Source organism: Microbacterium sp. cx-55, assembly GCF_021117345.1.
In the GTDB taxonomy this organism is placed as follows: domain Bacteria; phylum Actinomycetota; class Actinomycetes; order Actinomycetales; family Microbacteriaceae; genus Microbacterium.
Genome location: NZ_CP088261.1, coordinates 113,532 through 171,202 on the forward strand (window position 1 = coordinate 113,532; position 57,671 = coordinate 171,202).

Here is a 57,671-nt window from a genome sequence, read left to right on the forward strand (position 1 = left end):
AACCGCCTCGGTGCCTCCGGCCGGCAGGTGCCGGGTGAGGGCCACCGCGACGCCCGTGCCGGGCACGCCGCGCACGGCGTCGAGGATGTGGGTCGTGAGATGGGTCATTCCGCGTCCTCCGGTTCGGCAGCATCCGACTCGATCGTCGTCTGCAGGCGGAGCAAGGCGATCTCGGCCAGCTGCACGGTCGCCTCGCGGGCCTCGGTCGAATCGTCGTTGCCGAGACGGCGACGGAGCTCCGCAAGCATCTCGACCGGGCTGCGACCGGCGGCACGGATGAGGAAGACCCGACCGAAGCGCTCTTCGTACGCGCGGTTTCCCGCGGCGATCGCGGCCGTCACCTCGTCGGCCGCGGCGGCCATCGATGCCTGCTCGGTGCGCGATGCGGCGGCTTCGGCGCCCGTGCCCTTCGGCTTCTCACCGATCCGCGGATGGTGGGCGAGCGCCGCATCGAGATCGGCCCGCGACCACACCTCAGCGAGCCCGCCGGCATACGCGATCAGTGCATCGCGCGACGGGTACGGGCGGGCGACGACGATCGCGTCCACCCACCCCGGAACGGCGGCCCACACGCCGACCGTCTGCGCCGCAGCGGCCGAATCGAGGGCGTTGAACTCGTCGAGGTTCACGGGGTGTCCTTTCTCGTCGCCGACCGCGTCAGGCGGTGTCCACGATACGGGTGAACTCGGGCGCCCCGCGCGGATGTTGGTGCTGGTTACATTCATGAAACCTGCGCGGCCTAGCGTGGCGGCCATGACGACTTCCGGGCCGGCGGCCATCGCCGCGCGACGCGTGTTCCTCGGTACGACCTTCGTGCCCGCCACCGTGCGGTTCGCAGACGGGATCATCACCGCGATCGCCGCGTTCGACCCGGATGCCGACACCGTGCTGCCCGACGATGCCGTGCTGCTGCCGGGCCTCGTCGACACGCACGTGCACCTCGACGAGCCCGGCCGCACCGAGTGGGAAGGCTTCGCGACCGGCACCGCGGCCGCCGCCGCGGGCGGGGTGACCACGCTGCTCGACATGCCGTTGAACAGCTCGCCCGTCACGACCACTCCCGACGCGCTCGCCGCGAAGCGCGCCGCCGCGCAGGGAAAGCTCGCGGTCGACATCGGCTACTGGGGAGGCGCGGTGCCCGAGAACCTCGGAGCGCTCCGCGACCTCGCAGGCGCCGGCGTGGTCGGGTTCAAATGCTTCCTCTCACCGTCGGGCATCGACGAGTTCGGACACCTCGACGCCGACCAGCTCGACCGCGCCCTCGCCGAGCTCGCGACGTTCGACGGGCTGCTCATCGTGCACGCCGAGGATCCCGCGCACCTCCACGCCGACGGCCCGCTCGGGGTGCACTACCGGGACTTCCTCGCGTCGCGTCCGCCGGAGAGCGAGCGCGACGCCATCCGCCTCGTCATCGAGACCGCCCGGCGAACGGGCGCGCGCGTGCACATCGTGCACGTCTCCGACGGTTCGGCGCTCGACGACGTGCGTGCCGCGAAGGCCGACGGCGTGCGCATCACGATCGAGACGTGCCCGCACTACCTGACCCTGGATGCCGCGGACGTGCCCGACGGTGCGGCGGCTTTCAAGTGCTGCCCGCCCATCCGCGACCGGGCGAACCAGGACCTGCTCTGGACCGGAGTCGTCGACGGCACGATCGACGCCATCGTCAGCGACCACTCACCGTCGACCTCCGAGCTGAAGAGCGAGCCCGACTTCGGGTTGTCCTGGGGCGGGATCTCGGGAGTGCAGACGGGCCTCTCTGCGGTGCACACGGCGGCGCGGGCCCGCGGCATCCGGCTCGAACAGGTCCTTCCGCTGATGACCACCGGCCCCGCGCGCCTCGCGGGCCTCGGCGGCCGCGGCACGATCGCCCCCGGGCAGCCGGCGCATCTCGCGATCTTCCGCCCCGACGAGGAGACCGTCGTAGACGCGGCGACCCTCGAGTACCGCAACAAGATGTCGCCGTGGCACGGACAGACCCTGACCGGGATCGTGGAGTCCACCTACGTGCACGGGGTGCCCGTGTACCGTCGGGGCCAGCCCATCGCCGCGCGCGTCGGGCACGAGCTGATCGCCGGCGCCGAGGGGACCCACGCGTGACATTCCAGATTCTGCAGCCCGACACCGGCGATCGCCCGGGCGATCATTACCTCGCCGCGACGACCGGGACCGTGATGTGGGGGCGCCTCCCGTGCGCGGCGGACGCCGCCGTGCTGCGGATCGCCCCCGGCGAGACCGTCACGATCGACACGGTCAGCCACGAGGGCGTCCTCGAGGACCAAGGCAAGGACCCGCTCGCGTACTTCACCGGCCACGGGGTGGATGCGGATGCGGTGCTCCGCGACGCGATCGACATCGCCGCCGGTCTCGCGCGCGACGTGAGCGCCGACGGTCCGCACGTCGTCACCGGGCCCGTCTACGTCGAGGGCGCCGAGGTCGGGGATCTGCTGAAGATCACGGTCGAACGGCTCGTGCCGCGTGTGCCCTACGGGGTCATCTCGAACCGGCACGGCAAGGGCGCGCTCGTCGGCGAACTGCCGCGCGGCGACCACAACGTGAGCGTCTTCACCCCCGTCGCGGAGCGCGCGAACGGGCTCGTCGGTGTGCTTCCGCTCGTCGAGGGTGGACCCGGAGTCGTCGAGTTCCCGCTCGCGCCGTTCCTCGGCACGATGGGCGTCGCGGTCACCGGCGGCGATCGCCCGCACTCCGTGCCGCCCGGCGCGCACGGCGGCAACATCGACATCAACCTCCTCGTCGATGGCACCGTGCTGTACCTGCCGGTGCAGGTCGCGGGTGCGCTGGCGTACGTCGGCGACCCGCACTTCGCGCAGGGAGACGGCGAGGTCGCGCTCACCGCGCTCGAGGCGTCGCTCCGGGCGACGCTGCGCTTCGAGGTCGTGCCGCGTGCGGAGGCGCTCGCCGCGTTCGGCGAGGTCGCCGGGCCCCTCGTGCGCACCGCGGAGTACCTCGTGCCGACGGGACTCGATCTCGATCTCGGCGAGGCCATGCGCCGCTGCGTGCGTGCCGCGTTGACCCTGCTGCAGGCGCGCTACGGCATGGACGAGCACCTCGCCTACGCCTACCTGTCGGCGGCCACCGACTTCGACATCTCGCAGGTCGTCGACATCGTCTGCGGCGTGCACGCCCGCATCCGATTGGGCGATTTCGCGGCTGTTCCGGACGCCGAGGCCTCCGCATGAGCGCCGACGAGACCCGCACCCCGCTGGCCGACATCCCGGCGGAGCTGCGCGACGCGTTCGACCGGTACGAGCGGGCCGTGCTCGCCAACGACCTCGAGGTGCTCGATCGGATGTTCGCGCCCGGAGCAGACACGCTCCGCGGCGACGGCGCCGGACTCCTGGTCGGCCACGACTCGATCAGCGCGTTCCGCGGAGTGCGCGGGGGAGTCCCGCCGCGCACGATCGAGCGCATCGAATACCGGCCGTTCGGCGACGACCTCGCGCTCCTCGTGTCGATCTCGCGCTACCGCGGCGGCGGAACCGGACTGCAGACGCAGCTCTGGCAGCGGCTCGACGCCGGGTGGCGCATCAGCGCGGCGCACGTGACGCCGCGCGCGCAGGCGCTCGACCGCTCGGTGTGGCGCACGGTCGGCGACCCGCTGTTCCAGGGCGCGTGGGAGGGGCCGCTCGAGGGCCTCACCGTCGCGGTGAAAGACCTGTTCGCGATCAAGGGCTACCGCATCGGCGCGGGCAACCCCACGTTCCTCGAATCCGCGCGCGCCGAGACGACGACGGCCCCGGCCGTGACCGACCTCCTCCGCGGGGGCGCGTCGCTTCGCGGCATCGCCCGCACCGACGAGTTCGCGTACTCGATCGCCGGCGACAACGCGCACTACGGCACCCCCCCGAACGGTGCGCTGCCGGGCGCACTCCCGGGAGGTTCGTCGAGCGGTCCGGCGACGGCGGTCGCCACCGGCCAGGCCGAGATCGGGCTCGCCACCGACACGGCCGGATCCGTGCGCGTTCCCGCGTCGTACCAGGGCCTGTGGGGGCTGCGGACGACCCACGACCTGGTGCCGCGACAGGGCCTGCTGCCCCTCGCGCAGTCGTTCGACACCGTCGGCTGGCTGACCCGCGACGGCGACACCATGCAGCGGGTCGTCGACTGGTGCCTCAGCTACGACGGGTCCGCGTCCACCGAGAGCGTCTTCGGCGAATCCGGCGAAGACCTGCCGTGGCGCTTCGTGGTGCCGGACGAGGTGTTGGACGCGGTCGAACCCGACACCCGCGCGGCGTTCGACGCGCTGCTCGCCCGGCTGGCCGCATCCGATGATCCACCCGTGCTGCGCCGCATCGAGATCGGTGCGCTCGACGACTACTTCGAGCCGTTCCGCACCGTGCAGGCGGCCGAGGCGTGGCGCAACAACGCCGACTGGCTGCGCGCCCACCCGGGTGCCACCGGGGCCGCCGTCGCCGAACGCTTCCGGATCGCGAGCGAAGTGACCCCGGATGCGGAGGCCGCCGCCCGCGCCCGTCTCGAAGAGCTGAGCCAGCACGTGCAGGAGCTCGTCCGCGACGCGGTGCTGATCCTTCCGACCGTGCCCGGCCCCGCCCCCACCCGGACGGCCGACAGCGCGCGCATCGACGTCGTCCGTCAGGCGACGCTCCGCATGACGACGCCGGCCGCCATCGGCGGGCTCCCGGCCCTTTCCGCCCCCCTCCTGACCGTCCCGTCCCGCCAGGGGCCGGCGCCGGTGGGTGTTTGCGTGGTCTCCCGCAGCGGCACCGACATCGCGCTCGTGCGCCTGGCCCGCCGGATCGCCGCGACCCTTTCCCCCGAGAGAAGAACCTCATGACCTCCGCCTTCCCCGCCCCGATCGACCCGCCCGCCCGGCTGCTGATGGGCCCCGGCCCGATCTCCGCCTACCCGTCGGTGCTGGGGGCGATGTCGGCGCCGCTGGTCGGGCAGTACGACCCGTTCATGACGAACACGATGGTCGAGACGCAGGAGCTCTACCGCCAGGTGTGGGGAACGTCGAACGAGGCCACGATCCTCATCGACGGCACGTCCCGCGCCGGGATCGAAGCGGCGCTCATCTCGCTGATCCGTCCGGGCGATCGCGTGCTCGTGCCGGTGTTCGGCCGGTTCGGGCACCTGCTGGCCGAGATCGCCGAGCGGGCGATGGCCGAGGTGCACACGATCGAGACCGAGTGGGGTCAGGTCTTCCCGCCGTCGGTCGTGGAAGAGGCGATCGTGCGGGTGAAGCCCACGCTCCTGGCGCTCGTGCAGGGCGACACGTCGACGACCATGAACCAGCCGCTCGATGAGATCGGGGCGATCTGCCAGAAGCACGGGGTGCTGTTCTACACGGATGCGACCGCCTCGCTCGGCGGCAACGCGTTCGAGGCGGATGCCTGGGGCCTGGATGCGGCGACCGCGGGGCTGCAGAAATGCCTCGGCGGCCCGAGCGGCTCCGCGCCGCTGACGCTCAGCGAGCGAGCGGTCGAGGTCGTGCGGTCGCGTAAGCGCATCGAGGCCGGCATCCGCGAGGCGGGCGACGAGAACGCCGACGACTTCGTGCGCTCGAACTACTTCGATCTCGGCATGGTGCTCGACTACTGGGGTCCGCGCCGACTCAACCACCACACCGAGGCGACGTCGATGCTCTACGGCGCCCGCGAGTGCGCCCGCGTGCTGCTGCTCGAGGGGCGCGACGCCGTGCTCGAGCGCCACCGCGTGGCGGGTGCGGCGATGCTCGCCGGTGTCGAGGCGCTCGGGCTCGTGGTGTTCGGCGACGTGTCGCACAAGATGAACAACGTGGTCGCCGTCGAGATCCCGACGGGTGTGCCCGGGGATGCGGCACGACAGGCCCTGCTCGAGGACTTCGGCATCGAGATCGGCACGTCGTTCGGGCCCCTGCACGGGCGGGTCTGGCGGATCGGGACGATGGGCTACAACGCACGGAAGGATGCGGTTCTCACCACGCTCGCGGCGCTCGAGGCGATCCTCCGCCGATTCGGCGCGCCCGTGCCCGCGGGCGCGGGCGTCGAGGCCGCCGCGGACGTGTTCGCGGGTCGAGGCTGATGACGGCGCTTCTGCAGGCCGGACCCGACCGGGTGGCGGCGGCCGCGCGGCGGGTGATGGCGCGGTGCGACGAGCTCGCGCGGGTCTCGGCCGCATCCGACGCCATCGAGCGGGTGTACCTCTCGCCCGAGCACGCGCGCGTGAACCGGCTCGCGGCGGAGTGGATGCGCGAGCTCGGCATGCGGACGCGCCAGGATGCGGCGGGCAACCAGATCGGGCGCCTCGAGCGCATCGCGGGCGACGGGTTCGACCCCGATGCCCCGGCGCTCGTCATCGGATCGCACCTCGACACGGTGCCCGACGCGGGACGCTTCGACGGCATCGCCGGAGTGCTGATGGGGCTCGAGATCGTGCGGCTCTTGCGCGCGCCGCTCGGCGACGGCCGCTTCGGCTCCCCGCTCCCGTTCGCGATCGAGGTCGTCGCCTTCTCCGACGAGGAGGGCACGCGCTTCGGCAAGGCCCTGCTCGGGTCGTCGGCCGTCGCGGGGCTGTGGGACCCGGACTGGTGGGAGTTGACGGATGCGGCGGGCGTGAGTCTGCGCCGTGCGTTCCTCGAGTTCGGCCTGGACCCCGGCCGGATCGGCGAAGCGGCGCGCCGCCCGGAGGAGCTGGTCGGCTACCTCGAGGCGCACATCGAGCAGGGTCCCGAACTGGACCGCCGCGGCGAGGCGCTCGCGGTCGTCTCGTCGATCGCGAGCGCGCGACGCTTCCAGCTGGTGGTCGAGGGCGAGGCCCGGCACGCGGGCGGCACCCCGTACGACCTGCGCCGCGACGCGCTGCTCGGCGCGAGCGAGGCGGCGCTCGCCGTCGAGCGGATCTGCCGCAGCGAGCACCACATCATCGGCACCGTCGGGCAGCTCGAGGCGTTCCCGGGAGCGGTCAACATCGTTCCCGGGGAGGCGCGGTTCTCGCTCGATCTCCGCGGCGAATTCGACGGTGAACGCGACCGGGTCTGGAACGCGCTCTCGCGGGACCTCGACGAGATCATGGGCCGGCGCGGGCTGCGCTGGCGCGCGCGAGAGGTGCACAACGCCCCCGCCGTGATGTGCGCGCCGCTCCTCCAGGACGTCGTCCGCGAGGGCATCGCCTCGACCGGCACGATCGGATCCGACGACCCGGCGGTCATCTTCAGCCGTGCGGGGCACGACGGCATGTCGATCGGGGCGATCACGGGCGTCGGGATGCTGTTCCTCCGCAACCCCGACGGCATCAGCCACCATCCGGATGAAGCGGTATCGGCATCCGACGTCGCGCTCGGCATCCGGGCGCTCGGAGAATCCGTGTTGCAGCTGGCCGCCGACCGGGGGGCCTGAGCGCCCGGAGCCGCCCGGCCGGACGGGCGCGATTGGACCGGTCGGAAACGCGGAAATTTACGCCCCGGAAACGCCGATCTGACGGTCCCGTCATGCGCACAGGGTTCGCTGGGGCGAGCGAGTCCGGACGCGTCAACGTGAGACGGCGACGGCCGCGTCAGCCGCAGCCGGAGGATCCATGACGACGACCGCCTCGGCAGGCGACGCCGTCGAGCGGATCGTCGCAGGACTGCCGAAGGTGAGTCTGCACTGCCACCTCATCGGGTCGGTGCAGGCGACGACCCTCGTCGAGCTCGCCCGCAAGCACGGTGTTCCCCTCGACGGCGGGCGCACCGCCGAGAACCTGTTCGATCACGCGAGCTACGAGGATCTCGACGAGTTCCTGCGGGTGCTCGATGTCGCGGGATCCGTCATCCGCGATGCCGATGACTTCCACCGCGTCACGTACGAGTCGCTCACCGCGGGCGGCGCGGCCCACAACGTGCTCTACCGCGAGATCTTCCTGAGCCCGCCGGGCCACCCGGGCGTTCCCTACCGCACCATCATCGACGGGGTGCGCGCCGGAATGCGCGACGCGGAGACGGATGCGGGCATCCGCAGCAACATGATCGTCGGACTCAACCGCAACGACACCGCCGCATCCGCCTTCGAGCTCGTGGAAACGGTCATCGACCATCGCATCGACGAGGTGCTCGGCATCGGGCTCGACTACTCGGAGGCGATCGGCCCGCCGGAGAAGTTCTGGAAGGCCTTCCGCCGTGCCGGTGAGGCGGGGCTCGAACGCACCGCCCACTCCGAGTCCGGACCCCCGCACCACATCGAGACGATCCTCGACCTGCTCGGCTGCTCGCGCATCGATCACGGCTACCACGTGGTCGACGACCCCGCGATGACCCAGCGGTGCGTCGACGAACGCATCCCGTTCACCTGCACCCCGGTCAGCTCCGACATCGGCCGCTACTCGGGCAGCGGCGACGGCACGCACCTGCGGATCAAGCAGATGATCGACGCGGGTCTCGCGGTGACGATCGACTCCGACGATCCGCCGATGTTCGGCACCGATCCGACGAACGACTTCCGTGCGCTCGCGCTGGCCCTCGGCTACGGCCTCGACGAGCTCGCACCGCTGACGCGCAACGCCGTCGAGGCGACCTGGCTCGATGACACCGAGAAGACAGCGCTCGGTCGCCGCGTCGACGAGATGATCTCGGCGCTCGCCGCACCGGATGCGGCGGCCCCGGCCCGCGCCGCCGAGCCGCGCTGACGCCCCACGCTTCCCCCCGCACCCCTCCCATCGCACCGACTCGAACGGACTCCACATGGCCCCCGTGTCACCACGCCGCATCCGCCGTACCGCCCTCGCCCTCTCCGCTGTCGTCGTCTCCGCTCTCGCGCTGAGCGCGTGCGCGGGATCGTCCGCCGACACCCCGTCGACCGGATCATCGGATGCGGCGGCCGGCTTCGGCGACCTCACCGTCCAGCTCAGCTGGATCAAGAACGAGGAGTTCGCCGGCGAGTACTTCGCCGACCAGAACGGCTACTTCACCGACGGCGGCTTCGACTCGGTGAACCTCGTCGCCGGGCCCTCCACCGGCATCCCCGAACTGCTCAGCGGCACCGCCGACGTCTCGATCAGCAACGCGGTCGCCGTCGGCGCGGCCGTCGCGAACGAGGGTGCGCCGGTCAAGATCATCGGCACCACCCTGCAGAAGAACCCGTTCACGGTGCTCTCGCTCAAGGACGGCGGCGACATCGCGACGCCCGAAGACCTCGTGGGCAAGAAGATCGGCGTGCAGGACTCGAACCTGTCGCTGTTCAACGCGTTCCTCGCCGCGAACGACATCGACGCCTCCGCGCTCGAGATCGTTCCCGTGCAGTACGACCCCGCGCCGCTCGTGAACGGCGAGGTCGACGGTTTCGTCGCCTACCTCACGAACGAGGCGATCACGGTCGAGCAGTCCGGCGTCGCGACGACGAACCTGCCCTTCGCCGACAACGGTCTGCCGTTCGTGGCCGAGACCTTCACCGTGACCGACGAGGTGCTGGAGAGCCGCCGCGACGAGCTGAAGGCCTTCCTGGTCGCCGAGATCAAGGGCTGGCAGGACGCGCTCGCCGACCCCGACGAGGGCGCGCGGCTCGCGATCGAGGAGTACGGCGCCGACCTCGACCTCGACCCCGAGAAGACGCTCGCCGGAATGCTGGCCACGAACGCGCTGATCGAGACGCCCGAGACCGACGCGAACGGCCTGTTCACCATCTCCGACGACCTGCAGACGCAGACCGTCGCGAGCCTCGCGGGCGCCGGCATCACCCTCGAGGCGAGCGACCTGTTCGACCTCAGCCTGCTGGCCGAGGTGTACGAAGAGAACCCCGACCTACGCTGAATCCACGGGGCCGCGACGTCGACCGGCGCGGCCCCGTACTCCGCTCCACCGCTACCCCCCGAGGACCCCATGAGCCTGCTCGTCATCAATGCCCGACTGATCACCGTGCCCGCCGGCACCGACGACCCCGGCTACATCGAACGTGGATGGATGCTCGTCGATGACGGACGCATCGCCGCGCTCGGCGACGGTGACGCACCGAGTGACTCCGCCTCATCCGCCGACGAGGTCCTCGACGTCGCCGGCGCCTTCGTCGCACCGGGTTTCGTGTCATCGCACTCGCACCTGTTCACGAGCGGCCTGCGCGGGCTCGGCGTCGGCGAGACGCTCTACGGATGGTGCGACTCGATGCTCGGCATGACCGCGCACGCGACGCCCGACGACATCTACTGGTCGACGCTGCACGGCGCGATCGACTTCCTCTCCAACGGCGTCACGAGCGCCTACAACTTCACCGATCCGCTGCAGGCGTGGGAATCGATGGTCGACGGCAAGCGCGTCGGCAACGCGCGGATGCGCGATCTGGAATACCACACGCGTCAGGCCGACGGATGCCTGGACGCCGGCATCCGCTTCGTCGACTCGATCGGCATGGACGCCACGGTCGGCACGGACGACGAGATCTTCGCGCGCTTCGGCGACTCGGTCGCGCACACCCGCACGATGGACCCGCGCTTCGCGCTCGGCGCATCGATCATGGGTCAGGTGCAGTGGTCGCCGCGCCCCGACGCCGCCGAGGTCGAGGTCGCCGCGATGCGCCGCTTCGGCGTCACGAACCAGGCGCACTTCCTCGAGTCGCCGGAGGCGGTTCCGCTGCAGCAGTCCAAGTTCGCGATGTACGCGGATGCGGGCGCCCTCGGCCCCGACATGATGTTCGGGCACTTCATCCAGACGACCCCAGAGATCATCGCGCAGGCCGCCGCCGGCGGCGCCTCGATGTCGTGGCAGCCGGCTTCCAACGGGCGCCTCGCCTCGGGGGTCGCGCTCGTTCCGGAAATGATCGCGGAGGGCATGAAGGTCGGCATGGGCCTGGACGACCAGGCGTGCACAGACGTGTCGGACCCCTGGCAGAACATGCGGATGGGCATCTCGATGCAGCGCGCCCGCACGAAGGACCCGCTGTCGATGATGCCCGAGCGCGTGCTGCGGCTGCACACGCTCGGCAGCGCCGAGATCATGGGCGTCGACGACCGCGTCGGCAGCCTCGAGGTCGGCAAGTTCGCGGACTTCGTCGTGGTCGATCCCCGGCAGCCCGACGTCGGCCCGCTCTGGCACCCGGTGCGCAGCTACGTGCTCGCGTGCGGTCTGCGAAACCTCGTCGGCGTGTACGTGGGGGGCGAACTCGTCAACGAACGCGGCGTCTCGACCAACCCGCTCGCCGCCGAGGCGACCGAGCGCATCCACGCCGACCTCCCGAAGGTCGCGGCCCGCCTGGGCCACCACCCGCACTGAGCGCGGCACGCCTCACTCACTCGAAAAGAGGCGGCCTCTCTCACGCGACGAGAGGATGCCTCTCTCACGCGAAAAGAGGATGATCGGCCGAGCCGAGGGCGATCCGTGCGGAAATGCCCTCGTCCCGGCCGATCATCCTCGTCTCAGCGACGGATGCGGCGGCTGCTCAGCGCGCGACGCCCGCGAGCGAGCCGGTGGTCTGGGTCGACGGGTCGCCGATGAAGCACGACACGATGCGGTCGCTGCCCTCGTCCCAGCTCTGCTGCGTGGGGGCGTAGTACGAGAAGTCGAGGAGGGATTCCTCGTAGGACAGGCCGACGAACGTCGGGAACTCGTTGTAGCAGCCCTCTTCGGCGGCCGCGTAGACGGCTTCCTGATCCCATTCCCCATCCGGAATGGAGAAGTCGTAGTAGACCTCGTAGTCGTGCGGCTGGTCGCACGGCACGACGTTCACGTCGGTGACCTCTTCGGCGTCGGTGGTGTCGGACATGCAGTCACCGACCGAGAGGGTGAACACGTTGATCTCGCCGCTGCCGGTCACCTCGCCGCTCTCGGCGTCGCGCGTCGCCTGCGGCTTCGCCCCGACGAGGTCGGCGATCTGAGCGCATCCGCCCAGCAGGCCGATCGACGCAACCAGAAGGGTGACGGGGACAATACGGGGCACACGCATCAGAGACTCGCTTTCGTGGGCGTCGGACGCGCGGGGGATGGCATCCGAGGCATATGTCTGGGGAAGGCTGGAACGCGAACCCACCCTAGCGTTCTGATGAATCCGGTGCGAAAGCGATTGACAGCACCTGTGAACAATCGGAAGAACTCGTTCGCGTGTTAACTGCGCCGAAACACGAGCGCCAGTGTTCGTGAAATCTACATCGCCTAGCGTCAGACGGGTCGCGCCCCTCGAGCTCGCGACGCGGCAGAACACCCGGCACCCGGACACTCACCGCGACGACGCCCGAGACGCACACCACCCACCCGAATGCACCACCCGACAAACGGGAGACACAGCATATGTCCCGCTTTTCCACGCGCCGCGCCCGCGTCGCCGCATCCCTGGCAGCCATTGCCGTATCCGCTCTCGCCCTCTCCGCCTGCGCTGGCGGTGGCGGGTCGACCGAGTCCGCGTCATCCGGGAGCGGCGAGTCCGCCGGTTTCGGCGACATCACGCTCCAGCTCAGCTGGATCAAGAACGAAGAGTTCGCCGGCGAGTACTTCGCCGACAGCAAGGGCTACTACACCGAGGCCGGCTTCGACTCGGTGAACCTGGTGCCCGGCCCGTCCGGCGGCGTTGCCGAGCTTCTCAGCGGCAGCGCCGACATCGCGCTCAGCGACTCGGTCTCGATCGGCAGCGCCGTCGCGAACGAGGGCGCCCCGCTCAAGATCATCGGCGCGACGTTCCAGGCGAACCCGTTCACGGTGCTCTCGCTCGCCGACGGCGGCAACATCTCGAGCCCCCAGGACCTGATCGGCAAGAAGATCGGCGTGCAGGACTCGAACATGACGCTGTTCAACGCGCTGCTCGCGGCCAACGACATCGACCCCTCCGAGGTCACGATCGTTCCCGTGCAGTACGACCCGGCGCCGCTGGTCAACGGTGAGGTCGACGGCTTCATCGCCTACCTGACCAACGAGGCCATCTCCGTCGAGATGGAGGGCCTGTCGACCACGAACCTGCCCTTCGCCGATAACGGCCTGCCGTTCGTCGCCGAGACCTTCACCGCCACCGACGACACCATCGCGTCGAACCGCGAGATGCTGAAGGCTTTCCTGGTCGCCGAGATCAAGGGCTGGACCGACGCTCTGGCCGACCCCCAGGCCGGTGCCGACCTCGCCATCAACGAGTACGGTGCAGACCTCGACCTCGACCCCGCCAAGACGCTCGCCGGCGCCGAGGCGCAGAACAAGCTCATCGTCTCCGACGAGACCGAGGAGAACGGCCTGTTCACCATCTCCGACGCTCTGCAGAAGCTCACGATCGACAGCCTCGCCGGCGCCGGGATCACTCTCGACGCGAGCGACCTGTTCGACCTGTCGCTCCTCGCCGAGGTCTACGAGGAGAACCCCGACCTGATCGCCTACGCGGGCTGATCAGAACTGCACCAACCAGAAGGAACACTGTGACCGACGCGGCCACCCAGTCCGGTGCCCAGGGGACGACCCTGGGCACCGGCCTGCAGATCACCGGACTCAACAAGGTCTTCACCGTGGGACGCAAGAGCGTCGTCGCGTTGCAGGACGCCGACCTTCACACCGAGCAGGGCAGCTTCCTTGCCCTGCTCGGGCCCTCCGGATGCGGAAAGTCGACAATTCTCCGCATCCTCGCCGGGCTCGAGGATCCGACCAGCGGCACGACACGTGTCGATGGGAAGAGCCCCAAGCAGCTGCGTAAGGGCAACGAACTCGGCATCGCGTTCCAGGACTCCGCGCTGCTGCCCTGGCGCAGCGTGCAGTCCAACATCCAGCTTCCGTTCGAAGTCGCCGGCAAGCCGGTCGACAAGGCGTACGTGAAGGAGATGATCCAGCTCGTCGGGCTGAACGGCTTCGAGAAGGCCAAGCCGGCGCAGCTGTCGGGCGGGATGCGGCAGCGCGTCTCGATCGCCCGATCGCTGATCATGAAGCCGTCGGTGCTGCTGTTCGACGAGCCGTTCGGCGCCCTCGACGACATGACCCGGCAGAAGCTCAACCTCGAGCTGCTGCGGATCTGGACCGAGAAGCCCGCGACGACCCTGCTCGTCACGCACGGCATCTCGGAGGCGATCTTCCTCTCCGACCAGGTGGCGGTCATGAGCCCGCGCCCGGGACGCATCAAGGAGGTCATGAACATCGACCTGCCGCGTCCGCGCACGCCCGAGATGATGCGTACGCCCGAGTTCCACGCGTACGTCGACCACGCATCAGAGCTGCTGTTCGGTGTCGGAGGGGCCGCCGCGGATGACCACTGAGACTCCGGGTGGGCGCACCATCCGCTGGGAGGACGTTCGTCTTCCCGCGTGGGTGACCGGTGCCATCGGCGCGATCGGCGTGATCGCGCTCTGGTGGATCCTCGCCACGACGGTGTTCTCGAACGTCGGGCCGGGTGGCGTGCAGGCGATCCCGACCCCGCTGCAGGTCGTGCAGGGATTCTTCGACAGCGGGTGGGAGTTCTACGTCCGCAACTTCCAGGTGACGCTCGCCGAAGCCGGCATCGGGTACTTCTGGGGCAACATCGTGGCGCTCCTGCTGTCGGCGGTCGTGCTGATCGTGCCGCGGCTCGAGGGCGTCGTCATGCAGCTCGCGATCATCACGTACTGCATCCCGATCGTCGCGATCGGCCTGCTGCTGGTCGTCGTGATCCCCGTACCGAAGCCCGGCGAACCCTCCGGGACCGCGGTCGTGCTGGCCGCGCTCAGTGTGTTCTTCACGACGGTCGTCGGGGCGCTCCTCGGGCTCAAGGCCGCGGATAAGGCGAGCCTCGACCTGATCAGCGTCTACGGCGGATCGCGGTTCACCCAGCTGCGCAAGGTGCGCCTGATCGCGGCACTGCCCGCCATCCTGAACGCCCTGCAGATCGCCGTTCCCGCCGCCTTCCTCGGCGCGGTGCTCGGTGAGTTCTTCGGCAAGGTCGAACTCGGTGTCGGTCCGTCGATGATCGCCGCGCAGCAGGCGCTGAACGCCCCGCTCGTGTGGGGCATCGCATTCGTCTCGGGGGCCGTCGCCCTCGCCGGGTACGCGCTGCTGGGACTGCTGTCTCGCGCCGTCGCCCCGTGGTCGAAGGGAACAGCCCGATGACTGAAGCAGCCGTTGCGGCGCTGAGCACACCTCGCTCCGCCGTTCAGCTCAATGCATCCGTCAAGCGCGAGACGCGTCGTGCCACCCTCCGTGCGGTGGGCAACTCGCTGCTCACGTTCGTGCTGACGCTCGTGGCGGTCGGCGTGATCTGGGTCGGCGCGCTCTGGGCCTTCAACGTCACGCCGTACGTGGGCAAGGGCCCGGTCGACGTCTACAACTTCCTGTTCACGGTGCCGGCTGCCGAAGCGAACCGCACGCAGATGTTCTCGCAGCTGTGGGTCACGATCGGGCACTCCGCGGTCGGATTCTTCGCGGGCCTCGTCGTCGCGGTGATCGTCGCCGCGATCTTCCAGCTCAGCAAGGGCGCGGAGCACGCGCTCATGCCGCTCGCGATGCTGCTGCGCTCGGTGCCGCTCGTCGCGATGGCGCCCGTCATCATCCTCATCTTCGGACGCGACTTCTCGACCGTCGCGGTCATCGGTGGCATCGTCGTGCTCTTCCCGGCGCTCGTGAACATCGCGTTCGGTCTGAAGTCCGCCTCGCCGCAGATGAACGACCTGATCGCGGTGTACGGCGGTTCGTCGTGGACCGCGCTTCGCAAGGTCGCGCTGCCTTCGGCGCTGCCGTCGCTGCTCGCGGCCGTTCGCATCTCGGTTCCCGGAGCCATCACCGGTGCGCTCCTCGCCGAGTGGCTGGCGGTCGGTGGCGGGATCGGCGGAGCCGTCGGCGGCTACACCGCGGCCGCGCAGTTCTCGGCGCTGTGGACGGCGGTCGTGCTCGTCACGGTGACCGCCCTCGTGCTCTACAACGTCGTGCAGCTGCTCGAAGCGGTGGTCCTCACCCGCATGGGAATGTCCGACCGGGCGTAGCCCCCGCATCCGCCCGCGCCGCGCCCCCTGCACCACCCCGCATCCGCTGCACCACCCCCCATCCGCTGCACCACCCGCATCCGACCGCGAGACGGGATCTTCGCGCCGAGACAGAGGGGTAACCCCCCGGTCTCGGCGCCCCGATCCCGTCTCGCGGGAACGGATGCGGATGACCCACCCCGACCCGAAGGACCGCCATGACCGACCTGACCACCTTCGCTCACGGCCTGCCCAAAGCCGAGCTGCACCTGCACCTCGAGGGGACGCTCGAGCCCGAGCTGAAGTTCGCGCTCGCCGCCCGCAACGGCATCGAGCTCGCCGAGAAGACCGTCGACGAGGTGCGCGCGACGTACAACTTCACCGATCTCACGAGCTTCCTCGCGGTGTACTACCCCGCGATGCAGGTGCTGCAGACGGCAGAGGACTTCCACGACCTCGCCTGGGCCTACCTCGAGCGGGCGCACGCACAGGGCGTCGTGCACGTCGAGATGTTCTTCGACCCGCAGGCCCACACGAGCCGCGGTGTGCCGTTCGCCGACGTCATCACCGGCTACCGTCGGGCGGCCGTCCGGGCCCAGGACGAGCTCGGGGTGTCGGCCGAACTCATCCTCTGCTTCCTGCGCGACTTCTCCGCCGAGTACGCGATGGCGACCCTCATGGAAGCGCTGCCGTACAAGGCGTGGATCGTCGGCGTCGGACTCGATTCGGATGAACGCGACAACCCGCCCGCGAAGTTCGCCGCCGTGTTCGCGCGGGCGAAGGCCGAGGGTTTCTTCCTCACGATGCACTGCGACATCGACCAGATCGGTTCGGTGGAGAACATCCGCTCGGTGCTGACCGAGATCGGCGTCGACCGCATCGACCACGGCACCAACATCGTCGAGGACCCCGAGCTCGTCGCGCTGGCGATCGAGAAGGGCATCGGCTTCACGACCTGCCCGGTCTCGAACTCGTTCGTCACCGAGAAGATGAAGGCCGACGAGATCGTCGGGCTGCTGCGCCAGGGTGCGCGGGTCATGGTGAACTCCGACGACCCCGCGTACTTCGGGGCCTACGTCGGCGACAACTACGTCGCGCTCGCCGAGCAGGCGGGGCTCAGCACCACCGACCTCGTGCAGCTCGCGATCAACTCGTTCGAGGCATCGTGGCTGACGCCGGCGCGGCGGGCCGCGTTCATCGCGCGCGTCGAGGACTACGCCGCCGCGAACGACGTCGCTCTGCCGGTCTGAGCGCCGTGGGTCCCGTGCGTGATGCCCCGGTCGCCGTCCCTGCTCCGGTCGCCGTCCCTGCTCCGGTCGCCGTCTCGGCGGCGGGCGAATCGGTCGACGAGGATGCCGCGGGCCGCCGCCTGGGTGCCCGCATCCGCGAGATCCGCACGGCACGGCGGCTCACCCTCGTGCAGCTCGCCGCGGCGACCGAGCTGTCGCATCCGTTCCTGAGTCAGCTCGAACGCGGACTCGCCCAACCGAGCCTCGCGTCGCTGCGGCGCATCGCCGTCGCGCTGGAGACGAGTCCGATCGAGCTGATCGCCGCATCCGACCCCACCGCGGACGCCCCCGGCACGATCGAGGTGCAGCGCGCGGGCGACGGTGTGCTGCCCGAGGGGTTCGCCGCGGGAGCCGCGCGGATGCTGGCGCACGGCGCCCGCGCGTTTCATCCCCTGGTCGTCGAGGCCGACGTCTGCGAACCCGGAGAGCGTTACACGCACACCGACGAGGAGTTCGTCTACGTGGTGTCGGGCGGCATCCGGATCGAACTCGACGATCAGAGCTTCGACCTGGCGGAGGGCGACTCGCTCTACTACCCGGGCGGCACGACGCATCGCTGGTGGTCGCCGGACGGCACGCGCTATCGGCTGCTCGTCGTGAAGAGCGCGGGACGCGCGCGATGATCTCGTTCGCCGACTACCTGCAACTGCTGCCCAAGACCGAGCTGCACTGCCACTTCGTCTCGACGATGGATGCGGCGCTGTTCCTCGAACTGGCCGACAAGCACCGCGTGACGCTCTGGCACGACGACCCGGAGCGGCTGTTCGACTTCGCGGATCTCGTCGACTTCCTGGTGGCGTTCCGGCTCGCGCACGATGTGCTCCGCGACCCCGCGGATTTCGAGCGCGTGGCCTATGAGGGTGTGCGGCGTGCGGTCGCCGACGGCAACCTGCGGTACCGCGAGTACGCCGTGAACCCGCAGTATTTCGCGGAGCGCGGCCTCGGTTACCTCGACGTCGTCGACCCGATCATCGCCGGGCTCCGCGCGGCGGAGCGGGACTTCGGGGTGGGCTTCCGCATCGTGATCGCGGTCAACCGGCGTGCCTCCGCCGCATCCGCGGTCGCGCTCGTGCAGGAGATGATCGCGCACCCGCGCCCCGAGGTCGTGGCCCTCGGGCAGGACGACCTGACGCCGGAGAACACGGAGGACCCGACGCGGTTCGCGGAGGCCTTCGCGCTCGCGCGGGCGCACGGCTTCCGGCTCACCGCTCATGTCGGGGAGACGGATGCCGCCTCGGCCGCCGCGGTCCGGGACGCGATCGAGGTGCTCGGGGTCGACCGCATCGACCACGGGTACCGCATCACCGACGACCCGGAGCTGGTGCGGGTGGCGCGCGAGCGCGGCATCGGGTTCACCGTGACGCCGATCTCGACCACGATCTGCTCGGGGTGGACGCTGGATCCGGCGCACCGCATCCGGTCCATGGTCGACGCGGGACTGACGCTCGCGGTGTCGACGGACGACGCGATGTTCTTCCGCACCGACCTGGGCCGGGAGTACCGCGAGGGACTGGCCGCGATGGGAGTGGATGCGGCGACCGCGCGGCGCGTGGCGATCGACGGCATCGACGCGGCGTTCTGTTCGGATGCGGAGAAGGCGGCGCTGCGGGCGGACTTCCGCGCGCAGATTCTCGCGCTGGACGCCCTGCTCGTGCGGTGAGCCGCGGGTGCGGGTGGCGGGTGCGGGGTGCGGGTGGCGGGTGCGGGTGCGGGGTGCGGGTTCGGCCCGCTTGGCCGTTCACGTGTCGCAATCCGTCGCGCGCGCCGGCCGATTGCGACACGTGAGCCGGCCCGTTGACCCGCCCGGGTAGCGGGCCCGGGCGGGCGGGCCCGTTCACGTGTCGCAATCCGTCGCCCGCGCTGGCCGATTGCGACACGTGAGCCGGCCCGTTGAGCCGCCCGGGTGCGGGTTCGGCCGGCGGGCTTGGCACGCTCACGTGTCGTAATCCGTCGCTCGCGCTGGCCGATTGCGACACCTGAGCATCATCGCCGGGCGCGGGACCGCATCCGTTCACCGGGAGGGCGCACGCCGGTCACCCGGGCGAGGTGAAATCGGTCGGGTGTGCGCTTTCGCGCGCGCGAACCCCCCGAGGAGACAAGCCACATGACCCGCATTTCTGCGCGCCGCCGCGCCGCCGCCGTGACGGCGACCGCGCTCGCCGGCGCTCTGGCCTTCGGCATCGCCGCGCCGGCGCACGCCGCCGGGACCGACCCGATCGCTCCGCATCCTGACGCATGGGGACGGTACTACGTCGACGCGTGGGCCACGAACACCACCGCGAACACTTCGCCCGAGACGAACGCGGCGATCGGTCTGCTGACGCCCATGCTCGATTACTGGACGCCCGAGGTGCCGCCGACGGCCGCGTTCGACGCGAGCGGGCGGTTCATCCCCGACAGCGTCGGCACCGTGAAGAACGCCACCGTGCTGGATGCGAACATCGCCGAGGCCGCGCGGATCACCGCGGCGCGCACTCCCGAGCAGGCCGCCGCCGCCTACCGCTACGACCGGCGCAACCAGAACTACTCCGCGGTGCAGGGCCTCGGGCCCTGGGCGGATGCGTTCCGCACCGGCACGAACGCGGGCACGACCATCCCCGACGAGATCCCGGCCGACGCGACGACGGTCAAATACGACGACAAGGGCAACGCCAACGGAGCGTGGGCCGACGAGACCTCGACCTACGGGCCGATGGTCGCGCTCGTGAACCAGTTCCGCAACTCGTCCGCGTCGACCAACCCGTCCAAGGCGTACTACAACTACGCGCGCCCGTTCCGGTGGAGCACCGACGTGCAGGTGCTGCCGACGCTGATTCCGGCGAAGCAGCCCGACGCCAACGCGCTGAGCGACGGCGGCTACCCCAGCGGCCACACGAACGCGGCGTATCTCGCGACCCTGGCGCTGGCGTATGCGGCGCCCGAGCGGTTCCAGGAACTGCTCACCAGCGCGTCCGACATCGGCAACAGCCGCATCGTCGCCGGAATGCACTCGCCGGGCGACGTGATCGGCGGGCGCATCATGGCGACCGCCGTCGCTGCCGCCGCCCTCAACCAGCCGGCCAACGCCGACAAGATGGCGGCCGCGCGGACCGCCGCCGAGGCGCTGCTGGCGACCCCCGGTGTCGGGGCCGACGCCTACGCCGACCACGCCGGCAACGAGAAGCTCTACGCGGATCGGCTCACCTATGGCCTGCCGCGGGTGGGTGACACGACCCGCCCGGTCGTCGTGCCGAAGGGCGCCGAGGTGCTGCTCGCGTCGCGTCTGCCGTACCTCACGGCTGACCAGCGCCGGTGGGTGCTGCAGTCGACGGGGCTGGGCTCCGGCTACGCGCTGCTCGACGACGCCGAAGGATGGGGACGCCTGAACCTGTACGCGGCGGCCGATGGCTACAGCGCCTTCGACACCGACGTCTCGGTCGACATGGATGCGGCGCAGGGCGGTTTCAGCGCGGCCGACTCGTGGCGGAACGACATCGAGGGCGCGGGTTCGCTCACGAAGTCCGGCACCGGTGCGCTCACCCTGACCGGCGACAACACGTTCACCGGCGGCACGACGGTGAACGGCGGCACGCTGGCCGCCGCATCCGCCGACGCGCTCGGCACCGGCTTGGTCTCGGTCGAGGGCGGCACGCTCACGGAATCCGCGACGGCGCCCGTGCAGATCGGCGGCGACCTGACGCTTGCCCCGACCAGCACGCTCGAGCTGACGGTCGAGGGACCTGCGCCCGCGCTCGTCGTGGCGGGCACCGCATCCGTCGACGGAACGGCGAAGATCTCGTTCGCGAACGGCACGGTGCCGAGCGACGACACCGTCATCGCGACCTTCGGGCGCGTGGGTGCGGGCACGAGCTTCGACGCGGTGCAGGTCGACGGCCTGCCAGCCGGGTACACCCCCGCGCTCCGGATCACGGATGGTGCGCTGCACCTCGTGAACACGACGCCCGCCGTCGGGTCGCTGACGGCCGGAACCCCCGCCGTCGGCGGCACTCCGGTCGTGGGGCAGACCCTGACCGCGACGCCCGGTGCCTGGACGCCGACGCCCGTGACATTCGGGTACCAGTGGTTCCGCGGCTCCGCCGCGATCGCGGGCGCGACCTCGGCGGACTACACCGTCGGCTTCGCCGATGTGGGCCAGACGCTGAGCGTCGAAGTGACCGGGTCGAAGAGCGGATATGTGCCGCAGACCCGGACGGCGACCGCATCCGGAATCGCCACCGCCGTCGTCACGCTCGATGACGCGAGCGTCACCGCGGGCGACCGCGTGACGGTGTCGGGAGCGGGCTTCGCGCCCGGCGAGACCGTCGGTATCGAGCTGCGATCGACGCCCGTCCAGGTCGGAACGGCCGTCGTCGGACCGACCGGGGCGTTCATCGTGAGCATCACGATCCCGGTGAACATCCCGGCCGGGGCGCACACGATCGTGGTGACGGGTGCGACGAGTGCGGTCACCGCATCCGCTCCGCTCACCGTCGCCGCTGCACCGGGCATCGCCGCGCTCGCCGCCACGGGTGGCACCGCGCCGCTCCTGTTGGTGCCGTTCCTCGCGGGCGGGCTGCTGCTGACGGGCGCGGCCATGGTCATCGTGCGTCGCCGGATGCGGCGCGCCTGAGCCACTCGCGGGCGGGGCTGTGTCGCGCAGCGGCGCGACCCCGCCCGCGGTGTTGTGCGGTGGTGGATTTCGCGGGCGGGTGTGTAGATGGCGCGGATTTCCGCGCGACGGGATGTCGGTCGGTGGCAAGTCAGTCGCCGAGTTTCGGTCCGATGCGGCGTAGCGGGGGCGGCCGTGCGGGTCTCCGACACGCGCGTCCGGCAAGTGTCAAGCCCTCGGCCGGTCGCATGCGCGGGTGTGGAGTGTGGGCATGAGTACCGCAGATCCGCATCCCGCCCCGAACGACCCGACGCTACCTCCGCTGAACGACCCGTTCGAGGAGGATGACGACGCCGACGCGACCGCGACCGGCTCGCACCCGGCCGCGCTCGCCTGACGCCTCGCGTCGCGTCGGGCGTCCCCCTCCTCACACCGCTCCGCCCCGCCCGCCCCGCGCCCCGCTCCGGCACGCTCACGTGTCGCCCGCCCGCTCAGGTGTCGCAATGCGTCGGCGACGCCAGCCGATTGCGACACGTGAGCAGCATCTCCTCGCGCTCACGTGGCGCAATCGGTGAGGTGAGGCGGCGGATTGCGACACGTGAGCATGGGTGCGGGCGCGTTGTCCCGTGCGGCATCCGGCTCAGGCCCCGGCGCGTCGCGCCAGCCGAGGCTCCGGCGCCGCGCGCCAGCCCGCTTCCGGCGCCGCATCCGCCCGCTCACGTGTCGCAATGCGTCGGCGGCGCCAGCCGATTGGGACACGTGAGCAGCATCTCCACGCACTCTGGTGACGCAATCGGTGTGGTGGGGCGGCGGATTGCGACACGTGAGCGTGGCAGCGCGGGGCGCGACCGCACGCGCGACAGCGAACCGCGCGCGACAGCGAACCGCGCGCGACAGCGAACCGCGCGCGACAGCGAACCGCGCGCGACAGCGAACCGCGCGCGACAGTGCACGGGGAGCGACAGCGCAGCGCACCGGGGAGCGACAGTGCAGCGCACCGGGAGCGACAGCGCACCGGGAGCGACAGCGCAGCCCGAGCGACAGCGCAGCCCGCGCGACACCGCGCGCGGCGGGTCAGGGCGCGGTGAGGAGCTCGGCGGCGCGCTCGGCGATCGCCACCGTCGGGGCCTGCGTGTTGCAGGTCGGGATCGACGGCATCACCGAGGCATCTGCGACCCAGAGGCCCGACAGTCCCCGCACCCGCAGGCCAGGATCCACGACCGCGAGGTCGTCGGTGCCGATGCGCGCCGTGCCCGAGCAGTGGAAGAACGTGCCGATGTTCTCGCGCACGAACCGCACCTTGTCCGCGTGCGCCAACCCGTGCGGCGGCGTGATCGGGCCCTCCGCGAGCTCGCTGTACGCCTGCGTCGCGACGAGGTCGTGCACGGCGTCGACCGCCTCGACCATCGCGGCGAGGTCGGTCGGGTCGGCGAGGTAGTTCGGGTGCAGGTCGGCGGCCGCATCCGGATCCGCTGACCGCACCCGCACCCATCCGACGCTCCGCGAACGGTACAGCCCGGGCACGATCGCGAACACGCGGCCGCCCGTCAGGTCGTGCGCGGCGTGCAGCTTCTCATCGCCCCGCGACCCGTGGGCGATGACCGCGTGCAGGTCGGGTCCGGTGTCGGCGTGGGTGCTCCGCCAGTTGAGCATCGCGCCGCCGCCATTGCCGATCACGGGCCCGAGCGACGCCCGTGCACGGAAGTTCATGCCGAGGATCAGCGGGTGGTCCTGGAAGTTCTCGCCGACGCCCGGCAGGTGATGCCGGGAACGGATGCCGGCCGCCGCGAGCCGCGTCGCGTCGCCGATGCCGGACAGCTGCAGCAGCCGCGGGGTGTCGAGCGCGCCCGCCGCCAGCACGACCTGCGCGGCGGAGGTCTCGCGGAGCGTGCCGTCGACGAGGTGCCGGATGCCGGTCACCCGGTCGCCGTCGAGCACGAGGGCGTGCACCGGGCTGCCCACGAGCACGTCGAGGTTCTCTCGGCCGAGGGCCGGTTCGAGGTATCCGCGGGCGGTGCTCCAGCGTTCGAACGCCCCGTCCTCCCCGACGATCGCGTTGTAATCCGCGTACACGGCGCCCTCGTTGTCGGCCGCATTGGCGTCCTCGAGCACCGGCAGGCCGCGTTCGGCCGTCGCGGCGATCAGCGCGTCGGCGATGGGATGCACGTCCGCGAGCGGACCGACCCGCATCGGACCGTCGAGCCCCCGGTATGCGGGGTCGCCGCCCGGCCGCGCCTCGGAGCGGCGGAAGAAGGGCAGCAGGTCGTCGTAGCCCCAGCCGGTGGCACCCGCATCCGCCCACGCGTCGTAGTCGGCGCGGTTGCCGCGGTACCAGAGCATCGCGTTCGTGGAGGACGAGCCGCCGAGCACGCGGCCGCGGGGCATCGCGAGCGCCCGCCCGAGCACGTGCGGCGTGGGAGTGGATCGGTACCCGTAGTCGTACGGGCCGCCGATCATCGCATCCCAGTGCGCCGCGTCGAGCACCTCCCGGATGCCGCGATGGTCGGGCCCCGCCTCCACGAGCAGCACGCGCCGCGCCGGATCCTCGGAGAGGCGGGCGGCGAGAACGCATCCCGCCGCGCCGCCGCCGACGACGAGCACGTCATAGCCGGCGGCGGGCGCGTGCACGATCGGCATCAGTTGTGCTCGCTCGGTCCCATGATGGTTATGCCCTCGGTCTTCTCGACGTGGCGCACGAAGATGTACTTGTCTTCGCGGCCGTCGGAGTGCTTGCGCCCGATGCCGGGCTCGAGGATGCCGTCGGTCTTCGCGACGACGATGTAGGGCTCGGATGCGGCGAGCCCGGCCGCGCAGTGCGCGTCGAACTCTTCCAGGGTCTCGGCGGTGAACGCCTTCTCGACTCCCGCGCCGCGAGCGATCGCGGCGAGGTCGACGCGCCCCTTCGCCGTGTGGGTCGCGGGCCCTCCGATCGACTGGTACTGCTCGTTGTCCCAGACCACCACGAACAGGTTCGCGGGCCGCTCGTTGCCGAGGGTCGCGAGGATGCCGAGGTTGAACAGGAGTCCGCCGTCGGTGTCGAGCGACACGATGCGCCGGTGCGGCAGACCGACCGCGAGCCCGAAGGCTTCCGGGGTCACGCAGCCGAGCTGCTGCTGGAAGAGGCTCGCGTCCCGCATGTGCGGTGCCGCGTTGTACCACTCGTCGACGGCGCCGCCGAGGGAGAGGATGACGAGCTCGTCGGAGAGCCGGGCGCCCAGCATCCGCATGGCCTCGAATCTGCTGTAACTCATCGGTTCGCCCCTTCCGGGCCGTGCGTGCGGGGTGCGTGGATGTTCATCGGACCAGACCTCCGCCGAGGACGATGGCCGCGTGGTGGTACGAGGCGTAGGCGGTCTCGTAGGCGTCGACCACGGCCTGCTCGATCTCGTCGACCTCGCGGACGATCCGGTACGGCGTGCGGAGCGTCTGCAGGAGCGGCTCCATCGTGATCCCGTGCGGGATCGCCCACCAGTTGTTCTCGCCGAGCTCGCCCCGGTAGCTCATGATCATGACGACCGGGATGCCGGCGCCGAACCCCATCCGGGCGAGGTGCTCGGTGGCGGCGCGGAGGCCGGAGTTCTCCATCACGAGCACGGCACGTTTGCCGGAGAGGAACACGCCGCCGGCGATCGCGGCACCTTCGCCCTCGTTCGTGACGGGGATGGTGCGGATGTCGGCATCCGCATCCAGCGCCGGATAGAGCTCCTTCAGGAGCGAATCCGGCAGGTAGGTGGCGACGCTGACCCCGGCCCGTTTCAGGCCCCGGATCACCGCCTCGACGGCGTCAGCTCTCATCGGCATCTCTCTCTGTGTGCGTGGGGATGATCGGGTCGTCGGCCGCGCGGGCGGCGAGGCGGTGGGCGCGGTGCGTGGGAGCGAGCCGCGGGGAGCCCGAGAACCGCTCGCGGAGGGTCTGGCCCTCGGGGCGGCCCACCCGACCGCGCTCCGCGAGGATCGGCACGACCAGCTCGATGAACGCGCGATACGCCCCCGGCCCACCGAATGTCGGCTCCAGCATGATGCCGTCGATGCCCGAGCCGTCGACGATCGCTTCGATCTCATCGGCGACCTCCTCGGGGGAGCCGGTGATCTGGAACCCACGGATCGCCTTCGTGCGGAACTGGTCGAGGATCTCGCCCACCCGCATGTCGGGGTTCTGCCGCGCATATCGCTGCACGAGCGTCTGGCCGAGGTCGGTCTTCAGGTCGACGACCCGCGACTCGGGGTCGAGTCCGGTGAGGTCGAGCCCCGTGATGCCGGCGAACATGACGGCCGCGTCGTCCAGGCCCAGCAGCGCCTCGTACTCCGCGCGCAGCGCCTCGGCCTCGGCGCGGGTCGGGGCGACCGTCACCGTCAGGCCGGTGACCACGGCGACGTCCTCCGGATGGCGTCCGCCCTGCACGGCCTGCTCCCGGATGTCGCGAACGTGCGCGGCCGCCGATGCGATGGTCTGGCCCTGGATGAAGACGGCCTCCGCGTTCCGCGCGGCGTAGGCCCGGCCGCGATCGGACGTGCCCGCCTGGAACAGCACGGGGGTGCGCTGCGGGGTGGGGGGCACCGCGAAGATCCCGCGCGAGCGCTGGTGCGCGTCGGCCACCTCGACCCGGTGCAGTTTCGCCGGGTCGGCGAACACGCCGCGGTCGCGGTCGCGCACCTCGGCGTCGTCGTCCCAGCTGTGCTCCCAGTAGCGCAGGCACGTGTCGAGAAAGGAGTCGGCGGCGTCGTACTTCGCGTCGTGCGACAGCTGCTCCGTCACACCGAACAGCTCGTCGGTGGTCGACTGCGAGCTGCCCGTGACGACGTTCCAGCCGATGCGTCCGCCGGTCAACCGGTCGAGCGTGGCGAACCGGCGGGCGGTGCCGTACGGGCGCTCCACCGTGGTCGGCGACGTCACGACGAACCCGAGGGTCTCGGTCTCGCGGGCGAGCGCGGCGATCGCGAGCATCGGGTCGAGCGCGGGGAACTGGATGCCGTGCGCCGCGACCTCGTCGGGCATCCGCCCGTCCAGCGTCGCGTACCCGTAGGTGTCGGCGAAGAACAGGAAGTCGAACCCCGCGGCGTCGAGCTCTTTCGCGAGGTCGACCCAGTAATCGAGTCGGTCCCAGTCGTCTCCTCGGCCATCCGGATGCGTCCACGTCGGCATCCCGTTGGAGGGGTTCATCATCTCGAACACCCCGAGGCGGATTCGTTTGCTCACAGGACCATCACCACCGATTTCGTCTCCAGATAGTTCTCCAGCCCCTGCGGGCCGTTCTCGTAGCCCCAGCCCGACTCCTTATGGCCGCCCTTGGGCAGCTCGGGTCCGAGGAAGGAATGGCAGTTCACCCATACCGTGCCCGCCTGCAGTCGTGCGGCGATCCGGTGGCCGTTGCTGAGGCCCTCGGTCCAGACGCTGGCGGCGAGGCCGTAGTCGCTGTCGTTCGCCCAGCCGACGACCTCGTCGAGGTCATCGAAGGGTGTGACGACGGCGACCGGGCCGAAGATCTCTTCGCGCATGAGGCGCATGTCGGCGGTGACGTCGGTGAGGACGGTCGGGGTGAAGAACGTGCCGGCCGCGCCGTCGCGCTCGCCGCCGGTTACGACGGTCACCCCTTCGGCCACGCCCTCGTCGACGAACGCGGCGACGCGTTCGGCCTGCGCGGCGCTGACCAGCGGGCCGAGGTCGGTCGCGGCGCCCAGGCCGTGCCCGAGACGCAGCCTGCGCCCGGCGTCGGCCATGCCGCCGACGACCTCGTCGTACACGTCGCGGTGCGCGTAGATGCGGGCGCTCGCGACGCAGACCTGGCCACCGTTGTCGAAGATGCCGCGGGAGACGCCCTCGATAGCGGCCGGCAGATCCGCATCCGGCATGATGATCGACGGCGACTTGCCGCCGAGCTCGAGGGTGAGCCGGGCGAGGCGGGAGGATGCGGACTGCACGAGCCGCTTTCCGACGGCCGTCGACCCCGTGAACGCGATCTTCGCGACGCCGCGGTGCTCGACGAGCGCCTGACCTGCCTCCGCGCCGAACCCGGTGAGGATGTTGACGACGCCAGCCGGAACACCCGCTTCCTGCAGCAGGCGCCCGAGGTAGAGGGCCGTGAGCGAGGTGTTCTCGGCCGGTTTCAGCACGATCGTGCACCCGGCGGCGAGAGCGGGTGCGAGCTTCATCGCCGTCATGATCATGGGCGAGTTCCACGGCACGATCGCCGCGACCACACCGACCGGTTCGCGGCGCGTGTACGCGAACACCTCCTTGCCCTCGGGCGTGCGCGAGAGCGAGGTCGGGATCGTCTCGCCGAGGATCTTGGTCGGCCACCCCGCGTAGTACCGGAACTGGTTGATGGCGGCGGGGATCTCACCGAACCGCGAGGTGCGCAGGCTCTTGCCCTGGTCGAGCGTCTCGAGCTCGGCGAGGGCGTCGAGGTGCTCCTCCATGACGTCGGCGATCCGCCAGAGCAGACGCGAGCGGTCGGCGGGCCGCATCGCGGACCATGCCGGCAGAGCCTCGGATGCGGCGGCGACGGCGCGGTCGGCGTCGGTCGCGTCACCGCGGGCGATGCGCGCGAGCTCTTCGCCGGTCGCCGGGTCGAGCGTCGCGAAATCGGCCCCGCTCGCGGCGGCGATCCAGCGCCCGCCGATGAGCAGGCGTCCGGGATCGTCGTCGAGGAAGCGCTGGGCGCGTTCACCGAGCGGTGCGCGATCGAGGTCGATCGTCATGGTGTGGGCCTCTCGTGAGGGTGGGGATGATCAGTGGGGGAAGAGCCCGGTGAGTTCGTCCTGCGCGGCGATCCAGTCGGCGCGCCGGGCGAAGAGGCCGGGAACGAGGTGGCGGACGCGGGCGATCAGCTCCTGCAGATCGGCGCCCACGAGCTGCCCGTCCCGCACGACGATCGAACCCGCCACGACCGTCATGTCGACGTCGGAGCCGCGCACCGCGTGGACGAGGTTGTGGTGGATGTTGGCGTGGCCGCCCTCCGGCAGCAGCGGTGTCATCCGGGGGGTGTCGGTGCGGACGGCGACGAAGTCGGCCTTCCGCCCCACCGTGATCGCGCCGAGTTCATCGCCGCGACCGATCGCCGCCGCCCCGCCCCGGGTCGCCATGTGCAGAACCTGCCACGAATCCATCGCGGCCGCATCCATCGTCCGGAGCTTGCCGAGCAGCGACGCGACCTTCATCTCCTCGAACATGTCGAGGTTGTTGTTCTCCTTCTCGCCGTCGGTGCCGAGCCCCACGGCGACGCCCGCCGCGAGCATCTCGGCGATCGGGGCCATCCCGCTGGCGAGCTTCATGTTCGAGACCGGGTTGTGCGAGACGCCCACGCCGCGCGCGGCGATCAGGTCGATCTCGTCCTGATCGAGCCACACCGCGTGCGCGATCATCGCGCGCGGAACGTCGAAGAAGCCGAGCCGCTCGAGCGCGACCATCGGCCGCGCGCCGTGCCGGTCGCGGAAGTCGGCGATCTCGATCTCGGACTCGCTGCAGTGTGTGTACAGGCCGGTGCCGTACTCACGCGCCATGCCGATCGCCCGCTGCTGGCCGGCCGCATCCGCGTAGAACGGATGCTCGAGCCCCACCCACGGCATGATGCGACCGCCGGCGGCGCCCGTCCACTCCCGCAGCATGCGCTCGTTGTCGTCGAGCGTGTCGAAGTAGTCGAACTCGGGGTGCTCGCCGACGTAGTTGACGCTGACGAGTCGGTTTCCGAGGGCGGATGCGGCGCGCGCCGCGCCATCCATGAACCGCCACATGTCGACCACCGTGGTCGTTCCCGACAGGAGTCCCTCCGCGTAGCAGAGCCACGCGGCGGCCTCGGCCTCGTCGGGACGCAGCACCCGGTGCATCGGGTCGATGTGGATGCGGAGCCACTCCCAGACGGGCAGGTGCTCGGCCGTGCCGCGCAGCATCCCGGAATGGTGGTGGGCGTTGATCAGTCCCGGCATCAGGACCCGGTTCGGCAGGTCGACGTGCTCGGCCTCGGGATGGCGCGCGAGCAGGTCGGCGCGCGGGCCGATGTCGGTGATCGTGTCGCCGATGACGAGCACGGCGGTTTCGGTGAGCACCGTGCGGGCGTCGTCCATCGTGACGAGGATGTCGGGGGTGAACAGCTGGGTGTGACTCATGGTGCCTCGGGGGAGTTGCGGTGGTGCGGGCGGATCCGCTGTGCGCACGGCCGAGCGGATCCGCCGTGCGGGGGATCAGCTCTGTGCGGTGAGGAGGTCGGGGTTCTCGTCGTAGAGCTCGGTCAGCAGGCTGAGGTCGAACAGGTCCGTGACGTCCAGGTCGTAGCCGGCGGCGGCGAGGCTCTGGATCGTCTGCTGCTGCAGGTCGTCCGAGATGGTGAAGAGGCCGTTCTCGGCGGTCTCGGCGGAGGTCACGAGCAGTTCGGCCTGCGCCGTCGCGCTCGCGAGGGACCCCTCGAGCGTGAGTCCGAGGTCGGCGCCGTACTGGTCGACAGCCAGGGTCGCGCCCTCGGACGGGTCGGCGACCGCATCCTGCCATCCGAGGATCTCCGCGTGCAGGAAGTCCTTCAGGGCGTCGCGGTGCGCGGCGATGGTCTCGTCGGTCGCCGTCACGACGTGACCGACGAAGGGCAGGTTGTTGTCGGCGAAGAGCAGGTCGGTGACGGGCGTGCCCGAGAGCTCGATCGTGGTGGACTGGCTCGTCACGAACGCGATCATGCCGTCGACCTCGCCGGTCGTGAGCGGAGCCGGGTCGTACTGGATCGGCACGATGTCGACGTCGGCCTGGTCGATGTCGTTCGCCGCGAGGAACGCGTTGAAGACGGCGCGGTTGGAATCCTGCACGCCGATCTTCTTGCCGACCATCTGCTCGGGCGTGGTGATGTTCGCGCCCTCGGTCAGGGAGGCGATCGTGAAGGGATTCTTCTGGAACGTCGCACCGATGACCTTGAGGGGGGCCGACTCGTTCGCGACCGCAGCGCCCACCGACAGGGCGTCGGTCAGCGACACGTCGGCGGTGCCGCTGAGGAGCTCGGCGATTCCGCTGGAGGGACCGGGGATCAGGTTCACCGCGGAGAACCCGGCGTCTGCGAAGTAGCCCTCGTGCTCGGCGATGAACTCGCCCGACCACTCCTCGTTGAGGATCCAGGCGAGCTGCACGTTGAGTTCGCCGTTGCCGGCGTCGGTTGCCGCGTCGCTCGCGGGGGTCGCGGAGCTCGTACCGGCGCAGGCGCTCAGGGCGAGGACTCCCGCGGCGAGGATGACGGCCGCGCGGATGCGGGTGAAGGATCGGGATGCCATGACGATTCTCTCTGGTGCGCCGGGTGCGGCCGGTGCCGGTCGCGCTCGAGGGGCGCGTCAGAGTGATCGTATGGAGTAATCATTGATTGCACATGGCAATCACGTTTCGGCGGTGTTACTCCTCGCTGAAGATGACCGGGTCTGGCGCGATCAGCCGCCGAACGCGTACGAGAGCAGCATCCGCGCGCGTCCTTCGCCGTGCACCGACCACCGGTTGCGGATGGCGCCGGGGTGCGCGATCGCGTCGCCGGCGGCGAGAGTCCACGTGCCGTGGCCCTCGATGTCGACGTTGATGGCCCCCTCGATCACGTAGACCGTGAGCTCGCCGTCGGACTGGAACCAGTCGCCCATGTACTGACCGGGCTCGACGATGTACTCCTGCACGGTCGCGTGGCGCGCGGTGCCCGAGGAGAGCACGCGGGTCGTGGCGGAATCCGGGTTGTCGGCGATCGGCACCCAGACGCCCTCATCGTGTCGCGAGACGTGCACGAGCTCGGGTTCTTCGAGCGTGGGCAAGAGCGCCGAAGGCGACAGCTCGAGGGCCTTCGCGAGTCGGTACAGCGTGACCAGCGAGGGCATGGTCTGCCCGCTCTCGATCTGGCTGAGGAACGGCTGGCTGATGTCGGATGCGGTCGCGAGCGCGCGCATCGACAGCTTCTTCGCGGCGCGTGCCTCACGGATGGCCCGGCCGAGCGAGACGCCGATCTGGGCTTCGCCCGTCGCGGCGGATGCGGTCGCGGCGTCGGAGGGCGCGGCGGATGCGGTCGCGGCGTCGGAGGGAGTCACGCGCCCACCCTAATCCTGGCCGGCGCAGCCCCCGCACTCACGTGTCGCAATCCGCCCGCCCCGGCGGCAGTTTGCGCCACGTGAGCGGGTGTCTTGTGGGCGGGTGTCTTGTGGCTCACGTGTCGCGATCGGTCGTGTCGCGTGGCGGTTTGCGCCACGTGAGCGTCGGACCACCCGGCTCACGTGTCGCGATCGGTCGTGTCGCGCGGCAGTTTGCGCCACGTGAGCGGGGTGTCTTGTGGGCGGGTGTCGCACTCCGCCCACGTCGACGGCCGAGCGCGCCGCGTGCTCACGTGTCGCAATCGGCCCACCCCGGCGGCAGTTTGCGCAACGTGAGCGTCGGACCACCCGGCTCACGTGTCGCAATCGGTCGTGTCACGCGGCAGTTTGCGCCACGTGAGCGGGCGTCGGCGGAGCGGGCGTCGGCGGAGCGTCCTCAGCCCGGCGGGGCGCCCTCAGCCGGAGGGCGCGCTCAGCGGGCGCGCTCAGCCCTGCGTGAGGCGCCAGACGCGCTGCCGGGTGAACGGCTGCACGAAGGGCCGGGTGCCGAGCGCTCGCGCGATCGCGTTGCCGATCGCCGGGGCGACCGGGTTGTAAGGCGACTCGCTCATCGACTTCGCGCCGAAGGGGCCGACGTCATCGCTCGTCTCGGCGAAATAGACCTCGGTCTCGGGCACGTCGGCGAACTGCGGCACCCGGTACGTGCGGAACACGGGGTTCACGACCCGCCCCTCCGGATCGATGAGCACCTCCTCGTACAGGGCGCTGCCGATGCCCTGCGCTGCACCGCCCTCGACCTGTCCGCGACACTGCGCGGGGTTCATGACGAAACCCGCATCCGCCGACTGGATCGACTGCAGGATCCGCACGGTGCCGGTCGTCGGGTCGACCGCGACGCGGGCGGCGTGCACGTTGAAAGCGAGCGAACGGAGGTCGCCGAGTTCGCTGCCGTCCGCCACCAGTGCGTCACCCTCGCGCTCGTCCGCGGGGGCCGCCGCGACGATCTCCGCGAACGCGACCGTGCGGGCCGGGGTCTCGACGCCGTCGGGGCCGACGACGGCATCGGCCGCATCCGTCTCCGTGAGGGCGGCCGCGACGGTCCGCATCCGCCCCTCGAGGGCCAGGCATGCGGCGTGCAGCGCCTTGCCCGCGACCGTGATTCCGGCCGACGCGAAGGCGCCGGTGTCGTGCGCCACGGCGTCGGTGTCGGCGTTCCAGAGCTCGAGCCGCTCGTGCGGCACGCGGAACACGGATGCGGCGATCTGCCGGTGCACCGTCGTCGTGCCGTTGCCGAACTCGGCCGTGCCGACCCGCAACAGGTAGGTGCCGTCGGGGCGGAGCGCGGCCGAGGTCTGCGCGATGTGACCTCGGGGAGCCATCGTCGCGATCATCGAGGCCGCCATCCCCTCGCCCACGAGCCATCCGTCGGGCGCGTCCACACCGTTTCCGCGGCGGAGCGCGGCCTCGGTCAGGTCGAGGCACTGGTCGAGCCCGTAACTGCCCCAGACCAGGTCTTCTTCGTACTTATCGGCGTCGGGATGCAGCGGGTCGCCCTCGCGCACCATGTTGATGCGGCGCAGCTCGAACGGGTCGATCCCGAGCTTGTCGGACAGCATGTCCATCGCGGACTCGACGCCGAGGATCACCTGCCCGAGGCCGTAGCCGCGGAACGCGCCCGAGGGCACGTTGTTCGTGTACACGGCCTCCGCGTCGAGTCGTCGGGTCGGGGCGCGGTAGATCGTCGTCGACTCGGCGAGCGAGTGGAACATCACGCCGATCGCGTGGTTGCCGTACGCGCCGGTGTCGCTGAGAAGATCGACGCTGAGCGCGGTGAGGCGCCCGTCGGCGGTCGCGCCGAGGTCGACGGCGACGCGCATCGGATGGCGCACCGACGCCCGATGGAACTGCTCGGTGCGCGAGAACTCGTACGCGACGGGGCGTCCGGTGCGCAGCACCGCGAGGGCGACCAGGTCTTCCGTGAAGATCTCCTGCTTGCCGCCGAACCCGCCGCCCACGCGCGCCGCGTGCACCCGGACCCGGTCGCGGTCGAGCTCGAGGACGCGACTCAGCTCGTCGCGGGTCAGGAACGGCACCTGGGTCGAGGAACGGATCACCAGGCGGCCGTCGTCGTCGAGCCAGCCCACGGCGCCGTGCGTCTCGAGCTGCGCGTGCGTGACGCGCGAGGTCTGCCACGTGCCCGAGACGGTGACCGCGCTCGCCGCGAGCGCCGCATCGACGTCGCCGTGGGTCTCGTGCATCGCCGCGACGACGTTGCGCGACGCGTCGGTGACGCGGTCTTCGGGCGTGCGGTCCGGATGCAGCAGCGGCGCGCCGGGGCGGCGGGACGCATCCGGATCGAACACCGCCGGAAGCACGTCGTAGGTCACCCGGATCGCCCGGCAGGCGGCGTCGGCGGCTGCGGCGTTCTCGGCGATCACGGCGGCGACGCGCTGGCCCACGAAGCGGACCGTGTCGTCGAGGATGCGGGTGTCGTCGGGATCGTCCTCGCGGTGCTCGTGGCGCCCGGTGGAGAACCGCGTGGCGGGAGCGTCATGGTGCGTGAGGATGACGACGACCCCGGGGATCGCGTCGGCCGCGGACGTATCGATCGCGGTAATGCGCGCGTGCGCGTGCGGTGAGCCGAGCACCCGCAGCACGAGCGCGCCGGGCACGGGCTCGTCGAAGGTGAACGGCTCCGTGCCCTGCACGACCCGCCGGCCCGCCGCAGGGCGGGCTGAGGTACCCACGCCCTGCCCGCCGGGCGCGTGTGCGGGTGCGGGTGCGGATGCTGGCGCTGCGGGTGCGGACGCCTGTGCTGCGGATGCTGGCGCTGGCGCTGCGGCCGTGGGTGCTGCCGAGACCGTGTCCCACTTTTCGCGGTGCGTGTCCCCATTTTTGCCGCTATCCGGGTCGGAAAGCGGCAAAAAGTGGGACATGCTGGGGTCCGACAGGCTGGGGTCCGACAGGCTGGGGTCCGACGCGCGGGGGCCCGACACGGCGCGGCCGGTCTCGCGCACCGGGCCGAGCACCGACTCGCGGATCGCGGCGCGGATGGGGCGGTACCCCGTGCAGCGGCACAGGTTTCCCTTCATCCGGCGGTCGAGGTCGTCGAGGTCGTCGGCGCAGAGGGTCGAGGCGGTGACGCTCATGCCCGGCGTGCAGAAGCCGCACTGGAACCCGAAGTTCTCCACGATCGCCTCTTGCACCGGATGCAGCTCGTCACCCGGAGCGAGCCCGGATGCGGTGACGATCGACGCGCCCTCCATGCGGACGGCGGGGATGATGCACGAGTGCACCGGTTCGCCGTCGAGGATCACCGAGCATGCGCCGCAGTCGCCGGCGTCGCAGCCCTTCTTCACCTCGGTGTGGCCGTGCTCGCGCAGCAGCGTGCGCAGGCACTGGCCGGGTGCCGGATCGGCCTCGACGGGCTCCCCGTTGACCTCGAACCTCATGCCGCGTCCTCCTCGAGACTGCGCCGGATGCGTTCCGCCAGCTCGGCGCTCACGGCGCGCCGCCAGTCGGCCTCGCCCAGCGGATCCGTGTAGTAGCCGTCGGCGGCGAGGACGGATGCGGCGAGCGTCGCCGCATCCGGAATCCCCTCGAACCGCAGCACGGTCGGGGTCAACGTCGCCGCCGTGACGACGAAGGTCGTGGAGTCGTCCTCGTCGTGGCGACCGGTCACGACTGCGCCGGACCGGCCGAGCTCGGCGAGGGCGATCTTCCGCAGCAGCGCGCGCGAGCGGAGAGCGGGGGCGGGGATCTCGATCGCGCGCAGCACCTCGCCGCGGGCGAGGACGTTCGTGCCGTTGCCCGAGGGGAGGCTCGCCACGGGCATGCGCCGTTCGCCGCCGTCGGGCGTCCAGATCACGGCCACGCCGTCGAGCGCCACGGTGAACGAGAGAAGCGACCCGGCCGAGAACGTCTGGCACAGGTTGCCGCCGACGGTCGCGGTGTTCCAGATCTTGAACGAGGCCAGGAGGGCGTTCGCCGCATCCGGGATCATGCCGATGGCGTGCCAGTCGGGCGGCGGCGACGGCAGGTCGCTCGCGCGGCCTTCGGCCCAGGCGAGCAGGCGTGCGATCGTGCAGGTCGCGCCGATGCGGAGGCCGTGCTCGTCGATCTCGAGGTCGGCCCAGCCCATGGTGGTGAGATCCACGAAACCCGTCGTATCGGGTTGCGGCTCACTCATCAGCCAGGTGCCGCCGGCGATGTAGCGCTCGCCCGGCGTCAACGCCAGATCGCCGCGCGTGCGTGCGGCGCGGAAGCTCGTGATGGTGGTGATGTCCACGGCTCTGCCTCGGGATGTTGGTCACATGAACAGGGTGCGTTCAGTGAACCAGGCACGGATTTCGCCTGTGTTTCCTCAGCGTATGCGCGCTGTCGGCGAACGGGCCGCGCCCGCGACAATCCGGCGGGCGTAGGCTCGATCGGTGAGCAACAACTCGGAGAACTCGACCACTATGCGCGCCGTCATGCACGACGCTTTCGGCAACCCCGCCGACGTCCTGCACGTCGCGGAGACCCCGCTGCCCGAGCCCGGCCCCGGCGCCGTGCGCGTGCGCGTGCTGCTGTCTCCCATCCACAACCACGACCTCTGGACCGTGCGCGGAACCTACGGCTACAAGCCCGACCTTCCCGCCCGCGCCGGCACCGAAGCGCTCGGTGTCGTGGATGCGGTCGGTGCGGGCGTCGACACCCTGCAGCCCGGCCAGCGCGTCGTCACCGGCGGCACGTTCGGCGTCTGGGCCGAGTACTTCGTCGCGCCCGCGGCGGGCCTCATCCCGGTGCCGGACGGCATCGACGACGCCGCCGCGTCGCAACTCGTCTCGATGCCGTTCAGTGCGCTCAGCCTGATCGAGTTCCTCGATCTCGAGCCCGGCGACTGGATCGCGCAGAACACCGCGAACGGTGCCGTCGGTCGGCTGGTCGCGCAGCTCGCGGTCGCGCGCGGCCTCAACGTGCTGGGGCTCGTCCGTCGTGACGCGGGTGTGGCAGAGCTCGCAGGTCTCGGCATCGGCAACGTCGTCTCGACCGAGTCCGACGACTGGCGCGAGCGGGCGGCGGCGATCACCCAGGGCGCGCCCATTCGCGCGGGTGTCGACTCCGTCGGCGGGTCCGCCAGCGGCGAAGTGCTGTCGCTTCTCGCTGAGAACGGCACGCTCGTCGCGTTCGGTGCGATGTCGTCTCCGATTATGGAGATCGCCTCGGGCGACGTCATCTTCAAGCAGGCCACCGTCAAGGGATTCTGGGGCAGCAAGGTGAGCTCGTCGATGGAGCCGGCTCGCCGCGCCGCGCTCCTCGGTGAACTCGTCACCCGGGTCGCCGACGGCACGATCACCCTGCCGGTCGCCGCCACGTACTCGTTCGATCAGATCGCGGATGCCGCGAACGCCAACGGCGAAGCCGGTCGCGTGGGCAAGGTGCTGCTGCGCCCCTGACGCGCACCGGTGTTCGGTCGGATGCGGAGCTTCGGCGCCGCATCCGACCGTCATTTTTGGCCGCAGTCCATGAACGCATCGTGAGAGTGTTCTCACGATTGCCCTGTCCGCCATTTGGTGGACAGGAGTGGTGTTACGTTAGCTTCCGTTCCGAACGAGTACTGGGGGTACTGGAACGGGACAACTGGGGGGTTGACCGGGGGAAATGGTCGCGCATGGGGACGCAGACCAACTTTTTTCTGGGGGTTCCCTCGCGATGCGGGGACTCGAGCCCGCATCGCGAGGGAACCAAGAACCCCGCCATCCGGGGTCGCCGACAGGGTCGTCCGACTTCCGCGCAGACGACCCGCGTGAGCGTCTACAGCTCCAGGTCGACAGCCGTCTCGAGCGCCGCCTCGATCGACCGCATCCACCCGTCCTTCAGGGCCGTGTTCTTCTCGTCGTAGAGCGACGATCCGTCGACGAGGTTGCTGGAGCACGCGCACACCATGCCGGCGCGCAGGCCGCGCATCCGGGCGACGATGTAGAGGGCGGATGCCTCCATCTCGACGTTGAGGATCCCCATACGCTGCAGCTGGTCGATCCACTCGGGGGTTTCGGCGTAGAAGGCGTCGTCGCTCACGCTGATGCCGGTGTGCGACCGCGTGCCGGCCGCATCCGCCAGCCGCGCGGAGTGTCCCGCGAGCGCGAGCGTGAGGCCCAGGTCGGGCACGGCCGGGAAACCCTTCGGCAGATACGCGTCGGTCGTGCCGTCGTTGCGGAAGCTGCCCTCGCTCACGAGCAGGTCGCCCGGCTCGATTCCGGGCTGCACGGCGGCCGAACTGCCGACGCGGATGAAGCTCGTGACTCCGACGCGGGCCAGCTCCTCCACCGCGATCGCGGTCGACGGGCACCCCATGCCGGTGGACGTCGCGGTGATGTGGCGACCCTTGTAGTAGCCCGTCATCGTGCGGTGCTCGCGGTTGTGCGCGACCTCGCGGACGTCGGTCAGGAACTCGGCGACGAGCGGAACGCGGAACGGATCGCCGGGCAGCAGGGCGACGGATGAGACCTCGCCCGGCGCGATGCCGATATGGTACTGACGGGCCGTGAGGCCGGCCTGGGATTTGTCGACGGGTGCGGACATAGTCGCTCTCCTTGCGGGTCTGGACGATTCGGATTCGTCGCAGTCCCCGCCCTGACCCGTCGAGGTCATGGTGATAGGACACGCTTCGCCGGCGAGATTAGCACCGCCTATGTCCTGGGGGACGCGGGCGCGGTCGGGCGCGGTCGTGTGGCGCGGTGGGGCGGGGTCTCTGGCGCGGTCGGTGCAAGCTAACTCCTCCACATCGCGTCGGCTGCGGCGTGTGGGTGCGTCTCGGGGTGCATTTTGGAGGAGTTGTCCCGTCGGCTGCGGGGTGGTGTGGTGCGGTGGGTCGCGGTCGGGATCGTCTGGCGCGGTCGTCTGGCGCCGTCTGCGGAGGCTAAATCCTCCACATCGCGTCGGTCGCGGCATGCGGGCGGGCCCAGGGCGACTTTTGGAGGAGTTATCGCATCGGTTGCGGGGGTGCCGTGCTGCGAGCATCGGCCGGGGGTGCGGTTCCGCGAGCGCTGGCGCGGATGCTGTGGGCGCGGGCGCCGACGCGGATGCTGCGAACCGCCCCGGCTCGACGCGCGCTGCGCTAGTGCGAGCCGCGCTGCCGTAGTGCGAGCCGCGCCCGCTAGGCGTGTACGACCGCGCAGGACGCGGAGCCGACGGCGGTGGCCGGGGCGCCGGGTGCAGCGGCGGAGCCGACGGTGGTGCTCGGCGCGTCCTGGGCGGTGGTCGATGACGCCGCGTCTAGCACCACGCCCTCGGGCGCCGCGGGGCGCCGGTGCAGCGGTCCGCGGAGTTCGCCGAGCGGACGACCCGAGCCGCCGTGCCGCGCGGCCACGATCTCGGCAATGGCGGCGACGGCGGTCTCATCCGGGGTGGCGCCGCCGAGGTCGAGGCCGAGCGGGGAATGGAGGCGGGCGATGTCCGCATCCGGAACTCCGGCGTCTCGCAGCAGGTCCGCGCGACGCGCGACCGTAGACCGGGCACCGAGCGCGCCGACGAAGCCGATCGGCAGTGCCAGCGCGGCCTGAAGCGCGGGGATGTCGAGGCGCACATCGTGGGTGAGGACGACGACCGCGGTGCGCTCATCGATGTCGTCGGGCCCGAGCGCGGCGAGGTACTCGTGCGGCATTCCGGTGTGCAGTTCGTGGGCGTCGGGGAAGCGTTCGGGGGTGACGAGCAACTCCCACACGTCGCACACGGTGACGGCGAACCCGGCGGACGTCGCGATCCGGCTGAGGGCGGCGGCGTGCTCGCCCGCGCCCATCAGCAGCAGGCGCGGACGCGGCGCCGAGACGACGACCAGGATCGGGGTGCCCGACGCGTCCACGGTGAGTTCGCTCTGGCCGCGGGTGCTCTGCGCCGAGGCGCGCGGGGCGGCAGTGTGCTGGCCGGAGGTGATCTGCACGGTGGGGTTCTGTGCGGGGGTGCTCTGCGGAGCACCGTCCGGAATGGCGGAGTTCTGGAGGGCGACGATCTCGCCGGCCCGGGGGCCTGCCGCGATGATCCCGACGCTGCTGCGACGGTCGGCGGCGGCGCGCTCGAGCGCGTCGATCGCGACGTGGTCGTCGGGGCGGAGCACGCTGATCACGGCGTCGATCGATCCGCCGCAGGCAAGTCCCGTCGCGAAGGCTTGATCGTCGCTGAAGCCGAAGCTGGCGGCAGTGCCGCTGCGAGTGTCGCCGCTGCGGGCGATGCCGCGGCGACCGCCCCGAGCGATGTCGTCGGACCCGGCGAGCGTGGCGAGCGAGAGCGCGACGGCGTCGGCTTCGACGCATCCGCCCGAGATCGAACCGATCACGCGGGCGTCCCGTGTGACGGCCATCGCCGAGCCGACGCCGCGGGGCGCGCTTCGGGCCACTCCGGTGACGGTCACGGTGGCGACGGTCTCTCCGGCACGCAGCAGCGGCAGCAGGTCGCGGGCGAGTTCGAGCATGCTCACACGCTAATCGCCCTGTGTTTCCTGCGCGCTACGCTGTGCGAACCATGCATCCGGCGCCCTCCGACACCCGTGTCGTCGGGTTGGTGCTGGCGGCCGGGGCGGGCTCGCGATTCGGCGGACCCAAGGGCCTCGCGCGCACCACCGAAGGCGAAGCGTGGGTGGCCCGCGCGGTGCGGACCCTGCGGGACGGCGGATGCGGAACGGTGCTCGTGGCGGTCGGCGCCGCCGCCGAGGAGGTCGCGGCGCTCGTGCCGCCGGACGCGACCGTCGTGCGGGCCGAGGATTGGGCGGTGGGGCTTTCCGCGTCGCTTCGCGCGGGCCTGCGGGCGGCGATTCCCGAGCCGGAGCGGGATGCGGAGTGGGAGCAGGCGGCCGAGTCGGAGCAGGCGGCCGAGCCGGAGCCGGCGGCCAAGCCGGAGGGGGCGGCGGAGCGAGAGCAAGCGACCGGGCCGGAGCGGGATGCGGAGCCGACGCCGAATGCGGCGCCGGAGCAGGCGGCGGAGCCGACGCCGGATGCGGAGCGAGAGCAGGCGGTGGACCGTCGCCGCGAGGCGGTGCCCGCCGAGCGGCGGGTGTCGTACCGCGGCCCGGACGCGGTGCTCGTCGTGACGGTGGATACCCCTGAGCTGCCCGCGTCGGCGGTCGCGCGGGTGATCCGAGCCGGCGGGCGGGGTGACGCTGGTCTGGGCCTCGAATCCGCGCTCGTGCAGGCGGCGTACGCCGGCCGTCCCGGTCACCCCGTGTTGATCGGTCGCGCGCACGTGCCCGCGGTCGTTGCCGCGCTCCGTGGCGATCGCGGCGCAGGCCCGTTCCTCGCTGCGCACGGAGCCGTTGCCGTCGAATGCAGTGACCTCTGGTCGGGCGCGGACGTCGATCGCCGCTGAGCGGGATGGTGCCGACGAGCGGTCGGTGTGCGCGGTCGGCGGCTGCGATGCCGGACGTCCGGTCGTCGTTGCCGGCCTCTCGAGTGCGGTCTCCCACTTGTCCTCCACAGGCCCGATATGTGGGGACTTATACACAGCTGACCGGGAATTTCTCCTGCAACCCGATGTCGGAGGCTCTCTGCAGAATGGAGTCATGGCCCTCACCGCTCTCGACCCGACCGACACGCACCTGGCTGCGCTCGTCCGACTGTCGAGCCATGCCGACGACGTCGCCGGCGCGCTGCTGGCGGACAACGGACCATCGGCGCTCGCCGATCCGGACCTCGTGCAGGCGCTCACGGTTGCCGGCGGCATCCTCCGGCGCGTCGAGTCGATGCTCGTCGAAGTGACGGGCGAGGCGTCGCGGCGCTCCGCCACCGCGGTGAGAGAGGCGCGGCTGACGACGCGGTGGGGGTGCCACGATGTCAGCGAGCTGGTTCAGCGCGCGACGCTCGTCGCCCCTGCGACGGCCGGTCGGTGGCAGCGTGCCGCACGATCCGTTGTTCGCGATGTTTCGCCGTCGACGGGCGAGTGGCTTCCCGCGCCGCTCCCGGCCACGCGAGAGGCGCTCCTCGAGGGGGTGATCGGTGTCGACGGCATCCTGGCGATCGCCGCGCCGCTCGCCGATCTCGACCGCCGGGTGTCCCGCGACGCGGTACTCGACGCGGATGCGGCGCTCGCCGCATCCGCCCGCGGGTGCGGTTCTGATTCGGCGCCGCCCGCCTCTGCCGATCTCCTGCGCTTGCAGGCGGCCGCGTGGTCGATGATGCTCGACCAAGACGGTGCGGAGCCGCGCGAGAGTCGGGCGCTTCGCCGCCGGGGCGTGAGCCTGGGTTCCCAGCGGGAGGGGCTCGTGCCCATCCGCGGGGAGCTACTGCCCGAGGTTGCCGCGCAGCTCCAGCGCATCTTCGACGCCCTGTGCTCGCCGCGCGCCGACGACTCTGCGGGTGGCGTGAGGTTTCGACCCGAGGGAGTGGATGCCGGCGATCCCGCCGGCGATCCGCTGGGCGAGCAGTCTGCCGGCGAGACGCGGGCCGACCAGTCCGCCGCCGAGATGCCGGGCGATGAGGTGTGGACGTCCGGCGTGCCGATCGATGACCGCCGGGCGCCGCAGAAGCGTCACGACGCGCTCGCCACCGCGCTGTTCGCGGCAGCGGCCAGCGGAGAACTGCCCACGGTCGGAGGAGCCGCGCCGACCCTGGTCGTCTCGGTGCGAGAAGACGACCTCGTGAGCGGCCGCGGGTGGGCGCACGCTGCCGGCACGGATGAGCCGCTGTCGATGGCGGCGGCTCGATGGGTGGCGTGCGCGGGAGTCCTGCAGCGTGTGGCGATGAACGGCGAAGGGCGCATTCTCCGACTCGGCACGGAGGAGCGGGTGTTCAACCGCCACCAGCGTCGGGCGATCGCGCTTCGCGACGGCGGATGCCTCACACCCGGATGCGGAGTACCCGCGGCCTGGTGCGAAGTTCATCACGTGACCGAGCACGCGCGGGGAGGGCCCACGCACACCGACAACGGGGTGTTGTTGTGCTGGTTTCATCATCGATTCCTCGATGCGAGCGGATGGGAGATCCGTATGAACCGCGGTGTTCCCGAGCTGCGGGCGCCCGGATGGATCGATGCGCAGCGCCGCTGGCGGCGCGTGACGTCTTCGAAGACCCGGCTGGCGGACCGGATCGTCCGGCGGACGTGAGCGGAGGGAGCGGATGTGAGCGGCCGGAGCGGTCGCGCACGGATGGTGCGGCGGAGCGGGCGGAGCGAACGCGCGCGGGTGGAGTGGGCGGAGCGAACAAGCCCGGGCGGAGCATGCGTGCGCGGGGCGAGGAGTGGGGTCCGCCACGTCGCAGTGAGCGGCATGCCGGAACGATGGCTGCCGGCGACGCGCTCATCCACCCTGCCCGGAAAGCTCGTGGGATGGCACGCTGGGTTCATGATCCTCGAGCACGCGATCCTGCCGGTGCGCGCCGGTGCCGCATCCGACTTCGAGGCGGCGTTCGCGGCGGCGCGCCCGCTCATCGCCGCGCAGCCCGGATTCCGGTCGCTGCGACTCTCGCGATCCGTCGAGACGCCGCAGCACTATCTGCTGCTCGTGGAGTGGGATTCCGTGGCGGCGCACACCGAGGGGTTCCGGGAGTCGGCGGCGTACGAGGAATGGAAAGGTCTCCTGCACCACTTCTACGAGCCGTTCCCGGTCGTCGAGCACTTCGTTCCGGTCGACGTCGATGGCGCGCGGGCAGAGTCGTCGTCCGGCGACACTGCCACCCCCGCGCACGCGGCGATCGCGCCCGAAGGAGTGTGACGATGAGCACGATCGACGACGAGCTCGCGGCGCTCCGGAGTCGCGCGTACGGGCCGGCAGCCGACATCTGGTCAGACCCGGCCGCGGTAGCGCGCTTGAAGGAACTGGAGGACGCCGCCCGCCAGGATGCGCTCCCCGGCACCCTGGAGATGCAGGAGCCGGCAGATGACCTCGAGGCGCTCTTCGGTGCGCCCGGATCGGCAACCGTTCCCTCCGGTACGCGCGAGCCCGTGGTGCCGCCGCGCCCGTCCCTCCCCGCACCCGTGTCCGTGCCGGTGCAGGCGTCCGCATCCGGGTCCGCGTCCGTGGGGTCTCCCTTCTCCGGCGCGATCAAGCACGCGGCTCTCGCCGAGCCGAGCTCCGCCGGTCCGAGCTCCGCCGATCCCGCCTTCAGCGACCCGACCGCGAGCAGCCGCCGTGCCGCCCGCGCTGCGATCCGCACGACTGACCGCGCGGACCCTGCAGCCGAGCTCGCCGAGCCGGCAGATTCCGCCGACCCCGCCGAGCAGGCCGAGCCGGCCACGGCCGAGCCGCCCCCCGCCCCCGCGCTGAGTCCTCGCACGCGATGGGCGTGGGTCGCCAGCCTCGTCGCGGCGGTCGTGATCACGGCGGGTCTGACGGCGTGGCTGTTCCCCTTCGGTGTTCGGGACAGCGCGCACGTAGACGCGCGGCTGTCGGCGCAGCCCGGAGGCGGTGACTCCGCGGTCACCCGACAGCTCGAGCAGTTCGGGACGCAACGCGACATGACCGCGGCCGACGCGATCTACTTCGGCGAGTACAAGGGGCTCGGGGTCTACGCCGTCGGGGACTGCCTCTATACGGCGATCACCTCCGACAACGACGGAGAGGGGCCGGGGCTGTTTTCCTCCGGATGCGGCGTCGGCCCGTTGCCGGCCACGATGGACGTGTTCCTTCCGGATGAGTCCTCGAACACCCAGTACTACGGAGGCACCTACCCCGCGCAGTTGGCGGAGGAATTTCCGGATGGCGGCATCATCCGCTTCACGCGCGACGGCGACAACGTCCTGGTGACGGAGGCGAAGAACCCGGCGCCGACCGGAGAGCCGAGCTGAACCCGAACGGTGCCGTTCAGCTGCGGAGGACGATGTTCTCGGGCTCTTCCCCGCGCAGCAGATGATCGATCTGGCGGCGAACGAGTCGCGCGATGCGCGGCTGCATGGCCGTCGTCGCCCCACCCACGTGCGGGGCGATGAGAACCCCCGGAAGCGTCCACAGCGGGTGGCCTTCGGGCAGCGGTTCGGGGTCGGTCACATCGAGTGCCGCACGGATGCGGCCGCGTCGCACGTGGTCCACGAGGGCGTCGGTGTCGATGAGCGGTCCGCGTCCGACGTTCACGATGAGCGCGCCGTCGGGGAGCGCAGCGAGTTCCGCATCCGAGATCACATGCCGGGTGCTGTCGGATCCGGGCAGCGCGAGGAAAAGGATCTCGGTGTCGGCGAGCACCGCGTGCAGATCGGCGAGGGCGGATACGGCGATGCCGTCCTCGACGCGCTCTCGGGAGGCGACCGCCCGAAGCTCCACCTCGAAGGGGGCGAGTCGCGCGGCGATCGCCTTACCGACGCCGCCGTATCCGAGCACGGTCACGCGGCGGTCGGCGAGGCTCTCGGCGAAGACGGGCGTCCACGTGCGGTCGCGCGCGAAGTCATCGAGGTGGCGCTGCACCGCGAGCGCGAGCCCGACGGCGAGTTCGGCGGTCGACGTCTCGTGCACGGTCGCGGCGTTCGCGAAGACGACACCGGCGGGCAGGTGCTCGGCGGCATCCTCGTACCCGATCGACTGACTCTGCACGAGCCGGGTGCGAACGCCCGAGAGGTGCTTCATCACGCTCCGCGCGCTCATATACGGCGGCACCACCAGGTCGATGTTGTCGCGCGGCGCGCTCTGCTGCATATCCCAGACGATCACCTCGACCCCGTTCGGCAGAGGTTCGAGATCGGCGGCGAGTTCGGGCGAGGGGACGGTCACGACGAGGGTGCTCACCCCTCGACGCTAACCCCGCGAGGCGAATCGCGGTGCCGATTGCGGTTCGGTAATCGTCTCACCGGGATCGCTGGCGCGAACGACGACCTGACCCCCTGTGTGGGTAAAACGGAGGACCGCGTTGTCGCCGTGACGTTCGCGCAGCCGCGCCCACCTCACCCCGCTCCCTTCGCCGATCGTGATCTCCGCGAACGCCTCGAAGTCGTCGGCCGTGCATCCGCCCTGAAAGAAGTTGTCGATCTTGACCATGACGCAGTTGCCCGTAGGCGTGTCGCCGGTGCCAGGTGCGTGACTGGTGACCACCGTGACGCCGAGGTAGTCCTCGAATCGCGTCACTTCGCCGTCGAAATCGTCGAGGTCCGGCGGAACTCCCAGTTCGCTCGCTTCAGACAGGGTCGCCACCACGGTGGGGTCGTACTGGAGGGCGGCAACGCTGATCGCCGCCCCAGCGACGCCCGCGATCAGCAGCGAGACGATCCAGGTCGCGATCGCACGGGGGCGTCGACGAGAAGCGGGTAAGACCGCGACGGATGCGGCGCTGCCGGCGGTCGCGCGCGTCAACGCATCCGCGCTCGCGTCCTCATCGGGGCGTCCCGAGTAAACTGGATGTGGTTCCGCTGTCGCACCCGGCGCGTGACCCTGACTCGTCGTCGGCTCGCCCGCGTCCGGGGCGACCACTGCCGAGTCACCTGCTGCCGACCTCCGGCGCGCGCGCCGTGTGGCCTCCAATTCTTGCAGGCGCGTCCGCGCGGCCGGGTCGTCGGCGATGTCCGGGTGGGGTCCATACGCGCGCTCGCGCAGCATCGCCAACTCATCATCCGGGGCGATGTTCACCCGCCCAGGATGTTCCACAATTATCGCCGCCCGCAACCCATCCCCGCCGCCCGCGCCTCGCCCCGCCGAGGCGGAGACGAGACGCGGGCGGCGGAACGCGGGCTCAGCCGGCGGCGACGGCGACCTCGTTCGGCTGCACGTCGAGCGTGGTCGTCGCGACGATCTCGCCGGTCGTGAGGTTCACGGCGTGCACCGCGTTCGCGGCGGGCTCGGTGACGTAGGCGATGTCGCCCGACACGACGATGGCCGGATGCGGATCCTGCCATTCGACCGGACCCTCCCAGGCGCCGATCACCGGGTACTCTGCGGTCAGGTCGCCGGTGGCCGGGTCGAGCACGTGGATCGCCCCGTCGGTGCCGAGGACGTAAGCGAGGTCGCCCGGGCCGCGGGCGATATCGCGGAAGGTGTATTCGACGCCCTCCGGCAGCGGCACGACGTCGAGGGTCTTCGCTTCCGTGTCGATCAGCGTGACGCGAGAGAGCAGGTAGCCCTCCGCATCCGGGTCGTCCTTGTAGTCGCCGACGACGAGCGGGCTCGTCTCGCTGACGTACGCGTTGCCCATGCGTCCGTAAGGCTGATCGGGTGACGCGAGCTTCGTGATCTCGCCGTCCCGGTAGATCAGTGCGCCGTTCTCGCAGCCGAACACGACGGCTTCGTTGGCGGCCGTGCCCTCGCCGTGCACGCCGGGGCAGTCGGCGCTGGTCGCGAGGACCCTGCCGTCCGCGCCCGTGACGGAGATCCCGGTGCGACCGTCGGCGTTTCCGACGGTCGTCAGAAAGGTGCCGTCCTCGAGCATGACCGAGACGCCGTGGTGCGCCTCGACGCCCGGCACCGTGGTGCTCGGCGGCAGCACGTCGTCGGCGTTCGCGAAATCGGACGTGTCGACGATCGTCGTGTCGCTCGTGCCGTCGGCGTACATGAGCGTCTTGCCGCCGTGACGCACGACGTGTCCGGGCGCCTCGGCGGCGAAGATCTGATCGGTGAACGACGGGGCGGATGCGGCCGCCGCGCCCGTATCGAGCACCTGGAACCCCTCGCTCATCGTCACGAGAACGTGACTGCCGTCGCCGGCGGCGCTCAGCCGGGTGAACTCCTCGGACGGCAGATCGGCGACGGTGTCGAGGCTCGCACCGTCGAGCACGAGGATGCCGCCGGCGTAGCTGATCGCGAGACGTTCGACGCCGGCCGACGCATCCGCCGATGCGCTGTCGGTGGAGGTGCCGGATGCGGGGGAGCACGCGGCGAGTGCCGCGACGGCCGTGAGGCTCAGCGCGATCAGGCCCGCGCGGGCCAGGGGGGTGCGATGCATGGAGGGTGTGCTTCTCTCTCTCGGGGTGGCACCGACCCGGTGGGCCGGTGGCCGGGCTCAGGGGGAGAGCCCGGTGGCGATGCGCTCGGTGTTGACGCGCATCATGGTCAGGTAGTCGGGTGCACCGCCGTCGGCGTCGGTCAGTGACTCGGTGAAGAGCTCGACGACGGAGATGTGCACATCGGCCTCCTCCGCGAGAGCGCGGACGAGGCGGTCGGGCGACGAGGATTCGGCGAACACGGTCGTGACGCCCGCGTCTTCCACGGCCGACACGAGATCGGCGAGGTCGGACGCACTCGGCGCCGCGAGCGTCCTGCCGCCGGGGATCACCGTGCCGACGATCCGGAACCCGAACCGATCGGCGAGGTAGCCGAACACGTGATGGTTCGTCACGAGCGCCCGCCGTTCCGGGGGGATCCCGGCGAACGCCGTGGTCATCTCCGCGTCCAGTGCGGTGAGCTCAGCGCGGTAGGTCGCGACGGCGGCGGCGACCGCATCCGCATCCATCCCGTCGATCGCGATGAGGCGCGGTTCGAGCGCGTCGACGACGGCGATCATGCGTGCCGGGTCGGTCCAGAAGTGCGGGTCGGGGGTGCCCGCCGCATCTCCCGACGCGTACGGGAGCACCTCGATCGCGTCGCCGGCGATGAATGACTCGACACCGGATGCGGCCGCGCCATCGAGGTGCTGCTGCAACCCCTCCTCAAGCCCGAGGCCGTTCGACACGACCAGATCCGCGCTCTGCAGCCGCGCCGCCTCCTGTGCGGAGATCTCGAACGAGTGCGGATCGGCGTTCGGCTTCATGAGCGTGACGACCTGCGCGTCATCGCCGACGAGCTCCGCCACGACGTCGCCCATGATGTTGGTCGAGACGACGATGAGGGGGCGATCGTCGGATGCGGACCCGGCCGCGCATCCGGTGAGAGCGATCACGGCGAGGGCCGCCAGGGCGCCCACACTCCGCAGCAATCGGGTCGTGCTCATCGTCCGGTCTCCACGAGGTGGACGGGGGCGGTCGGGGTCACGAACGTGCGCGCGATTCGCGCGGCGTCGGCGTAGTCGATCTCGTACAGCAGCCGTTCGACGGGGGCGTTCAGGTAGGCGCGATGGTCGTCGGCGATGAGACGCACACCGGATGCCGAACCCGCGGCGATCGTGTCGGCGACGAGCGGTTCGGTGGCGGCGAGGAGAGCGCCGGACGCCCCATCGATGACGAGCACGCGTCCGTCGGCGCCCAGCCCGAGAACGTGCTCGGCTGCGTCATCCACCGCGGTGACGGTCAGGAGCGGAGCCGGTGACGGCAGCACTCGCCACGAGCGTTCCCGGGTGTCGAGCAGCAGAATGCGTCCGGCGGCGTCGAGTCCCGCGACGGTCGGGCGACCCTCCCGGTTCGCGAAGCCCGTGACGGGACCCACTCCCTCGGGGTACGGGATGCGCTCGATGCGGACGGTGTCGGCCGTGACCGTCGCGAGCAGCGCGCCGTCTCGGCATCCGAGAACGGCGCCGACCCGCGTCGTGATCGTGCCGCGCGGGTCGACGCACGGCACGGTCGATTCGGCAACCGTGTCGCCGGTCGACTCGTGCACGGTCACCGCACCGGCTCCGTCGGTCACGAGCGCGAACGATCCGACGGGCACGACGTAACCCGCGTGCGGAGTCGTGTTCAGCCGGAACGACTCGACGATCTCGCCCTTCGACAGCGAGGCCGTGTCGAGGAGCACGGCGGCGCCGGTCTCGGCGAAGAACAGCCCGATTCCCCCGGTCGTCGACGAGTTCGTGGTCGCCACCGCGACGGCGCCCGCATCCGGGACGGTGCCGAGAATCCGCGGTTCTGCGCGGTAGTAGTGGAAGTGGTCGACGTGATCCCAGGTCCACACGCCGCTGTCGACGATGCGCACACCGTCGCCCGCGGCGAAGAGGTAGCGCCCGTCGCTGGCGGTCGTCGTGACCGAACCGATCCCGCCGATGTCGGTGGATTCTTCCGTCAGCAGGTCGAGGTGGGCGACCGCGCCGGTCGGGTCGACGGTCATCAGGTGCAGCTGCGGTTCGCTCATCTCGGCCGCCCCGCTGACAGCGCCGTGGGTGTCGGTGCCGTCGGTGGGCGCGTCGGGGGCGCTCGCCGGTCCGGCGCAGGCCGTGAGAGCGAGGAGCGCGGCGGCGATCGTCGGGATCAGGATCGGATGCGGACGCACGGGGTCCTTTCGAGAGCGGGGCGGGAGTGCAGGTGCCGCGCTGCGCCGCGGATCGTGCACGACAGGGCGGCGAAGGCGATGGCGACGGCGGCGACCCCGGCGCCCGCGGCGGTGCCGGCGTGCCACGACAGTGCGAGGCCGGTCGCGACGGCGGCGATGCCGAGAACGGCGGCGAGCAGCATCGTGGGCAGGATGCGGTGGGTCCACTGCCGCGCCGCGACGGCCGGGGCCAGCAGCAGGCCCACGACGAGAAGCGAACCGACCGCCTGGTAGGACGCGACGACGGCGAGGGTGACGAGGCCGACCAGCGCACCGTTGGCGATCGCTGGTCGGAGCCCGAGCACGTGGGCGACCCGCACATCGAACGCCGCGGCGACGAGCGCCCGGTGCGCGAGCGCGGCGACCCCGGTGCCGACGGCCGCCGCGGCGGCGAGGAGGGCGACGTCAGCCCAGGTGATGGCGAGGATGTCGCCGAACAGGATGGCGGTCGCGTCGGTGGCGAAACTGCCCGAATGCGAGATCACGATGACCCCGAGCGCCAGCATCGCCACGAAGAGCAGTCCGATGCTGGTGTCGTACGAGAGACGCCCACGGCGCTGCAGTGCGCCGATCCCCGCGCTCATGGCGACCGCGCTGAGCGCCGCGCCGACGAGTACCGGGAGCCCCCAGACCGTCGCGAGGGCGACGCCGGGCAGCATGCCGTGGGCGAGGGCCTCGCCGAGGAACGCCATGCCCCGGATGACGACCCAGGTGCCGACGACGCCGCACAGCACCGCGACGAGCGAGCCGCCGACGAGGGCGCGCTGCATGAAATCGACCTCGAGCGGGGCGAGCAAGGGGGGCATGGGAGTCGACCGTAACGTTAATGAGAATGGTTCTCAAATCGGTTAGGCTCGGATCATGCTGCTCGTCGACGACCTCATGTGCGCCGCCCGATTGGACGGCGTCACCGTGACGATCGGGGGCGTCAGGGTGCTGCATCCGCTCGATCTTCGCGTGCGTCGCGGGGTGCTCACCATGATCTCCGGACCGAACGGGGCCGGCAAGACAACGCTGCTCGAGACCCTCGCGGGCGTTCGAAGGCCGACGGCGGGCACGGTCGATCGCGCGGGTGTCGCCGCGTTCGTGCCGCAGCGCACGGCGATTCCCGACACGCTGCCGCTCACGGTCGGAGAGGTCGCCGCGATGGGGACGTGGGGGCGACGGGGCCGCGCCGCGCCCCGCGCCCTATCCCGGTCCGCTCGTCGGACGGCGATCGAGCGGGCGCTCGGTGCGCTCGATCTCGCCGCGCTGCGGAGGACTCCGTTCGCCGCGCTCTCGGGCGGGCAACGTCAGCGTGCGCTTCTCGCGCAGGCCCTCGCCCGCCGCGCCGACCTCGTTCTGCTCGACGAGCCGACGACGGGTCTCGACGACGAGAGCGCCACCCGCATCGAACGGGCGATGGATGCGGAGCTCGCCCGCGGCGCGACGGTCGTCTGCGTCAGCCACGACGCGGCGCTCCGTGCGCGCGCGCACGACACCGTCCGGATCGAGGACGGCCGCATTCTGCGCGCGGCGTTGTAGAACTGCAGGGTCCTAGAACCGCCTGGTCGGAAACGTGAACGGACCGACGCGCCAAACCCGGCTCAGGCCGCGGCGTGCACCACGGCGGCGATCGCCGAGCGGAAGAACCCGAGACCGTCGATGCCCGAGCGCATGGCGAGGCTCGTGTCGGGACCGAAGCCCTCCTCGACCGCGTGCTCCGGATGCGGCATCAGCCCGAGCACGTTTCCGCCGGCATTCGTGATTCCCGCGATGTCATCGAGCGAGCCGTTCGGGTTCACGCCGAGGTAGCGGAGCGCGACGAGGCCCTCTCCCTCGACGCGGGCGAGCGTCTCGGCATCCGCGATGTATCCGCCGTCCGCGTTCTTCAGCGGGATGACGATCTCCTGGCCGGTGGCGAAGTCGCTCGTCCAGGCCGTGTCGGCGTTCTCGACGCGCAGGCGCTGGTCACGCCGGATGAACTGCTGGTGCACGTTGCGGATGAGGCCCCCGGGGAGCAGGTGCGCTTCGACGAGCATCTGGAACCCGTTGCAGATGCCGAGAACCGGCATCCCCTTCGCGGCGGCGTCCTTGACCTCCGCCATGATCGGCGCGAGTGCCGCGATCGCGCCGGCGCGCAGGTAGTCGCCGTAGCTGAAGCCGCCGGGGAGCACGAGGGCGTCGACGCCCTCGAGGTCGTGCGAACCGTGCCAGAGCGCGACCGGCTCGGCACCGGCGATGCGGATGGCGCGCTGCGCGTCGCGGTCGTCGAGGGAACCGGGGAAGGTGATGACGCCGATGCGGGCGGTCACTCGACCACCTCGATACCCACGACGTCTTCGATCACGGAGTTCGAGAGCACTTCGTCGGCGATCCGGCGGGCCTCGGCGAGCACGCTCTCATCGACCTCTCCGTCGACGGTCAGTTCGAAGCGCTTGCCGATCCTCACCTGCGAGAAGGCGTCGGTTCCCATGCGCGCGAGTGCGCCCGAGACGGCCTTCCCCTGCGGGTCCAGAAGTTCGGCCTTGGGCATGACGTCGACGACGATCGTGGGCATGAAACGCTCCGTGGGTGCGCGGTCGGGCGGGCGTTCCCATGCTACCGGCCGCGCCCGCCGTCGCCGCGTCGTGGCGCTTCGAGCCCGAATCCGGCGCATCCTCGATCACCCGCACCGCGGGATGCTCCGTCTTCTGGGCTGTGGGCGTCACCGCGCTTCGGGATGGAGCCGGACTCTCGGCCGAGCTCGCCTCCGATCTTGCCCGCGACGCCCGTGCCCCGCGCGTCTATCTCGTGGAGCCCACCGGCGCCTTCGAAGACGACCCCAATGTCACCGACAAGAAGTTCCCGGGCAACCCCACCCGTTCCTACCGCAGCGTCGCGCCGCTCCGTGTCGTCGGGGAGGTCACCGACTGGACGCCGTTGACTCCCGAGGCGCGGCAACAGTGGCGCAGTCGGATCGTGGACCGTCCGCCGCACGAGCGCGGCGAGATCATCAACTGACCGGGACGGACTCGGCGAACGTCTCAGGCGTGAGCAACGGTACGTGAGCTGAGGCTCGGCCGCGGAGCGTGACCGAACCGTTACGTCGCGCATTCATAGGAAATCCTTGACCTCGTGAGAGCGGTCCCATAGGTTGGCGTGAACCCGGATTGGGAGCGCTCTCACAAGTCGCGAGGCGACACCGCATCCGGGTCACGAATCCCACACCACAAAGGAGTGACCTGTGCTTTCACGCGCCCTGCGACGCGTTGCCATCGTGGCAACCGCCGCTTCCACCACCGCTCTCGTCCTCGCCGGATGCTCCGGCGGAGGCGGCGACACCGCTGACGGATCGGATGGCGACGTCACGTTGACCGTGACGACCTTCGGCACCTTCGGATACGAAGACCTCTACACCGAGTACGAAGAGGCGAACCCCGGCGTCACGATCGAGGCGACCAACATCGACACCGGCGGCAACGCCCGCACCGACGCCTTCACGAAGATCGCCGCGGGGTCCGGCCTCTCCGATGTGGTCGCCCTCGAAGAGGGATGGCTCGGCGCCATCATGGAGGTCTCCGACCAGTTCGTCGACCTGAAGGACTACGGGATCGAAGACCGCAAGGACGACTGGGTCCCGTGGAAGTACGACCAGGGCACCGACGCACAGGGCCGGGTCATCGGCTACGGCACCGACATCGGCCCGGAGGGGCTCTGCTACAACAAGCCCGCGTTCGAGGCGGCCGGACTCCCGACCGACCGCGCAGAGGTCGCGGCGCTGTTCGACGGCGACTGGGAGAACTACTTCGACATCGGCCGCGAGTACCACGAGGCCACCGGCAAGGCCTTCTACGACCACTCCGGGTTCGTGTGGAACGCGATGGTGAACCAGCTCGAGGAGGGCTACTACACCAAGGACGGCGAGCTGAACGTCGCCGACAACCCCGAACTCAAGGAGCGCTTCGAGCTTCTCGGAGCGGCCACCGAAGACGGACTGTCTGCGGCGCAGGCCGCATGGGACTGGAACAAGGGCGAGTCGTTCCTCGACGGCACCTTCGCCACGTTCGTCTGCCCCGGATGGATGCTCGGCACCATGCAGGGCGCGATCGAAGGCGCGGGCGGCACCGCCGACAACGGCTGGGACTTCGCCGACGTCTTCCCCGGTGGCCCGGCGAACTGGGGCGGCGCATTCCTCGCCGTGTCGGAGAGCTCGGAGCACAAGGAAGCCGCAGCGAAGCTCGCCGACTGGCTGACGCAGCCGGAGCAGCAGGTCAAGCAGTCCGCCGCGGCGAACAACTTCCCCAGCACCGTCGAAGCGCAGGAGACCCTGGCCGCGGAGGCAACGCCGAACGAGTTCTTCAGCGGAGCCCCGACCGGCGCGATCCTGGCCGAGCGCGCCAAGGGCGTCGTCGCCCAGTTCAAGGGCCCGGATGACTCGGTCATCCAGGAGAACGTCTTCGGTCCCGCGCTGAAGTCCCTCGACCTCGGCGAGGCCGACACGCAGGCCGCGTGGCAGAAGGCCCAGGACCTCCTCGGAGAACTGGTCGGCTGATCCGTTGCGACGGTCGGGGTCTGCGCGAAATGGCAGGCCCCGACCGCCGCTCAGTGAGAGGACTCACATGACCGCGACATTGCCGTCGGTGGATGCGTCATCCGCCGCTCCGTCCGCACGCCGACCCGCAACCCCCGAACGCCCCGCCTGGCGCACGCGCCTGTCGCGCGCCGACTACCGAGGTGCCCCGTATCTCTACGTCGCGCCGTTCTTCCTGCTCTTCGGACTCGTGGGGCTCTTCCCCCTCGTCTACACGCTCGTCGTCTCGCTCTACGAGTGGGATCTCTTGAAGGGTCAGGGCGAGTTCGTCGGCTTCGGCAACTTCGTCGAGATCCTCGGCGACGGGATGTTCTGGAACTCGGTGTCGAACACGATCAGCATCTTCCTGCTGTCCTCGGTGCCGCAGCTGGCGGTCGCCCTCGTCGTGGCGTACCTCCTCGACCGCGGACTGCGCGCCCCCACCTTCTGGCGGATGAGCGTGCTGGTGCCGTTCGTCGTCACCCCCGTGGCGACCGCCCTGATCTTCTCCAGCATCTTCAGCGACGCCGACGGGCTGGTCAACAACATCCTGAACGTCTTCGGCATCGCCGATCAGGCCTGGAAACAGGACCGCTTCCTCAGCCACCTGGCGATCGCCACGATGGTGAACTTCCGCTGGACGGGCTACAACGCGCTGATCCTGCTCGCCGCGATGCAGGCGGTGCCGCGCGACCTGTACGAATCCGCCGCCATCGACGGCGCCGGCCCGGTCCGCCGTTTCTTCAGCATCACGATCCCCACCATCCGGCCCACGCTGATCTTCGTGATCATCACGGCCACGATCGGTGGACTGCAGATCTTCGCCGAACCACGGTTGTTCGACGTCTCGACCGCCGGCGGCATCGGCGGCAGCGATCGGCAGTTCCAAACGACCGTGCTGTTCATGTGGGAGCTCGCGTTCTTCCGTCGGAACTTCGGTGAAGCATCCGCCGTGGCCTGGCTCCTGTTCCTCCTCATCGTCGGGTTCGGTCTCGTGAACTTCCTGATCGCGCGCCGCATCTCGACAACCGACTCCCGGCGCGCCGCGAAAGCGCGCCGCGCCCGAACCCGCGGAGGCGACGCATGAGCATCAGCATCCCCGAACCCCTTCCCGCCCAGCAGGTCGACACCGTCGAACCCGATCCGCCGCGGTCGCCGCGACGGCGACGGCCCCGAGAGACCGGCAGCGCCGGCATCGGCAGCCGTCCGGGATTTCTCACCTACGGGCTGCTCGCCGCGTTCATCATCGGCAGTGTCTACCCGCTCTGGTGGTCGTTCGTCATCGGCAGCGGCACCAACGCGACCCGCAGCGAGACCGTTCCGCTCATCCCCGGCGGCAACTTCCTCGCGAACGCCGCGAAGGTGCTCGACGCCATCCCGTTCTGGCTGGCGCTCGGCAACTCCGTCGTGATCTCGGCCATCATCACGGTGTCGGTCGTCTCGTTCGCCACGATCGCGGGCTACGCGTTCGCGAAGCTCCGGTTCCGCGGCCGCGACGGCCTGATGCTGTTCGTCATCGCGACGATGGCCATCCCGACCCAGCTCGGCATCATCCCGCTCTTCATGGTGATGCGCCAGCTCGGCTGGACCGGCACCATCGGGGCTGTGATCGTCCCGACGCTCGTGACGGCGTTCGGTGTCTTCTTCATGCGGCAGTACCTGGTGGATGTGATCCCCGACGAACTGATCGAAGCCGCACGCGTGGACGGCGCCAGCCAGTTCCGCACCTTCCTCACTGTCGGCGTGCCCGCGGCCCGGCCCGCCATGGCGATCCTCGGCCTCTTCACCTTCATGACGGCGTGGACCGACTACCTGTGGCCGCTCATCGTGCTGAGCCCCTCGAACCCCACCCTGCAGACGGCGCTCAGCCAATTGCAGTCGGGCTACTACATTGATTACTCGATCGTGCTCACCGGTGCCGTCATGGCCACCATCCCGCTCCTGGTGCTGTTCATCGTCGCGGGGAAGCAGCTCATCTCCGGGATCATGGCCGGCGCTGTGAAGGGGTGACGGGCGGTATCGACACCATGATCTCCGCACTTCGAGAGGACCTCCGTTCCATGCCGCACACCAGTACCCCCCGGTCATTCCCCCAGGACTTCCTCTTCGGAGCCGCGACCGCCGCGTACCAGATCGAGGGTGCCGCCCACGAAGACGGACGCACCGACTCGATCTGGGACGCGTTCGCCCGCGTCCCCGGCGCCGTCATCAACGGCGACAACGGCGACGTCGCCTGCGACCATTACCACCGCTACGGCGACGACGTGGCCCTGATGAAGTCCCTCGGGCTGCAGACCTACCGGTTCTCGACCTCGTGGGCGCGCGTGCGCCCGGACGGCGGGGCGCTGAACCCGAAGGGCGTGGACTTCTACAAGCGCCTGGTCGACGAGCTGCTGGATGCGGACATCCTGCCGTGGCTGACGCTGTACCACTGGGACCTGCCGCAGGCGCTGGAGGAGCGCGGCGGATGGACGAACCGCGACACCGCCGACCGGTTCACGGAGTACGCGCTCGACATGCACGACGCGCTCGGCGACCGGGTGGGCGTGTGGACGACCCTCAACGAGCCGTGGTGCTCGTCGTTCCTGAGCTACACCGCCGGCGTGCACGCGCCGGGGCACTACTCGCCGACGGAGGGTGTGCTCGCGGCGCACCACCTGCTCCTCGGCCACGGTCAGACGATCCGGGCGCTGCGGGCGCGCGACGAGAACCTCAACCTCGGTCTGACGCTGAACCTGACCGTCGCCGACCCGGTCGACCCGGAGAACGCCGCCGACGTCGACGCCGCGCGCCGCATCGATGGCCAGTTCAACCGGTGGTTCCTCGACCCGGTGTTCCGCGGGGAGTACCCGGCCGACATCCTCTCGGACTTCGCGACCCACATTCCGGATGCGGCCGCCGCCCTCGAGCAGGCGATCCGCCCCGGTGACCTCGAGATCATCTCCACGCCGATCGACACGCTGGGCGTCAACTATTACCACGGCGAGTACGTCGGCGGCGCGCCGCCCGCGCACCCGCCCATGGGCGGCGACGCCCCGACCGACCGCCGGGGCGAGTCGGCGTTCCCCGTGTGGCACGACCTCTACTGGCACGATCGTGGCCTGCCGCGCACCTCGATGCACTGGGAGGTCGACGCGCCCACCCTCACCCGCCTGCTGTCGCGGGTGTCGAGCGAATACTCGGACGCCGCCGGCACGCGCTTGTTCGTGACCGAGAACGGCGCCGCGTTCGACGACGAGGCCGTGGTCGAAGACGGCGAGACGCACGTGCACGACAGTCACCGCGCGCACTTCCTCAGCGCGCACCTGACGGCGATCCTCGACGCGATCGACGCCGGGGTCGACGTCGGGGGCTACTTCTACTGGTCGTTCC

51 protein-coding genes (2 of these 51 cut by a window edge) are annotated in these 57,671 nt (G+C 70.7%); 28 read left to right on the top strand and 23 right to left on the bottom strand.

Annotated features, from left to right (window positions below; genetic code table 11):
* Both uraH and uraD read right to left on the bottom strand, forming a co-directional pair.
* A protein-coding gene (gene uraH, locus LQ938_RS00560; protein ID WP_223722119.1) for a hydroxyisourate hydrolase crosses the window boundary here: on the bottom strand, window positions 1–108 show its 5' portion. It extends 225 nt beyond the left edge of the window; the window shows 108 of its 333 coding nt (coding positions 1–108); it begins with the start codon at window positions 106–108; the stop codon falls past the left edge of the window.
* Window positions 105–629 (bottom strand): 2-oxo-4-hydroxy-4-carboxy-5-ureidoimidazoline decarboxylase, encoded by a 525-nt coding sequence (gene uraD / locus LQ938_RS00565; RefSeq protein WP_223722120.1) that lies wholly within the window; start codon window positions 627–629, stop codon window positions 105–107. Before uraD ends, uraH begins: the two co-directional genes overlap by 4 nt.
* A gap of 124 nt (window positions 630–753) precedes the next feature.
* Between uraD and allB the strand changes: the two genes are divergently transcribed.
* From allB to LQ938_RS00605, 8 genes are all read left to right on the top strand, one after another.
* Window positions 754–2,100 (top strand): allantoinase AllB, encoded by a 1,347-nt coding sequence (allB, locus tag LQ938_RS00570; protein WP_223722121.1) that lies wholly within the window; start codon window positions 754–756, stop codon window positions 2,098–2,100.
* Window positions 2,097–3,200 carry an acetamidase/formamidase family protein gene (locus tag LQ938_RS00575; RefSeq protein WP_223722122.1) on the top strand — a complete coding sequence of 368 codons (1,104 nt, stop codon included), beginning with the start codon at window positions 2,097–2,099 and terminating at the stop codon, window positions 3,198–3,200. The genes allB and LQ938_RS00575 overlap by 4 nt, the downstream gene beginning before the upstream one ends.
* Window positions 3,197–4,816 (top strand): AtzH-like domain-containing protein, encoded by a 1,620-nt coding sequence (locus LQ938_RS00580; protein WP_223722123.1) that lies wholly within the window; start codon window positions 3,197–3,199, stop codon window positions 4,814–4,816. Before LQ938_RS00575 ends, LQ938_RS00580 begins: the two co-directional genes overlap by 4 nt.
* Complete coding sequence (locus LQ938_RS00585; protein WP_223722124.1) at window positions 4,813–6,045, top strand: pyridoxal-phosphate-dependent aminotransferase family protein; 1,233 nt, start codon at window positions 4,813–4,815, stop codon at window positions 6,043–6,045. The genes LQ938_RS00580 and LQ938_RS00585 overlap by 4 nt, the downstream gene beginning before the upstream one ends.
* Entirely contained in the window at window positions 6,045–7,358 is a 1,314-nt protein-coding gene (locus tag LQ938_RS00590; RefSeq protein ID WP_223722125.1) for an allantoate amidohydrolase, read from the top strand. Before LQ938_RS00585 ends, LQ938_RS00590 begins: the two co-directional genes overlap by 1 nt.
* A gap of 178 nt (window positions 7,359–7,536) precedes the next feature.
* Window positions 7,537–8,622 carry an adenosine deaminase gene (add, locus tag LQ938_RS00595; RefSeq protein ID WP_223722126.1) on the top strand — a complete coding sequence of 362 codons (1,086 nt, stop codon included), beginning with the start codon at window positions 7,537–7,539 and terminating at the stop codon, window positions 8,620–8,622.
* Between the two features lie 55 nt (window positions 8,623–8,677).
* Entirely contained in the window at window positions 8,678–9,742 is a 1,065-nt protein-coding gene (locus tag LQ938_RS00600; RefSeq protein WP_223722127.1) for an ABC transporter substrate-binding protein, read from the top strand.
* Window positions 9,743–9,811: 69 nt separating this feature from the next.
* Complete coding sequence (locus LQ938_RS00605; protein ID WP_223722128.1) at window positions 9,812–11,194, top strand: amidohydrolase family protein; 1,383 nt, start codon at window positions 9,812–9,814, stop codon at window positions 11,192–11,194.
* Window positions 11,195–11,360: 166 nt separating this feature from the next.
* On the opposite strand, the gene LQ938_RS00610 is transcribed toward LQ938_RS00605, so the two are convergent.
* Window positions 11,361–11,858 (bottom strand): septum formation family protein, encoded by a 498-nt coding sequence (locus tag LQ938_RS00610; RefSeq protein WP_223722129.1) that lies wholly within the window; start codon window positions 11,856–11,858, stop codon window positions 11,361–11,363.
* A gap of 347 nt (window positions 11,859–12,205) precedes the next feature.
* Here LQ938_RS00610 and LQ938_RS00615 point away from each other — a divergent pair, with 347 nt between their 5' ends.
* From LQ938_RS00615 to LQ938_RS15405, 9 genes are all read left to right on the top strand, one after another.
* Window positions 12,206–13,282 carry an ABC transporter substrate-binding protein gene (locus LQ938_RS00615; RefSeq protein WP_223722130.1) on the top strand — a complete coding sequence of 359 codons (1,077 nt, stop codon included), beginning with the start codon at window positions 12,206–12,208 and terminating at the stop codon, window positions 13,280–13,282.
* A gap of 29 nt (window positions 13,283–13,311) precedes the next feature.
* Window positions 13,312–14,136, top strand: coding sequence for an ABC transporter ATP-binding protein (locus LQ938_RS00620; protein ID WP_223722131.1), 825 nt, complete (start codon window positions 13,312–13,314; stop codon window positions 14,134–14,136).
* Window positions 14,126–14,962: an ABC transporter permease gene (locus tag LQ938_RS00625; RefSeq protein ID WP_223722132.1), complete on the top strand. Its 837-nt coding sequence runs from the start codon at window positions 14,126–14,128 to the stop codon at window positions 14,960–14,962. The genes LQ938_RS00620 and LQ938_RS00625 overlap by 11 nt, the downstream gene beginning before the upstream one ends.
* Window positions 14,959–15,831, top strand: a complete 873-nt coding sequence (locus LQ938_RS00630) for an ABC transporter permease (protein ID WP_223722133.1) — start codon at window positions 14,959–14,961, stop codon at window positions 15,829–15,831. Before LQ938_RS00625 ends, LQ938_RS00630 begins: the two co-directional genes overlap by 4 nt.
* A 197-nt stretch (window positions 15,832–16,028) precedes the next feature.
* Complete coding sequence (gene add, locus LQ938_RS00635) at window positions 16,029–17,060, top strand: adenosine deaminase (protein ID WP_223722134.1); 1,032 nt, start codon at window positions 16,029–16,031, stop codon at window positions 17,058–17,060.
* 14 nt (window positions 17,061–17,074) lie between these two features.
* On the top strand, window positions 17,075–17,722 hold the full coding sequence (locus LQ938_RS00640) for a helix-turn-helix domain-containing protein (RefSeq protein WP_223722135.1): 648 nt from the start codon (window positions 17,075–17,077) through the stop codon (window positions 17,720–17,722).
* Window positions 17,719–18,759 carry an adenosine deaminase gene (gene add / locus LQ938_RS00645; protein WP_223722136.1) on the top strand — a complete coding sequence of 347 codons (1,041 nt, stop codon included), beginning with the start codon at window positions 17,719–17,721 and terminating at the stop codon, window positions 18,757–18,759. Before LQ938_RS00640 ends, add (LQ938_RS00645) begins: the two co-directional genes overlap by 4 nt.
* Window positions 18,760–19,203: 444 nt before the next feature.
* Complete coding sequence (locus LQ938_RS00650; RefSeq protein WP_223722137.1) at window positions 19,204–21,708, top strand: phosphatase PAP2 family protein; 2,505 nt, start codon at window positions 19,204–19,206, stop codon at window positions 21,706–21,708.
* A 250-nt stretch (window positions 21,709–21,958) separates the two neighbouring features.
* The gene (locus LQ938_RS15405) at window positions 21,959–22,084 is read left to right on the top strand and encodes a hypothetical protein (RefSeq protein WP_263317538.1); all 126 of its coding nucleotides are present in this window, start codon (window positions 21,959–21,961) and stop codon (window positions 22,082–22,084) included.
* A 677-nt stretch (window positions 22,085–22,761) separates the two neighbouring features.
* On the opposite strand, the gene LQ938_RS00655 is transcribed toward LQ938_RS15405, so the two are convergent.
* The 10 genes from LQ938_RS00655 to LQ938_RS00700 form a co-directional block, all read right to left on the bottom strand.
* On the bottom strand, window positions 22,762–24,324 hold the full coding sequence (locus LQ938_RS00655; protein ID WP_223722138.1) for a GMC family oxidoreductase: 1,563 nt from the start codon (window positions 24,322–24,324) through the stop codon (window positions 22,762–22,764).
* On the bottom strand, window positions 24,324–24,938 hold the full coding sequence (locus LQ938_RS00660; RefSeq protein WP_223722139.1) for a thiamine pyrophosphate-dependent enzyme: 615 nt from the start codon (window positions 24,936–24,938) through the stop codon (window positions 24,324–24,326). The genes LQ938_RS00655 and LQ938_RS00660 overlap by 1 nt, the downstream gene beginning before the upstream one ends.
* Before the next feature lie 43 nt (window positions 24,939–24,981).
* Window positions 24,982–25,482, bottom strand: a complete 501-nt coding sequence (locus LQ938_RS00665) for a thiamine pyrophosphate-binding protein (RefSeq protein WP_223722140.1) — start codon at window positions 25,480–25,482, stop codon at window positions 24,982–24,984.
* A complete protein-coding gene (locus tag LQ938_RS00670; RefSeq protein ID WP_223722141.1) occupies window positions 25,472–26,884 on the bottom strand; it encodes an NtaA/DmoA family FMN-dependent monooxygenase in 1,413 nt (470 codons plus the stop codon). The genes LQ938_RS00665 and LQ938_RS00670 overlap by 11 nt, the downstream gene beginning before the upstream one ends.
* Window positions 26,881–28,386, bottom strand: a complete 1,506-nt coding sequence (locus tag LQ938_RS00675) for an aldehyde dehydrogenase family protein (protein ID WP_223722142.1) — start codon at window positions 28,384–28,386, stop codon at window positions 26,881–26,883. The genes LQ938_RS00670 and LQ938_RS00675 overlap by 4 nt, the downstream gene beginning before the upstream one ends.
* A 30-nt stretch (window positions 28,387–28,416) precedes the next feature.
* Complete coding sequence (locus LQ938_RS00680; protein WP_223722143.1) at window positions 28,417–29,790, bottom strand: amidohydrolase family protein; 1,374 nt, start codon at window positions 29,788–29,790, stop codon at window positions 28,417–28,419.
* Between the two features lie 75 nt (window positions 29,791–29,865).
* Window positions 29,866–30,930: an ABC transporter substrate-binding protein gene (locus LQ938_RS00685; protein WP_223722144.1), complete on the bottom strand. Its 1,065-nt coding sequence runs from the start codon at window positions 30,928–30,930 to the stop codon at window positions 29,866–29,868.
* A 150-nt stretch (window positions 30,931–31,080) separates the two neighbouring features.
* Window positions 31,081–31,716 (bottom strand): helix-turn-helix domain-containing protein, encoded by a 636-nt coding sequence (locus tag LQ938_RS00690; RefSeq protein ID WP_223722145.1) that lies wholly within the window; start codon window positions 31,714–31,716, stop codon window positions 31,081–31,083.
* 485 nt (window positions 31,717–32,201) lie between these two features.
* A complete protein-coding gene (locus LQ938_RS00695; RefSeq protein WP_223722146.1) occupies window positions 32,202–35,168 on the bottom strand; it encodes a molybdopterin-dependent oxidoreductase in 2,967 nt (988 codons plus the stop codon).
* Window positions 35,165–36,004 (bottom strand): FAD binding domain-containing protein, encoded by an 840-nt coding sequence (locus LQ938_RS00700; protein ID WP_223722147.1) that lies wholly within the window; start codon window positions 36,002–36,004, stop codon window positions 35,165–35,167. The genes LQ938_RS00695 and LQ938_RS00700 overlap by 4 nt, the downstream gene beginning before the upstream one ends.
* 172 nt (window positions 36,005–36,176) lie before the next feature.
* Between LQ938_RS00700 and LQ938_RS00705 the strand changes: the two genes are divergently transcribed.
* Window positions 36,177–37,154 (top strand): zinc-binding dehydrogenase, encoded by a 978-nt coding sequence (locus LQ938_RS00705; protein WP_223722542.1) that lies wholly within the window; start codon window positions 36,177–36,179, stop codon window positions 37,152–37,154.
* A 358-nt stretch (window positions 37,155–37,512) separates the two neighbouring features.
* Here the strand turns inward: LQ938_RS00705 and LQ938_RS00710 are convergent, their stop codons facing one another.
* Complete coding sequence (locus tag LQ938_RS00710) at window positions 37,513–38,280, bottom strand: nucleoside phosphorylase (protein ID WP_223722148.1); 768 nt, start codon at window positions 38,278–38,280, stop codon at window positions 37,513–37,515.
* A 574-nt stretch (window positions 38,281–38,854) separates the two neighbouring features.
* Entirely contained in the window at window positions 38,855–40,165 is a 1,311-nt protein-coding gene (locus LQ938_RS00715) for an XdhC family protein (RefSeq protein ID WP_223722149.1), read from the bottom strand.
* A gap of 50 nt (window positions 40,166–40,215) precedes the next feature.
* Between LQ938_RS00715 and LQ938_RS00720 the strand changes: the two genes are divergently transcribed.
* From LQ938_RS00720 to LQ938_RS00735, 4 genes are all read left to right on the top strand, one after another.
* Window positions 40,216–41,055: a nucleotidyltransferase family protein gene (locus LQ938_RS00720; RefSeq protein WP_223722150.1), complete on the top strand. Its 840-nt coding sequence runs from the start codon at window positions 40,216–40,218 to the stop codon at window positions 41,053–41,055.
* Window positions 41,056–41,248: 193 nt separating this feature from the next.
* Entirely contained in the window at window positions 41,249–42,787 is a 1,539-nt protein-coding gene (locus tag LQ938_RS00725) for an HNH endonuclease signature motif containing protein (protein ID WP_223722151.1), read from the top strand.
* Window positions 42,788–43,024: 237 nt separating this feature from the next.
* Window positions 43,025–43,393, top strand: a complete 369-nt coding sequence (locus LQ938_RS00730) for an antibiotic biosynthesis monooxygenase family protein (RefSeq protein ID WP_223722152.1) — start codon at window positions 43,025–43,027, stop codon at window positions 43,391–43,393.
* A 2-nt stretch (window positions 43,394–43,395) separates the two neighbouring features.
* Window positions 43,396–44,466: a hypothetical protein gene (locus LQ938_RS00735; RefSeq protein WP_223722153.1), complete on the top strand. Its 1,071-nt coding sequence runs from the start codon at window positions 43,396–43,398 to the stop codon at window positions 44,464–44,466.
* A 16-nt stretch (window positions 44,467–44,482) separates the two neighbouring features.
* Here the strand turns inward: LQ938_RS00735 and LQ938_RS00740 are convergent, their stop codons facing one another.
* The 6 genes from LQ938_RS00740 to aztB form a co-directional block, all read right to left on the bottom strand.
* Entirely contained in the window at window positions 44,483–45,394 is a 912-nt protein-coding gene (locus LQ938_RS00740) for a 2-hydroxyacid dehydrogenase (RefSeq protein ID WP_223722154.1), read from the bottom strand.
* A gap of 9 nt (window positions 45,395–45,403) precedes the next feature.
* Window positions 45,404–45,955, bottom strand: a complete 552-nt coding sequence (locus tag LQ938_RS00745; RefSeq protein ID WP_223722155.1) for a hypothetical protein — start codon at window positions 45,953–45,955, stop codon at window positions 45,404–45,406.
* A gap of 376 nt (window positions 45,956–46,331) precedes the next feature.
* Window positions 46,332–47,537 (bottom strand): zinc metallochaperone AztD, encoded by a 1,206-nt coding sequence (gene aztD, locus LQ938_RS00750; protein WP_223722156.1) that lies wholly within the window; start codon window positions 47,535–47,537, stop codon window positions 46,332–46,334.
* Between the two features lie 57 nt (window positions 47,538–47,594).
* Window positions 47,595–48,521, bottom strand: a complete 927-nt coding sequence (gene aztC / locus LQ938_RS00755) for a zinc ABC transporter substrate-binding protein AztC (protein ID WP_223722157.1) — start codon at window positions 48,519–48,521, stop codon at window positions 47,595–47,597.
* Window positions 48,518–49,729 carry an ABC transporter gene (locus LQ938_RS00760; RefSeq protein ID WP_223722158.1) on the bottom strand — a complete coding sequence of 404 codons (1,212 nt, stop codon included), beginning with the start codon at window positions 49,727–49,729 and terminating at the stop codon, window positions 48,518–48,520. Before LQ938_RS00760 ends, aztC begins: the two co-directional genes overlap by 4 nt.
* Window positions 49,708–50,574 (bottom strand): zinc ABC transporter permease AztB, encoded by an 867-nt coding sequence (aztB, locus tag LQ938_RS00765; RefSeq protein WP_223722159.1) that lies wholly within the window; start codon window positions 50,572–50,574, stop codon window positions 49,708–49,710. The genes LQ938_RS00760 and aztB overlap by 22 nt, the downstream gene beginning before the upstream one ends.
* A gap of 55 nt (window positions 50,575–50,629) precedes the next feature.
* Between aztB and LQ938_RS00770 the strand changes: the two genes are divergently transcribed.
* Entirely contained in the window at window positions 50,630–51,292 is a 663-nt protein-coding gene (locus LQ938_RS00770; RefSeq protein ID WP_223722160.1) for a metal ABC transporter ATP-binding protein, read from the top strand.
* 62 nt (window positions 51,293–51,354) lie between these two features.
* Here the strand turns inward: LQ938_RS00770 and purQ are convergent, their stop codons facing one another.
* Entirely contained in the window at window positions 51,355–52,062 is a 708-nt protein-coding gene (gene purQ / locus LQ938_RS00775; protein ID WP_223722161.1) for a phosphoribosylformylglycinamidine synthase subunit PurQ, read from the bottom strand.
* A complete protein-coding gene (purS, locus tag LQ938_RS00780; RefSeq protein ID WP_223722162.1) occupies window positions 52,059–52,307 on the bottom strand; it encodes a phosphoribosylformylglycinamidine synthase subunit PurS in 249 nt (82 codons plus the stop codon). The genes purQ and purS overlap by 4 nt, the downstream gene beginning before the upstream one ends.
* 14 nt (window positions 52,308–52,321) lie before the next feature.
* Here purS and LQ938_RS00785 point away from each other — a divergent pair, with 14 nt between their 5' ends.
* The 5 genes from LQ938_RS00785 to LQ938_RS00805 all read left to right on the top strand — a co-directional run.
* Entirely contained in the window at window positions 52,322–52,750 is a 429-nt protein-coding gene (locus tag LQ938_RS00785) for an NAD(+)--rifampin ADP-ribosyltransferase (protein WP_223722163.1), read from the top strand.
* A 223-nt stretch (window positions 52,751–52,973) separates the two neighbouring features.
* On the top strand, window positions 52,974–54,281 hold the full coding sequence (locus LQ938_RS00790) for an ABC transporter substrate-binding protein (protein WP_223722164.1): 1,308 nt from the start codon (window positions 52,974–52,976) through the stop codon (window positions 54,279–54,281).
* Between the two features lie 67 nt (window positions 54,282–54,348).
* Complete coding sequence (locus LQ938_RS00795) at window positions 54,349–55,386, top strand: carbohydrate ABC transporter permease (protein ID WP_223722165.1); 1,038 nt, start codon at window positions 54,349–54,351, stop codon at window positions 55,384–55,386.
* Window positions 55,383–56,309 carry a carbohydrate ABC transporter permease gene (locus LQ938_RS00800; RefSeq protein ID WP_223722166.1) on the top strand — a complete coding sequence of 309 codons (927 nt, stop codon included), beginning with the start codon at window positions 55,383–55,385 and terminating at the stop codon, window positions 56,307–56,309. Before LQ938_RS00795 ends, LQ938_RS00800 begins: the two co-directional genes overlap by 4 nt.
* A 50-nt stretch (window positions 56,310–56,359) precedes the next feature.
* Window positions 56,360–57,671, top strand: the 5' portion of a protein-coding gene (locus LQ938_RS00805; RefSeq protein ID WP_223722167.1) for a GH1 family beta-glucosidase. 134 nt of this gene lie beyond the right edge of the window; only the first 1,312 of its 1,446 coding nucleotides appear in the window; its start codon is at window positions 56,360–56,362; its stop codon lies beyond the right edge, outside the window.

Excerpts from the sequence above, each read along its gene's own strand:
- allB (WP_223722121.1), top strand. The coding sequence starts at position 754 with ATGACGACTTCCGGGCCGGCGGCCATCGCCGCGCGACGCGTGTTCCTC.
- LQ938_RS00580 (WP_223722123.1), top strand. The coding sequence starts at position 3,197 with ATGAGCGCCGACGAGACCCGCACCCCGCTGGCCGACATCCCGGCGGAG.
- LQ938_RS00585 (WP_223722124.1), top strand. The coding sequence starts at position 4,813 with ATGACCTCCGCCTTCCCCGCCCCGATCGACCCGCCCGCCCGGCTGCTG.
- LQ938_RS00590 (WP_223722125.1), top strand. The coding sequence starts at position 6,045 with ATGACGGCGCTTCTGCAGGCCGGACCCGACCGGGTGGCGGCGGCCGCG.
- add (WP_223722126.1), top strand. The coding sequence starts at position 7,537 with ATGACGACGACCGCCTCGGCAGGCGACGCCGTCGAGCGGATCGTCGCA.
- LQ938_RS00600 (WP_223722127.1), top strand. The coding sequence starts at position 8,678 with ATGGCCCCCGTGTCACCACGCCGCATCCGCCGTACCGCCCTCGCCCTC.
- LQ938_RS00605 (WP_223722128.1), top strand. The coding sequence starts at position 9,812 with ATGAGCCTGCTCGTCATCAATGCCCGACTGATCACCGTGCCCGCCGGC.
- LQ938_RS00615 (WP_223722130.1), top strand. The coding sequence starts at position 12,206 with ATGTCCCGCTTTTCCACGCGCCGCGCCCGCGTCGCCGCATCCCTGGCA.
- LQ938_RS00625 (WP_223722132.1), top strand. The coding sequence starts at position 14,126 with ATGACCACTGAGACTCCGGGTGGGCGCACCATCCGCTGGGAGGACGTT.
- LQ938_RS00630 (WP_223722133.1), top strand. The coding sequence starts at position 14,959 with ATGACTGAAGCAGCCGTTGCGGCGCTGAGCACACCTCGCTCCGCCGTT.
- add (WP_223722134.1), top strand. The coding sequence starts at position 16,029 with ATGACCGACCTGACCACCTTCGCTCACGGCCTGCCCAAAGCCGAGCTG.
- add (WP_223722136.1), top strand. The coding sequence starts at position 17,719 with ATGATCTCGTTCGCCGACTACCTGCAACTGCTGCCCAAGACCGAGCTG.
- LQ938_RS00650 (WP_223722137.1), top strand. The coding sequence starts at position 19,204 with ATGACCCGCATTTCTGCGCGCCGCCGCGCCGCCGCCGTGACGGCGACC.
- LQ938_RS15405 (WP_263317538.1), top strand. The coding sequence starts at position 21,959 with ATGAGTACCGCAGATCCGCATCCCGCCCCGAACGACCCGACGCTACCT.
- LQ938_RS00655 (WP_223722138.1), bottom strand. The coding sequence starts at position 24,324 with ATGCCGATCGTGCACGCGCCCGCCGCCGGCTATGACGTGCTCGTCGTC.
- LQ938_RS00660 (WP_223722139.1), bottom strand. The coding sequence starts at position 24,938 with ATGAGTTACAGCAGATTCGAGGCCATGCGGATGCTGGGCGCCCGGCTC.
- LQ938_RS00665 (WP_223722140.1), bottom strand. The coding sequence starts at position 25,482 with ATGAGAGCTGACGCCGTCGAGGCGGTGATCCGGGGCCTGAAACGGGCC.
- LQ938_RS00675 (WP_223722142.1), bottom strand. The coding sequence starts at position 28,386 with ATGACGATCGACCTCGATCGCGCACCGCTCGGTGAACGCGCCCAGCGC.
- LQ938_RS00680 (WP_223722143.1), bottom strand. The coding sequence starts at position 29,790 with ATGAGTCACACCCAGCTGTTCACCCCCGACATCCTCGTCACGATGGAC.
- LQ938_RS00685 (WP_223722144.1), bottom strand. The coding sequence starts at position 30,930 with ATGGCATCCCGATCCTTCACCCGCATCCGCGCGGCCGTCATCCTCGCC.
- LQ938_RS00695 (WP_223722146.1), bottom strand. The coding sequence starts at position 35,168 with ATGAGGTTCGAGGTCAACGGGGAGCCCGTCGAGGCCGATCCGGCACCC.
- LQ938_RS00705 (WP_223722542.1), top strand. The coding sequence starts at position 36,177 with ATGCGCGCCGTCATGCACGACGCTTTCGGCAACCCCGCCGACGTCCTG.
- LQ938_RS00710 (WP_223722148.1), bottom strand. The coding sequence starts at position 38,280 with ATGTCCGCACCCGTCGACAAATCCCAGGCCGGCCTCACGGCCCGTCAG.
- LQ938_RS00715 (WP_223722149.1), bottom strand. The coding sequence starts at position 40,165 with ATGCTCGAACTCGCCCGCGACCTGCTGCCGCTGCTGCGTGCCGGAGAG.
- LQ938_RS00720 (WP_223722150.1), top strand. The coding sequence starts at position 40,216 with ATGCATCCGGCGCCCTCCGACACCCGTGTCGTCGGGTTGGTGCTGGCG.
- LQ938_RS00725 (WP_223722151.1), top strand. The coding sequence starts at position 41,249 with ATGGCCCTCACCGCTCTCGACCCGACCGACACGCACCTGGCTGCGCTC.
- LQ938_RS00730 (WP_223722152.1), top strand. The coding sequence starts at position 43,025 with ATGATCCTCGAGCACGCGATCCTGCCGGTGCGCGCCGGTGCCGCATCC.
- LQ938_RS00735 (WP_223722153.1), top strand. The coding sequence starts at position 43,396 with ATGAGCACGATCGACGACGAGCTCGCGGCGCTCCGGAGTCGCGCGTAC.
- aztD (WP_223722156.1), bottom strand. The coding sequence starts at position 47,537 with ATGCATCGCACCCCCCTGGCCCGCGCGGGCCTGATCGCGCTGAGCCTC.
- aztC (WP_223722157.1), bottom strand. The coding sequence starts at position 48,521 with ATGAGCACGACCCGATTGCTGCGGAGTGTGGGCGCCCTGGCGGCCCTC.
- aztB (WP_223722159.1), bottom strand. The coding sequence starts at position 50,574 with ATGCCCCCCTTGCTCGCCCCGCTCGAGGTCGATTTCATGCAGCGCGCC.
- LQ938_RS00770 (WP_223722160.1), top strand. The coding sequence starts at position 50,630 with ATGCTGCTCGTCGACGACCTCATGTGCGCCGCCCGATTGGACGGCGTC.
- purS (WP_223722162.1), bottom strand. The coding sequence starts at position 52,307 with ATGCCCACGATCGTCGTCGACGTCATGCCCAAGGCCGAACTTCTGGAC.
- LQ938_RS00795 (WP_223722165.1), top strand. The coding sequence starts at position 54,349 with ATGACCGCGACATTGCCGTCGGTGGATGCGTCATCCGCCGCTCCGTCC.
- LQ938_RS00800 (WP_223722166.1), top strand. The coding sequence starts at position 55,383 with ATGAGCATCAGCATCCCCGAACCCCTTCCCGCCCAGCAGGTCGACACC.